The sequence below is a fragment of the Salegentibacter sediminis genome (assembly GCF_002078605.1).
GTDB classification, from domain to species: domain Bacteria; phylum Bacteroidota; class Bacteroidia; order Flavobacteriales; family Flavobacteriaceae; genus Salegentibacter; species Salegentibacter sediminis.
Window position 1 is genome coordinate 115,344 of record NZ_MSJR01000006.1, and the last position, 57,671, is coordinate 173,014.

The following is a 57,671-nucleotide window of genomic DNA, read 5'->3' on the forward strand; positions in this document are numbered from 1 at the left end:
ATTATAAATGATATGGAAGCCAACGCCTATGGACTCTCTGTTCTTTCAAAAAAGAATTTCGCAGAACTTAAAAAAGGAAATTGGATTAGGGGAAATGCTGCGATAATTTCACCCGGCACAGGCCTGGGAGAGGTTGGTCTTTATTGGGATGGGTCTCATTATCATCCCTTCGCTTCAGAAGGTGGCCACAGTGATTTTTGTCAACGTTCAGAATTGGATTTTAATTTCTGGCGATTTTTGCATAAGAAATATGGCCATGTGAGTTGGGAGCGCATTATCTCGGGTCCAGGAATTGTAAATATTTATGAGTTTTTGCTGAAAAATAAGAATATCTCCGAGCCGGAAAATCTGAAGGATAAAATTAAGGAAGGAGATCCTGCGGCGGTGATTAGCCAATGTGCAAAGGAGGAGTCCTTTGAAATCTGTAAGGAAACAATGGAGCTTTTTATAGAATATTTGGCTACCGAAGCTGCTCAAATGGCTTTAAAATTCAAGGCATTGGGAGGGATATTTATTGGAGGTGGCATTTTGCCCAAGATCATCGATTTAGTAGATAAGGACGTTTTTTTACATCATTTTGTTCAATCTAACAGAATGAATCCACTTTTGGAAAAGATTCCTGTGAATGTGATCCTAAATGAAGAAAGTCCGCTTTTTGGAGCGGCTTTTTGTGCGGCCAGAAATCTTCCGGAAAAATAGTAGACAGTGATTGCCAGGAAGTTAAATTCAGCTATAACCAAACCCGAAGAGATTCTAGTATAAAATAAAAAAATCCCTTCTGATAAAGAAGGGATTTGTAGAGTAGCGAGACCGAGATTTGAACTCGGGACCTCCGGGTTATGAATCCGACGCTCTAACCAACTGAGCTACCTCGCCATAATTTTGTGATCTGCCTGCTGGCGTGCCTTTTCGGAGCATTGACTGCCCGTAAATGCGGGTGCAAATATAAAAACAATTTGGGTTGCCGCAAACATTATTTTCTAAAATATTTATTTTGTTTTCTTTTTATCTTTCCAATTAATATCTATATTGCCCGAACTAACTAATAATTCTTAAAATGGAAGAAAAGATCAAGTACGAAATGGAATTTCCAATTCAGGCTTCTCCTTCTCTATTGTATCAATACATTTCCACACCTTCGGGCTTAAGTGAATGGTATGCCGATAATGTTAATTCCCGAGGTGAGATCTTCACATTTATCTGGGAAGGTAGTGAAGAGAAAGCCAAGCTGGTAAGTAAAAAAAGCGATGAACGCGTTAAGTTCAAGTGGCTGGATGATGAGGATACTCCATATTTTTTCGAGATCAGGATTCAGGTAGATGACATCACCAAAGATGTTTCAATAATGATTACAGATTTTTCTGAAGAAGATGAAATTGATGAAGGAAAAATGCTTTGGGAGAATATGATTTCTGATTTAAAACAGGTACTAGGATCGGTTTAATAATTAAGGGATAAACATTACCTTTGCCCCCGCCATAAACGGGGGCTTTTTTTATGCTCCCCTGTGAATAATTTTAAGTTTTTATGATAAATCTAAACGGAAAGCTTGTAGAAGACCAGAATGCGAAACTTTCAGTATTTAACCGTGGACTTGCCTACGGAGACTCGGTTTTTGAAACCATTAGGGTGATAAACGGACAGGTGATGTTTTGGGAAGATCACTATTTTAGGTTAATGGCTTCCATGCGGATAATGAGAATGGAAATCCCCGCAAATTTTTCTCCCGAATATCTCGAAGAAAGAATTGGGGAGTTGTTAGAGGCTAATGATTTAAAAAATTCGCCTGCGAGAATTAGGCTTACTGTTTTTAGAAAAGGGGGTGGGTATTATACCCCCACGACCAGGGAGATAGATTATGTAATTAGCGTAGCTCCTTTAAAAGATTCCTTCTATCTTCTGAATGAGGAAGATTATGAAATTGAATTATTTAAAGATCATTATATCACCAGCGGACTTCTGGCTACCATAAAATCTAATAACCGGGCCATAAATGTTTTGGGAAGTATCTATGCTTCTGAAAATGATTATAAAAACTGCCTTCTTTTAAATGAAAAGAAAAATGTAGTGGAAGCTCTCAACGGAAACCTTTTTGTTGTGAAAGGGAAAACGATAAAAACCCCGCCCTTGAATGATGGGGCATTAAACGGAATAACCCGTAAAAAACTGCTGGAGGTTCTTAAAGATTTACCAGAGTATGAGCTGGAAGAAGTTTCTGTTTCACCATTTGAACTTCAGAAGGCAGATGAGTTATTTATAACCAATGTGGTGGTGGGTATCCAGCCCATTACCAAATACCGCAAGAAAAATTTCGATAATACGGTAGCAAGGAACTTGCTTTCAAAACTAAACGTGAAAGCCCGTTTAGGCTAATTATAAGTAGGATTCTCTGGCGCGTTAGACCATAAAAGATAATCTCCGCCAAGTTGCATCATCTTGTCTTTCCAGAAGGAGATATAGGGTCTTTCAATAACTTCGGAAGCATGTTCGTTTGTAGTGATAATCCAGGAATGTGAATTGAGTTCTTCATTAAGTTGCTCTGCTTCCCAACCTGAATAACCCAGGAAGAACCTAATCTGTTTTTCGGAAATCTTACCTTTTGCGATGAGATCTATTACCACATCAAAATCCCCGCCCCAATAAATTCCGTTGGCGATTTCAATACTTTCGGGAATCAACTCAGGCACTTTATGGATAAAGTACAGGTTATCCTGTTCTACTGGACCTCCGTTATAAATTTTGAAATTGGAATCTAATTCGGGGATAAGGTCTTTTAGATTGAAATCGAGAATTTTATTCAGGATAAAACCAACGGAACCTTTTTCAGAATGGTCGGCAAGTAAGACTACAGAGCGGTTAAATGCCACATCACCAATTATGGAAGGTTCTGCTACTAAAAGATGGCCTTTGGTTGGTTTTAAAGCTATCATAACAGGATTCTTTTTATCTAAGCTACTATTTATTTGAAAAAAATCAAACATTTAAACAAAATTTTTGCATAAAAAAAGCCTTCCGTGAGAAAGGCTTCCTAATTTCGTACTAATACAATTAATTAGTTTACAGCTTTTTGCAGGTCAGCTCCGGCTTTAAATTTAACTACGTTTTTAGCAGCAATTTTAATAGTTTTTCCGGTTTGTGGGTTTCTTCCTTCACGAGCAGCTCTTTTAGAAACTGACCAGGAGCCAAATCCTACAAGAGAAACGCGGTCTCCTTTTTTAAGTGACTTCTCAACATTTTCTAGAAAAGATTCTAAGGCTTTTTTTGCTGCTGCTTTAGAGATTCCAGCATTTTCAGCCATTGCATCGATTAAATCTGTTTTGTTCATAATTTGAATTTTAAATAAATTGTTGGTTAAACATTCTGTTAAATTGCTCTACAAATTTATATGGAATTCTTTCCCGTGCAAGTAATAACAAGGGAAAAGCCTCTTATTGTTGATAACTTTAACCTTTTGTTAATAAAGTTATGTAAGTTTTATTGATTTTTAGCTTCTTCAGTACTGGTAAGGGTTTACAGGAATTTTGCTTCTGCAGAGAAATTAAATCCGTTTAAAAGATCTTTGATCTTCATTTTTCTTTTTCCCGGAAGCTGGATTTCCTCTATTACTAAAAAACCATCTTGTAAGGCAACCTTCAGGTTTTTATCCTCTATTTTAATTTTACCCGCAGGGAGCTTATGCATCGCAGGTTCCTTATGGCAATCAAAGATCTTTACTTTTAGTTCCTCTCCATTATTTTTTAAAATGCTCCAGGCCGCCGGATAGGGATTAAGGCCGCGGATGTGATTATAAACCTTTTGCAAATTTTGAGTCCAGTCTATCCTGGTATTTTCCCGGCTTAGTTTAGGAGCTTCCTTTAAGTCAGAGCTCTTCGCTTGTGGGGTAGACTTTATTTCTCCTTCTTCAATTTGTTTTAGGGTTCTGGTAATTAATTTTGCACCGGTATGCATCAGCTTATCGTGGAGTTGGCCCATGTTTTCCTCCGGAGTGATTTCCACTTCTTCCTGCAGAATCATAGCCCCGGTATCTATTTTTTCATCTAAAAAGAAAGTAGAAACCCCCGTGGTTTTTTCTCCGTTCATTAGAGCCCAGTTAATCGGGGCAGCACCGCGATATTGAGGCAAAAGGGAAGCGTGTAGGTTAAAAGTGCCATTTTTGGGCATGGCCCAAACCTCCTTTGGAAGCATCCTAAAAGCAACGACTACCTGTACGTCAGCGTGAAGCTTTCTAAGATCTTCCAGAAAGTCTTCCGACTTAAGATTTATTGGTTGTAACAGCTTTAAATTGTTTTCTACGGCGAATTGTTTTACCGCACTTTCCTGTAATTTCCGGCCACGGCCTGCGGGTTTATCGGGAGCGGTAACGACTCCCACCACATTAAATCCTTGTCTTAAAATCTCTTCCAGGCAATGCACAGCGAATTGCGGGGTGCCCATAAAAACTATTTTCAGGTCTTTCATCAATCTTTAATTTTGTAGGTGTTTGTTTTAGTGCGATAAATTATACCTTTTTCAGCTAGAAGGCGCAAAACTTCCAAAACGTGATCTTCCGGATAATTTATATTTTGGGTTATTTCGCGGGAAGTCCTTTCTTGCTGTTTTAAAAGCGGCATAATCTCGCGGTAGATATTATTCATTTCGGTACGGGTTAAAATCCTTTTGTGTGCGGTACAAACCGAACATATTCCGCAGTCCTCCACTTCTTTTTCACCAAAATATTCCAGGAGTTGCCGGCTGCGACAAACTTTCTCATTTGCTATGTAGTCCAGAATAGATTGGATATTAGCTTCTTTACTTTTTTTCTGTTCTTTAATATAGGCTGAAAAGGGATTTATCGTGGTATCGTCTTCCCGAGGCATCCAGAAAGTAATATTGGCATCATGCTTCGCATGAGAGAAATCTGCGATTCCCTGCTGCTGAAGTTCGTTCAAAAGCCGGAGGGCTTCCTTTTCATCAGTCCCCGTTTTATCTGAAATCGTACTCAGGTTAATTCCGGTTAGATTTTCCAGAATGCCGCCATAGGTTCTTAAGATAGCCTGTACCAGCAAATTGTATTTAGGATTCTCTTCGAGAAAATACTGTAATTGTTTGCCCGAAACAATAAACTGTAATTCTGTTTTTTTATAAAATTGTTCAGAGAGTTTGAGAATTCCGCAGCGATCCAGAACCTGAAGGGCCTGGTATGTTTTTATGGTATTAAACTGATAGTGCTGACAAAACTGCCCAAAATTAAAATTGTGGTTCGTATTTTCTCCCTCCCCGTAGGCGATCCTGAAATAAGAATTTAATTTACGGTAGACCAGTTTAACATCTGTAACATCCGGGATTCCTGCAAGAAATTGGTTTTTTAAAACCGGGATGTCACTGGTATGAGTGATAATAGTTGCTACTGCAGGTTTCTCATCCCGTCCTGCCCGTCCTGCCTCCTGGAAATAACTTTCTATAGATTCAGGGAGATTCAGGTGGATTACCTGTCTAACATCGGGCTTATCTATTCCCATCCCAAAAGCAGTGGTGGCCACTATAATATTGATCTTATCATCCAGCCAGTTCTGAAGTTTTTTTTGTTTCTCTTCAAGTTTTAACCCGCCATGAAAGGTCTCTGCTTTATAATTATTTTTTTTCAGAAAATTAGTGACTTCAATCGTTGCTTTGCGACTTCTTACATAAATAATCACCGACTCCTCAGGTTTGGTTAAGAGTTGTAATAGGCGGTAGTTTTTATCTTCAGCATTTACAATATTGTAGGCTAGATTTCCCCTGAAAAAGGATTGCTTAAAAACCTCCGGGGCTTCTAAATCAAGTTGGGTTTGAATATCTTCTACCACTTTTTGAGTTGCAGTAGCAGTAAGACTCATTAAGGGCACTCCGGGTTTTAGTCTTTTAAGAATATTTACATTTCGATATGCCGGCCTGAAATCGTGACCCCATTGCGAAATACAATGTGCCTCATCTACAGCGATAAGATTAACATTCATTCGTTTAATCCTTTCCTGAACTAATTCCTGCTGAAGTCTTTCGGGAGATAGGTAAAGAAATTTATAGTTGCCGTAAATACAATTGTCTAAAGCGGCATCCAGATCCTGAAAAGAGATTCCACCGGTAAGAGCCATGGCTTTTATGCCTTTATTTTTCAATGCATTTACCTGGTCCTGCATTAGCGCGATTAAGGGCGAGACCACAATGCATATACCTTCACGATAAATCGCGGGCACCTGGAAACACACCGATTTTCCCCCGCCGGTGGGCAGAAGAGCAATAACATCTTTATTTTGCAAGGCAGCTTGAATGATTGGCCACTGCATAGGTCTGAAGGATTTATGCCCCCAGTATTTTTCTAATATGTGTGTGGCTTGCTGCAATTAGATTATTCATCAATTGAATTTAAAATAAATTCCGATCGCTCTCTTACAGGAGCTTTTGGTACCTCAACGGGAGTGTAGCCATAACTTTTGTAGGTTTCTACAAGGTAAGTTGAAATACGCCGGGACTCGTTAAAAGACTCATACCTTTCGTTATCACTAATGTAAATCTCTGGCCAGGGAGGTAAGATAAAGATTTTATCGTAAAGGTGGTTTTTACAGGCCTCCACAAACTCTGATGGATAACTGGTTCTAAAATATTCCATATAAGCCAGAACATCGGGAATTCCCCGATCTATAAATACCGTAGATGCCGGGAGCATATCGGCTTCTTTATGTTGCACAATACGCCCTTCCAGCAATTTTTCACTAAAAAGTAAAGGTTTATCTAGAAAAAGCTGGTCTATACCTTGTTTTTGGGCTTCGAGGGTAACCTGTCTGGAAATCTCGTGGAGGCATTCGTGGCCCTGGGCCTCTAACATTCGGATGATGGATGATTTACCGGTGCCGGGGCCGCCGGTTATCACAATTCTTTTTGTTTTCACCCTGCAAATTTCGTCATTTGTATCCGATTATAAAAATGTAACCAATCTATGTATCTTTGCATTTTAAATGAAGAGAAGAAAGAAAACTTATGAGCGAAAAAAATAATCCTGAAGAATTTTACGCTAAACTTAAAGTGCAGCTGCAAAATACCTCACTTTGGCCTACAGCATATCTTTATAAATTTATTGTTCCCACCGATGCAGAAAAAATAGAGAAAATAGACGGGATCTTCAATAATATGGGAGCGGTAATCACTACCAGAAAGTCCAAAAACGGCAAATACACCAGTGTTTCTATAAATGTAAAAATGAAAAACCCTGATGCCGTGATTGAAAAATATAAAGAAGTTGCCCGGAAGGTAGAGGGGGTGATTTCCCTGTAATTATTTAAAATTCTGATATCTGAATATTTCTGAATAATATTTAGTATTTTGCAGCGATTAACTTCTACAGAAAAGTATCACCTTATAAATTTCAATTTTGACACACGCATTAGAATATAACTCTGAAAGGAGCCATCTCATTATTCCTGAATACGGCAGGCATTTACAAAAAATGGTAGATTACGCTGTAAATATTCAGAATGATGAAGAACGCAATAAAGTAGCAAAATCTATTATTGCCGTGATGGGTAATATGAATCCTCATTTAAGAGATGTATCCGACTTTCAGCATAAACTTTGGGACCAGTTATTTATTATTAGTGATTTTAAACTTGATGTAGAATCTCCCTTTCCCAAGCCAACCCGCGAAATGTTGGCAGAGCGTCCCGAAATGCTTAAATATCCTCAAAACTTCCCCAAATATCGTTTCTACGGAAACAATATTAAACGAATGATCGATGAGGCAAAAAAATATGAAGAAGGACCCTTAAAGGAGGCATTGGTTTATACTATTGCCAATCATATGAAAAAGTCTTTTCTCAACTGGAATCGTGACTCGGTAGATGACCAGGTAATCTTTGATCATCTTAAGGAACTTAGCAATGGTGAGATTAACCTCAAAAACGCCGATGAAGACCTTAGCGAGGCTTCTAATTTATTGCGCAATAAGAAAAAACACAGCAAAGGCCCTTCTAAGAAATCTAACCGTGGTAAAGGCCGCAAACGCTATTAAAATCTTTTAATTTTTATGGGAACTTTCCAGATTGAAGGAGGACATCGTTTAAAAGGAGATATCCAGCCGCAAGGCGCAAAAAACGAAGCTCTTCAAATTCTTTGTGCTGTATTGTTAACCTCAGAAGAGGTGACGATTCACAATATTCCAGATATTCTTGATGTAAACAAACTTATTCAACTTCTTAGAAATCTTGGCGTTAAGGTCAATAAAATTAGTAAAGGAAGTTATACTTTTAAAAGTGATGAGCTAAACCTGGATTATTTAAGGAGTGAGCAATTTAAAATTGACGGCAGTGGCTTACGAGGATCGATTATGATCGTGGGCCCGCTACTCGCGCGCTTTGGTAAAGGCTTTATCCCTAAGCCCGGAGGCGATAAAATTGGTCGTCGCCGCCTGGACACCCATTTTGAGGGCTTTATAAAATTGGGTGCAGAATTCAGATATAATAAAGAAGAACGTTTTTATGGAGTTGAAGCTCCTAACGGCCTTAAAGGTAGTTTTATGCTTCTGGAAGAGGCATCGGTTACAGGAACTGCTAATATTGTTATGGCCGCGGTTTTAGCCAAAGGGAAAACAACTATTTATAATGCTGCTTGCGAACCCTACCTTCAGCAATTATGCAAAATGCTGAATTCAATGGGCGCAAATATTAAGGGTGTAGGTTCTAATTTGCTTGAAATTGAGGGTGTGATGCGTCTGAAAGGCTGTGAACACACCATCCTTCCTGATATGATTGAAATAGGCTCCTGGATTGGAATGGCTGCAATGACCCAAAGCGAGATCACCATTAAAAATGTAAGATGGGATATGCTGGGCTTAATTCCAACCACCTTTAGAAAATTAGGAATCACTATTGAACAAAAAGGAGATGACATCTATATTCCTGCTCATACAAATGGGTATGAAGTACAAAGTTTTATTGATGGGTCTATCATGAACATCAGCGATGCTCCCTGGCCAGGCTTCACGCCCGATTTATTAAGTATCCTGCTGGTGGTGGCAACCCAGGCAAGAGGAAGCGTGCTCATTCATCAGAAGATGTTTGAAAGCCGACTTTTCTTTGTCGATAAACTTATTGATATGGGGGCAAAGATTATTCTTTGTGATCCGCACAGGGCAACCGTAATAGGCCATGATTTTAAATCGCAGTTAAAAGCTACCACGATGAGTTCACCTGATATCAGGGCCGGAATTTCCCTGTTGATTGCTGCCCTTTCGGCTAAGGGAGTGTCCCACATTCATAATATTGAACAAATAGACCGTGGCTACGAAAATATTGACGAACGTCTAAAAACTATTGGAGCGAAGATCACACGAACCTAAGTTTAAAATTCAATAAATAAAAAAGGCTGTTTTCTATTGAGAACAGCCTTTTTCATTACTTATATTTTTCTGGTCTAAGCTTCAGTTTCTGCCTTTTCCTTACTTTCTTTATAATGAAAGAGATTTTGCTCTTTGATCATTTGGGTAGTTTTTTCAGGCAGCATTTCTTCCCAACCTTCTTTTCCTTCAGTGATCATTTGTAATACTTCTCTGGAAAAAATATCAAGAATTTCAGGGTTATAATTTTTAATATCCTCTACACGGCCATTGTATTTGAAGAACTTATAAAGTTCTTTCATTCTTGGGTGTACTTTCAAATTATCACTGGTGGTGATTTCACCGGTTTCGGCATCTTTAAACGGATAAAGGTAGACCTTCAGATCTTTGAAGAACAGCTTACCAAAAGCCTCCAGGATCCCACCGCTTAAATGGCGATAGTATTTCTCATCGAATACATCTACCAGATTATTAACTCCCATCGTTAGTCCCATGCGTTGTTTTGAATATCTCGAGAAATATTCGACTACGCGATAATATTCCTGGAAGTTAGAGATCATTACGGTTTGTCCCAAAGAGCACAGCAGTTTAGCCCTATCCATAAAGTCTTCCTCATCTATCTCTCCTTCGGCCCGAAGGTTAGAAAGCGTAATTTCGAAGATCACTTCAGTATTTTCCTTTTCTACTTTATTCTCCTTAAGAAACATTTCCAGGGATTTCTCATACATATCCATATTTACCTTGGTCACCGGACGAAAACTTCCGCGCAGGGCCAAAATATTCTTTTTGTAAAGTACGGCGGCTGGAAGCACGTTATTACCATCGGGAGAAAACATTACGGCCTCGGTCATCCCGTTCTTAACCAACTGGAGACTCATCAAGCGGTTGTCTACATTTTTAAAACGCGGACCGCTAAAGTTGATCGTATCGATCTCGATTTGGTCTTTATCGATATGATCGTAGAGGTAACGCAGTAACTTTTTAGGATTATCATATTTATAATATGCCCCATAGATAAGGTTCACCCCAAGAATTCCCAGGGTATTTTGCTGATGGCGGGCGTCATTTTCATGAAACCTTATATGAAGGCTAATTTCATTATAATCTTCATCGGGCTTTACCTGATATTTAATACCAATCCAACCGTGACCTTTGTATTTTTTCGCAAAATCTATAGTGGCAACGGTATTAGCATAACTAAAGAAAAGTTTATTGGGGTGTTTTTCCCTGGAGATACGGTCTTCAATAAGGTTGATCTCGTGAGACAACATTTTTTTCAGTCTGGCTTCAGTCACATACCGCTTGTCTTCTTCTATTCCATAAATGGAGTCACTAAAGTCTTTATCGTATGCGCTCATTGCCTTGGCAATGGTTCCGGAAGCACCGCCGGCACGAAAAAAGTTTCTTACAGTTTCCTGTCCTGCACCAATTTCAGAAAATGTTCCGTAGATATTTTCATTCAAATTAATGCGAAGGGCCTTGCTTTTTATAGAAGGAACATTTTCAAATTCCTTGTCACCCATTATGGTTATTGGCATAATTTTTCTTTTAAATTTCCTGTTTTTTTGTGAAATCAAAGGTACTAAATCGTTAAAGTAAACAAAAAAATTATATTTACTTTTGTGAGCAAAATCATCTTTCTTGGAAGTCACATTTTTAGGTACAGGTACGTCTCAGGGAATTCCAATAATTGGAAGCAGTCATCCGGTTTGTTTAAGCAAGAATCCAAAGGATAAACGCCTTCGGGTATCGGTTTTGGTAAAGTGGGAAGGATATAATATTCTTATCGACTGCGGCCCCGATTTTAGAGCTCAAATGCTGAATAATAATGTTCAAAGACTTGATGCCATTCTCTATACCCACGAGCATAACGACCATACCGCCGGTTTGGATGATATTCGTCCTTTTTTCTTTCGGCAGGGGGATATCCCGGTATTTGCTCATAAAAGAGTGCTAAAATGTATGAGGAAGCGTTTTGATTATATTTTTGAAACCGAAAATAAATATCCCGGTGCCCCTGGTGTTATTGAGAATGAAATTGAGAATAAGCCGTTTTATTTTAAAGAACTCGAAATAGTTCCTGTTGATTTTCTTCATAACCGTTTACAGGTTTTTGGATTTAGAATGAAGGATTTCGCTTATCTAACCGATCTTAAATCGATTGAAGAAAAAGAAATGGATAAGCTTAGGGATTTAAAAGTACTGGTAGTAAACGCGCTTAGGATTGAGCCACACCATTCTCATCTAAATCTTGAAGAAGCGCTGGAATTTATTGATAAATTAAAGCCCGAAAGAGCTTATCTCACCCATATAAGCCATCTGCTTGGTTTTCACGATGAAGTGCAGGAACAATTGCCGGAGAATGTTTTTCTGGCCTATGACAATCTAAAAATCACTATTTAACATGCGGAATAAAATATTATTGTACCTGTTTATATTCAGTGTACTTTTTACCATATTCATCTATGTAAACGATAAAAGAATTCTGGACTCCCTTGAGGAAGATCAGGCAAAACGGGAGCTTATCATAGAAGAATTGGAAACAGAGAATGAAATGCTTAAGGCTGAAAATGCTAAACTCCGGTATTTTTCTCTGAAAGAAAACGAGGATGCTATTACTTATTTTGAGAATATGGGCATAAATCCAAATGAAGTAATCGCAAAAATAGAGGATGAATTGATAAGCCGAAACCTTGCCGATGCCGATAATGAGCTGGTACCCTATGACGGCATGGAGGGGGAAATGCGTATCAATAAAATAAATGTTTTAAACCATAAATGGATCATCGCCGATTTTACCGATGGCACTTATTGGGGAGAGGTTTTCTTTAGTTACGAAGTGGATAAAGATGGGCAGATCACTTTTAACCGGGAGAAATCTTTTCTCTATCCTTTAAATTAGATCCTTTTTTCAAGCCAGGATTTAAATTCGAAAAAATTTTGAGGAGCTACCCCGTGACCAACAGGAAATTCTGAATACTGATTTTTTATTCCTAGTTTATCTAAAAATGGTTTGTTTTGTCGTGCCCACTGTACAGGTATTACCTGATCTTGCGAGCCGTGTGAACAATAAAAATCCAGGTTTGAAAAATCATTATTTTCATAACCGGTTTTCAATATCCCCTGATTGATATAACCACTAAGTGCGATTATATTTTTAACTTTTTCCGGGTAGGAGAGGGCCACCGCATAGCTGAGAATGGTACCCTGGCTAAAGCCCAGTAAGCTCACATTGTTTTTATCTACCTTATATTCCTCTACTGCTTCATCTATAAAATTAGCGATCCTGTCACGCGATTCAATCGCCTGCTTATCGTCGCTGAATTTCCCGTCCGTATTATCCCAATGTATAGCATACCAGGCATTTCCATAAGCTTGCATAGGGTAGGGAGCCCGTACCGAAAGAATTAGTAATTCCCCGGGCAATTCTTCAGCAAAAGAAAAAAGATCCTTTTCATCGCTTCCATATCCGTGAAGCATAATAAGTAAGGGAGTATCTTTTGAAACAGTAGCAGGTTTGCGAACCAGGTGATGTAGAGAAAGTGATGTTTGCATTAATTTATAGTACTAAACCATTTTTGATAATAATGCCCAAGAATAGGAACTTCTTTTTGTTCCTCCTGGATTGCAGTTACAAGTCCGTAGATACCTAAAACAGCAATAAAAATGTAGAATGCTGAAGAAACCAGCCAACTGTCGAAAAGGCCCACGAGAACGCCCAGGACATAAAAGGTAATATGAATTCCCAGGGCCTGTCGTATATGAAAAGCGGCAAAAGTATTCTTAGTGTCAGAATTCATAAAATAGGCTATTATAGTACCTATAATGGTTATATAAGCTACAATAGCTGCGGTTTTACCTTCTTCAGCGATGGTTTTCATCTTTGGGATTATTTATTTTTACAAAGGTATAAAATCTTAATTTCTTTAGACGCTAAGACTCCCATTTTTGGTGACGATTCCTAAAGCTCTTCCCTTCAATTTGTGGTCAAGGAAAATACTGTTTTTAGAGGTTGAAAAGATATGATCCACACCGAAAACAGATTCCTTTTTTACCTCAAAAAGACTTAGATTAGCGGGATTTCCTTCAGTGATACTAATATCCTTAATTTTAAACCTTTCTTTTCCACGGGTAAGGAATTCCACGCTTTCTTCAGGTGTAAAAATCGTATTCAATGCTCCAAAGGCAGATTCCAAACCAATACTGCCATAGAGTGCATTGTCAAACTCCACTTTTTTATGTTCGGTATCTATTGGGGTATGGTCGCTTGTAACCATATCTATAGTTCCGTCTTTTAGGCCTTTTATAAGAGCTTTTACGTCTTTTTTAGTGCGAAGCGGTGGTAATAGTTTTGCGTTGGTATTAAATTCATTTAAAAGCTCGTCTGTTAATATAAGGTTGTGAATGGCAACGCTGCAGCTTACATCCAATCCTTTCTTTTTAGCCTCTTTTATTAGCTTTACAGATTTTTCTGTAGAGATAGTTGGAATATGCAATTTCCCACCGGTATATTCCAACAAATACAGATCGCGGGCGATTTGTAATTCTTCAGCCAGGCCTGGAATTCCTTTTAATCCCAGCATGGTACTTTGGTAGTGCTCATTTACCATCCCATTTCCGGCAATTCGATTTTCCTGCGGAAAAGATTGTATTAATGCATCAAAATTCTGGGCATATTGGAGCGCCAGCTTCAGTAAATTTGGATTACCTACAGGTTTTTTGTAGTCCCCGAAAGCAATAGCACCTGCCTGTTGCATATCAAAGAGCTCTGCAAGGTCTACGCCCTGGCTTTTTACAGTTAAAGCCCCAACCGGATGTAAGCTTACCTGATGTGTCCTTGCTTTAGATAAAACCGAAGTAATCGAGCCATTATTATCTAAAACCGGAGAAGTATTGGGATTTAATGCTATAGTGGTAAACCCGCTTTTGGCAGCGGTATCGAGGCCGTTGACTATAGTTTCCCGTTCTTCAAATCCCGGTTCGCCAAAACTTACACTTGAATCGAACCAGCCCCTGGAAACATGCAAATCATTAAAAGAGATATTCTGCCTGGCTTTGGTTTTAATACCAGGGGCAATCTTCGTTATAATTCCGTTTTCTATTAAAATGTCAACGGTTTTCTTATGGAACTCGGACTGACGGTCCAGGATGGTGGCCGATTTAATGAGTAGTTTCATTTGAGGTATTTTAAAAGGAGCATTTCTGCGGTTAAAAAAATCAGTGCTAAAATAACAAACCATTTCCAAAGCGCCTTGCTTTGAGTTGCGCTTCGTACATTATTAAAATATTCTGAAACCGAATTGTACACTTCTGCATTTTTAAAGTCATCGCTGGAAAGAGCGCCACTTTCTTTGCGGGAATAGTTATAACTAATGTTTCCCGTTTCTTCGTCTCTATAGATTATGCTGAAATTTCCGGCGCTTGCCGGAAGCTCTTCGGTATTAAGCTGAATCTTTCCTGCCAAAGCATGTTGAGCTGGAATAAAGTTTTCTGTTTCAGAGATGAGGCTTATCACCTCGTCGCCGCTGTTTTCTACAGGTATTTCTATTTGGTTAGCGCGTTTTATCTGGTAATATATTTGCGGTAGGGCCAGCGCAGTGCGACCCAGGTTATAGAAAACCGGTACTATAAGCGGAGCGTTTTTAAAATTAGAATTTTCACTGTTTATTGGAGCGGCAAACAGGTAAATATTTTCCTTTTCACTTAAAAAAGCTGAATTATCCTGAAAGCCAAGGATCATATTTCCTCCCGCTAAGCTGTAATAGCGCTGAACATAGGGATAATCAAAATTTGCGACTTCCTCCTCAAAGACGCCATTTAAAAGCGGGTGTTCAAAAGCGATATTTGTAATTAATTGTTCCTGTGATACCAGATTATTATAGCCGGATGCCTCCAGGCCTTTAAGAAAAGAATTAATAGCTGTATTTTCTTCTGAAGGAATTATGACTATCGTTTTACCCTCCTTATAAATCTTCTCCAGGGAAATCCTTAAAGATGCTGGGATTTCCTCCAGTTCATTCAGAATAATAAAAGAAGCTTTTGAGAGCAAATTGTAATCAATAGTTTCCGAAGTGAAATTATAAAATTCAAATTCGGGTTCCGTGAAAATCCGGTTCAAAAACCCGGCCTGGCTTATTTCGTTTGAAATGGCAACTCCGGTTATTTTTTGGGGAGGATTGATACTAAAATATAATTTGTTATCATATTGTAATCCACTATCCTCAATCTCCAACCGGCCGGAGGAAAATTGACTATTTTCCAGTGTTAAACTGCCTTCCAGGCGTTTCTCTTTCTCAAAATTAAAGGTTTTTCTGGCCAGTAATTCTTCAGCATTAAAAGCACTCAGCGTGATTTGTTCAGAATTTTCTTTGTTGCTTTCCAGGATGAAATTAAGCTGTAAAAACTCAGGGTCGCGCTCTGCGATATAAAGGCTGTCCAGATTGAAGTTGATTTTATTTTCCGGTTTCAAAGGTACCAGATGGTAGCTGGTACTCTCTTCAAGGTTTTCAGGGAATTTCATTTCTTGCTGAAAATCTGAAAGTATAATTACTTCCGTAGGAATATTTTTTTCAGAAACTTGAGAGGTTTTTAACTCTATAGCCTGAAAGTCCAGGGAGTTTGCAGAATAGCCGGTTTGTTCAAGCCTGGTTTTTAAGTCTTCAGCATTTAGGTTTTTATATTCTTCATCATTGGTGAGGAGATGAAAATTCCCTTCATCAGGAATATTTTTTAAAAGGTCTTGTATAGCGGTGTTCAGGAGTTCGCCAGATTCACCGATGGCCTGCATACTAAAGGAATTATCCAGGTAGATCACTTTTTCTGAATTTGCTCTGTTTTGCTCTCTGGCCGGGAGGTAGGGTTGAGCGAAGGCAAGGATAATACATCCCAGGCTCATCACCCTGGTGAACAGTACCAACCATTTTTTAAGGCGGGAGCTTTTTCGGGTTTCCCGGGAAATCTTTTTTAGAAACTTTACGTTTGTAAAATCCTCTTTTTGGTATTTGCGAAGTTGGAAAAGGTGAACAAGCAGCGGAATGAGCAGAAATACAAGGGCGAAAAGGACTTCCGGCTGTTTAAAATGCATGCTGACTTAAATGTTTTTCAAATATAGGAAATGAAATCCTAAAGCCTCTTAATCCTGAATTTAAAATTACTACCCACTCCGGGAGTAGAATGTACCTCTATTTGTCCGTGCATATTTTCTATATGTTTCTTAACGGTAGCCAGGCCAATTCCGCTACCAGGATTGCCATAACGATCGTTTACATCTAAAGTGGCAAAAAGTTCAAAAGCTTTATCAACCTTTTCGGGGGGGATCCCATTTCCGTTGTCTTCAACTTCAAAATAATAATAAGAATTATTTTCCCTAAACCGAATATTCACTTTTCGTTGCTCTTTATCGTTATATTTTAAGGAATTGCTTAAGAGGTTCATAAAAACCTGGGTAAGCGCCGCTTTATTTATATTTTGAAGTTTCCCCGTTTTGGGATAATTGATTTCAATATCATCTGAAATATTATAAAGATCTACTACAGGTTTTAATAGCTCCGGAAGGTCCACATCCTCGTAATCTTTTTCCAGAATATGATCGCTGCGGTAAAAATTTAGAATTCCATCAACATAATTCCGAAGGGAATAGGAAGAGTCTACTAAAAAATTCAGGTAATCTTTTGTTTGATCATCCAGTTTATCCTCATTTTCCTCTTTCAGGAGTTCTGTTAAGGAAATAATATTGGCAAGCGGCGATTTTATATCGTGCGAAACAAGGCTTGCAAATTTTTCAAGCTCCCGGTACTTTTGTTTTAAAGAGCGTTGTACGTGATGCAATTTATAAGTTTGCTTTCGGGCTTCGAAAAGATTCATGCTCTGGTTGGCTAAAGCTTCCAGGGATTTAAGCTGATTTGGTTTCAGGGTTCTGGGTTTTACATCAAAAACACCAAAGACAGCAATGGCGTGCCCTTGTGAATTTACCAGGGGTACCCCGGCAAAAAACTGATATTCCCGATCATAAAGACCCTTAGCCTTTTCGAAGACTTCAGGATGTTCTGGTTTGTTTAGAATAAGATTTCTTTCTCCTGATTGTATGCAGAGTTCGCAAAAGGAATTTTGGCGTGGAATAGAGGAGAGTTCTGTGCCATAGGCCGATTTACTCCATACTTCCTTCTTTCCGATAATGCTAATTTTGGCGACTGGAACTTTACAAATTTCGGCAGCAAGATAGGTTAATTGATCATAATCCCTGTCTTGTCCTGATTTGAAAATCGCATATTGAGCCAGAGCAGTACGGCGCAATTTTTCGTTAACTGACACTTTTTTTTGTTCCATACTCCGGAATGTGACTCCTATAATATATTAAAATTTAAGCAACTAAATAAATTTAATTCCTGCTGTTTAAAAGTTGCGTTTTGCCGAAAAACTGAATTGTGTGCCCCGCCCAGGTTCGGAGTTTATTTTTATATTTCCTCCAAGTTTTTTAACCAGTCTCTTTACCGTAGATAGACCAATGCCATTCCCTTTATTACCTTTCCTGTCGGTAACGGCTAAAGTTGTGAAAATTTGAAATATTTCTTCCTGTTTGTCTTGTGGGATTCCAATTCCATTATCAGATATACTGAAATAATAAAAGTTGGGAGTTTGTCTGAAATCGATGTCTATAACGATTTTCTCGTTTTTATTATATTTCAAACTATTGCTTATAAGATTCAGGAAAATCTGTTCAAGAGCAGCACGATTTGATTGGATGATGATATTCTCATTGGGGAGGTTTATATCTACATTATCGGTAATATTAAAAAGATCAATGATTTCTTCCAGCATATGGTGCAGATCAAATTTCTGGTTTTTAAAATCTGTGGTATCATTGCTTTCATAATGGTTTAACAAGCTATTGATGTAATCGCTTAAATTTAATCCTGCATTCTTTAAATTTTTAAGATATTTCAGGCCCTCATTTCCAAGTTGGTCCCCGTATTTAGCCTTTAAAATGTCGGCGGTAATAATCATATTGGCTAAGGGCATTTTCATATCATGAGAGACCACGCCGGCAAAATCTTTTAAAGCATTATTATGTTCCTTCAGCTCTTTCTTTATCTGTTCAAGATGCTTGTTTTTTCGTCTTAGTTCGAATAAAACCTCCACATGTTTGGCCAGTGCTTTTAGAGCGATCTTTTGCTCTTTATCAAGTTTATTGGGTTTATTATCAATTACGCATAAGGTTCCCAGCGCGAAACCATGATGATCTACCAGAGGCATACCCGCATAAAAATGAACCGGGTTGTTTTCATCAAGAGTAAAAGGATTGTCCTTAAAACGTTCATCCAGGCGGGTGTCATTAATAACCATTAATTGTTTTGGCTTAAGAATGGCGTGGGCGCAAAAGGAAATTTCCCTATCTGAACCACATATTTCAGTACCATACCTGGATTTAAAATATTGTTCTTTCTCTCCAATCAATGATATTAGGGATACGGGAGTTTTACAAATGAAACTAGCGAGCTTGGTGATGTTATCGAATTCGGCTTCAGGAGGGGTATTAAAAATTCCGGCTTCTTCCAGAGAAGCTAATCTTTCTAGCTCGTTTCTCGGTATCGCTGGTTTAATCATCTGTTTAGTTCCTGCCTTTATCATAAGGATAATAATTAACCTAAATTAACAAAAATTTTTGACATTTGTTAAAATAAGATTAAATTATTTTTCGCCTGTTTTTTTGGATAGAGAATAGTAAAATTAAAGTCAATGTTGATAAGGAAGCTTCAACTCTAAGGATAGTTTTTAAACCTGGGGTTTAATAATTCTGTATACTCTTAAAAATCTGGTTATTAAAAGTGATTAGCAAAAATAGGGATAGAGGAAGAAAAAAATTACTTTACAAAATAAAACTTGTATGCTGGACCGGAAGGAATTATTTCTGCCGTATCTGGGTATGCTAAATTTGTTAAAGCTTTTCATTTGCTCCAATCCCAAATAATGCGAAATCATATTTCACAGGGTCGAGAGGGTCCATTTTCCGTAGGGAATTATCGAGTTCGGTGAGGGCTTTTGCATCGTTAGCCGTACGTGTGAGGAGTTTTAATTTACGGGCTACGTTGCCGGAATGAACATCCAGTGGGCAACTTAATTGTTGAGGCCGCAGGCTATCCCAGATCCCGAAGTCAACGCCGGAAGGGTCTTTTCTAACCATCCACCTTAAATACATATTAATGCGTTTTGCTGCTGAATTCTTTTTTGGGTCGCTCACATGTTTTTCAGTCCGGAAGGCGTGGGGAAGTTCAAAGAAAATATTCTTAAAATGATGGATCGCCGGTTGGAGCGACCTTTCTTCAGCGTAGATATTGAAGATCTTTTCTATTCCTTCGTGGTTTAAATAAATATTTTTAAGGGCCTGAATAAAATACTGAAGATCGATTCCCTGAAAGGTTCGGTGAACGAAATTTTCCAGTTTATCGATATCGGAGGGGGAGTGGTTTATTACAAAATCATGGGGGGACCAGTCCAGCAATTCCATCATTCTGTTGGCGTTCTTGAGAATGCTTTTTCTGTTTCCCCAGGCAATGGTGGCCGTGAGAAAACCTGCAATTTCAATATCTTCTTTTTTGCTAAACTGATGCGGAATCTGAATAGGATCGGTTTCAATAAAATGAATGGTATTATATTGTTCAACCTTAAAGTCAAGAAAAGATTTTAACTCGCGTTTATTCAAAATTCAGAAATATTATTTATTTAATTTCTCCGTCTACCATAGTGAGTTTACGGTCTGCCATATCGGCCAGTTCCTCATTATGGGTTACGATAACAAACGTTTGCTGAAATTCATCCCTAAGTCTGAAAAACAATCTATGTAGATTTTCTGCAGATTCACTATCGAGATTTCCAGAAGGTTCATCAGCAAAGATAATGGCTGGATTATTTACAAGGGCCCTTGCCACCGCGATGCGTTGTTGTTCCCCGCCGCTTAATTCCGAGGGTTTATGGTTTGCCCGGTTTTCGAGCCCTAAAAATCCAAGGAGTTCGTGGGCGCGTTTTTCGGCTTCGGCTTTTGATTTATTTTGAATAAAAGCGGGAATGCATATATTTTCCAGCGCGGTGAATTCGGGAAGCAATTGGTGGAACTGGAAGATAAATCCAATATGTTTATTTCTGAATTTGGATAGTTCTCTGGAAGAAAGTCTGTAGATATCGGTCCCGTTTATTCGTAACTCTGAAGCTTTGTTTTTTTCAGGCTTATCCAGGGTGCCTAAAATCTGAAGGAGGGTGGTCTTTCCAGCCCCTGATGCACCCACTATAGAAACAATTTCGCTGCGTTGAATGTGCAAATTCACCCCTTTTAAAACGTGGAGATCACCGTAATATTTATGAATGTTTTTGGCAAGTATCATATTTTATCTGGACTATTAAAAATGGAAAAATACCCAAATTACACAGAATCCCCAAGATTAGCTCTCAAAGATGTTATAAAGATTGTTGTAATCAATAAAGTAAACCACACGCAGACTCAAAACCTGTTTTATAGGTTGATCGAATAAGTTTTCAAGGCTGTAACGGTAATTCAAAAGGCTTAATTTATCCTGGTTAAATATGGAATTTCTATAAAGTAGGATCGCCTGGCTTCCCGGTGCAAATTGCCAGCTATAGCTCAGGTCAAGATTCCAAATATTAAAATTTCGGTTTGGGTTGTTGTTTTGATGAATCTGATATGAATTCGGATTTAAAGCCCCATCCTCCTGGAGTACAGAATAGCCCTCTTCCATGAAATGGGCTGTTGACCAGAAATTTCTAAAACTTAAATTCAAGGCTTGCCTGGTATTAAAATTATAGCTGGCTTTAAGCGAGTTTTCGATACTTTCCATATCCCTTTTTCCAAATATGATATCTGTGTCTGAAAAATCTACAAAACTTTGCCTGTTTTTCTCGATGGAATAATTAAAGGAATATACTACATCAAACTTATCTGAAAATCTTACCCGCGGACTTAAGCGAAGTCTATATTCCTCCTGAGGGGAATTAAAGTATTTTCCATAACGAAGACGAATATCATAGGCAAAAGTCTTTCTGTAATCTGAGGATACCCAGGCTTCGCTAAAAATACTACGATTGTAGGTCACATACATGCCTTCCTTGCGAGGTTCGAAGAAATCACGAAATTTAGAGTTCACATCCAGGTTTCCACCAAAAGCAAAACGCTCCCTGGTCATGGCAAAAAAGCCTCCGCCAACCCCAGTATTCACCGCCATGTCGGGACGATACCTGCGCTGGTGATTTCCGTAAACCTCAATTCTGTAACGGTTAAATCGTTCGGTGGGTTCAAAGATTTGGTAAGATGTGCTCCAGAAAAAATTATTGTAATTATTAATAAAGTTTATCCCCAGATCATTAATATCATAGGTTCGGTTCGCAAACCTGTGACTAATACCATAACGGAAATTACCTTTTGTTCGGTTTACCGAAAACTCTGAAGCAAAACCGGCCAGGGTGTTGTTGGGAATATTTACCTGGCTCATTTTTGCTTCACCAGCAAAATTATATGAATTGGCTTTATTGTAGACATCAAATAATAATCCCGTAACATTACCATCCCTGTAATTTCCCTCGCGGGTGACGTTGGTGTTTATTAAGCTAATAGAAGAATTTTGGTTAAACTGCTGGTCGAGCACCAGAATATTGTAATTCGCAAATGGCTCGGTGGTTCTGGTTCGCGTGGCCCCGGTAACCGTATCCCTGAAGATGGCTTTCATTTCACTGGTAATGGCGTTAAAAAATCCGATGCCGAGGTTATCTTCAGTTCGGCCTGATATTTTAAAAGCATTTAAAAGATCTGAGCGTTCGGGGTTTTCATCTATTACTTCATTTGGTCTAAGATATGCTGAAGCTGACCTATACCCGGTTGGGGCATCGCCCACTCTTCTGGAATAGAATAAATCTCCTTTGGTGAAAAGTTCGGTGCCCTCGGTAAAGAAGGCGCGGTTTTCGCCGAACTGCTGTTCAAAGGGAGTAAGGTTCAATTCCACATCATCAAAGGCCGCCTGCCCGAAATCAGGGACAAGGGTGACATCCAGGGTGAAGGCATCATTTATTCCGTATTTCACGTCTAAACCGGCACTAAAGGCATTTTTGGTGCGATCGTCATATCGATGGACTTCGGCTGAAGTATAGGGGTAAAGGCTAAGCCTAATTGGAGGATCAATATTCTCAATTCCCTTTAATAATCCCGTATACTGACTTATTTTTCCCACCGACTTATCGATATAATTCCAGCTATAGGTTTCGTTGCGATGAGTGATTTTTCTGGTGAATTGAATGGCCCAGGACTGTACCTCCTTTTTGGGAAACCTCAGTGCGGAATAGGGGATCCTAATTTCGGCATACCATCCCGTATTATCGTGTAAAACCTCCGCTTCCCACACGGTATTAAAAGTATAATCTTCATTATCTCCATTAGCTTTTCCATCTATTATTGCCCCGGAAGTAGTGACGATAAACCGCGTTTGATTTTCGCCATCATCGTAAGGGTTTATATCTACCAGGAAAAACTCCGATAGTCCAACGTTATCTCTTTGGGTGAATTGTTTTACGGTTTTTTCAGGGTCTCCAGAGCGCATATAGGCAGCTATATAGATTGCTTCATCATTATAGGCAACTTTCACATCGGTGGCGTAGGCTTGAGGAATGGGATCGCCATCGCCGGGTTCGAACATTAGAAAATTTGAAGCTACGGGTAAAGATTGATAGATTTTCTCATCAAGATTTCCATCTATTTTAGGAGCCTTGCCTATTCGGGTGATCTCATAAGTTTTACGGTCTTTTAAATCAAGCTCTATCGATTGAGGGTAAAAATCTGGAATAAAAAGGATAAAAAACAGAAGGAAAAAACGAATGGGCATCAATAGTTACTATTAGAAGATAAATGACTTTAAGTATTCTTACGTCTTAAGTAAGGCTTTACAAAATTAGCCAAATTCTCGTTAATTCGGGTTAAATTCCCTGGCTTATAAAGCTTATTGTACTGGCATTATATATATTTATAAAATATGGTACAAAAAAGTTTAGAAACCGCTACCCTTGCCGGGGGTTGCTTCTGGTGTACAGAAGCAGTTTTTCAGCGGATAAAAGGCGTAGAAAGTGTAATACCTGGTTTTACCGGCGGAAATATTAAAAACCCTGCATACAGGGAAATCATTACGGGTAGGACAGGTCATGCTGAAGCTATACAGATAAGTTTTGATCCTGAAAAGGTAAGTTTTAAGGAGTTATTATTAATTTTCTTTGGCACTCATGATCCTACTACCTTAAACAGGCAACAAAATGATGTGGGTACTCAATACAGAAGTGCCGTCTTTTATCATTCCGAAGAACAGAAAAAGACCGCTGTTGAAGTCATTAAGGAATTGGAGGATGAAAAAGTCTTTCAGGATAAAATAGTTACCGAAATATCCTCTGCTACCAATTTCTACCAGGCTGAGGAGGAACATAAAGATTATTACAACCTACACAGGCAGCAGCCATATTGCCAGTATATAATAGATCCGAAGATTGAAAAATTGAGTAAATCCTTTGCAGATAAGCTTAAAACCTCAAATTAAGCCTTAAAACCTGCTATGGCTAAAAGTGGCACTTTTATTGCCTTAATTATAAAAACTGATATAAATGGATAAATTGAAAAATAAATTACTTGTAAAGGGCCTTGCATATGATGTGGTTGGTATGACTACCATGGCTATTCCAGTTATAGGTCCGTTTTTAGATATTTTATGGGCACCATATGCGGCTAAAACCCTTCAGAAAATGTATCCCGGAAAGAAAGGTAAGCTGGCTTCGGCTGTTTTGTTTATTGAGGAGATATTGCCGGGGACAGATATTATTCCAACTTTCACGCTAATGTGGTTATATACCTATGTATGGAATAAGGATAAACCGGGAGAGTTACGTCCAATAAAAGTGAGATCTTAGATTAAACAAATTAAATTATACAAAAACAGTCGGGTAATTCCCGACTGCTTTTTTTATATACCCCGAGGATTATCTAAAGAAACCAATTAAGCGCAACAGAAATGTTTCTGCCAATATTCGCAATATTATCGGGCTTTAAGCGGGATAAATGCGAGATATAGGTTTTATTGAAAAGATTGTTCCCGTTAATGGTGAATTGCAGGTCTGAGCCATTAAGATCAAAGGTGCCTCCAAAACCGGCTCCCAGCAAACTATAACCGCCAGTACGGGTTTCAAAGGGGCTCACCCTGTTTTGATCGAAGACATTTTCTAATCTTAAAAAAGCATATTTTTTCTTCACTATCTCTCCCTCCAATTCTATCCTAAAGGTGTTGGTGAGGGAGTTTGCAGGAATTAAAGGCAGGTTTTGACCATCTTCCAATTCTCCGTGAACCATTTCGAAACCTGTTTCCCAGTGCAACCAGTCTAAGGGGTGGGGATGGATATGAGCACCAATTTCACTTCCATACATACTGGCATTATTTTGCGTGTATTGAAATACCAGGTCATTATCAATCATTTCCCCTGTAGGATTTAAATAGATATAATCTTTAATGGTGTTGTGAAACAAATTTACATAAGTTTCAAAATGCTCATTTCTATATTCCACAGAAAGATCTATCTGGAAGTTTTGCTCATTATCCAGGCTCGAATCACCAATTTCATACCTGTTGGCTCCGTGATGAGCACCGTTAGAAGTGAGTTCAGCCAGGTTGGGAGCTCTAAAACCACTGGCTAGATTTAACCTGGCATTAATGCTTTCAGAAAAATCATATTTAGCACCTATGGCTCCATTTATACTATTAAAATCGCGATTAAGGGCAGGGATAAATTCCTCCTCGTGGCCGGGGTCTAATTCCTCCTCTTCATGTTCATGGTGTCCAAATTCTTCACTGTCAAGATTTCGGAAATCATAACGCAATCCACCCTGGAAATCCCATTTCTCAAGGTGAAGGTGGGTGGTTACAAAAATTCCAATATCGGTAGTTGTCGCTTCCGGAATTAAGATCTCTTCCCCTAAATTCGTATTTGTCTGGTACATTCCTTGAATACCAGCAATTGTTTCAAACTTGCCAAATCGCGGAAAATTATATTTAAGGTTATAATTGAGAGTCTCCAAATGCATTTCTAGCGCGGGGTGTTCCCCTACATTATCTTCCTCTTCCTCGTGGATCTCTTCCTCTTCTTCATGAGCGTGCTCATCTTCATATTCCCGCCTGTTGTTAAACTGATAGCCCACTTTAAAATCAAGACTTGAGTTTTTAAAGTATAGCTTATTATCCAGGCTCAGGATATGATTATCGATCTCCTGGTAGGGCAACAATGGATCTTTATCTGTATTTTGAAGACCCATCTCTTCGGGAATCCCAATATTAGAACGGTTGTAGTTATAGCGTAGGGCCCCTTTATATTTCTGATCCTGGTAACCGATACCGGCTTTAAAATCCTTTTCGTTGAAACGCGTATTTGTAACCCTTTCTCCGTCCCCGGTTTCATAGTCGCTATGTGCGGCATAACTACCTCGAGCAATAAATTTTAATTTTTCTCCTGAAGTTGCTGCCATAGCACTCCCTTGATAGCCTTGTGTATTACTGAAATAATTTGTTTCTATTTCGGCTTTTGAAGCATTGGTAGAAGCAAAAGCCTCGGGATTAAGATATAGCACTCCTCCAATTGCATCGCTACCGTAGAGTAGGGAAGCAGGGCCTTTAATTACTTCAACACTCTCAATTCCCTTTGAGCTAATCCCCAGGCCATGCTCGTCGCCATATTGCTGGTTTTCCAGTCTAACGCCCTGGGTATATACTAAAACCCTGTTTGAGCTTAAACCCCGAATTACGGGTTTGCCTATACCTAAACCGGTGGTAAGACTCTCAACCCCTTCTATTTGTGAAATTCCATCTGTAAGCGTAATAGCTCCTTTACGTGTTAAGGTGGAAACATTCTCCCGGGCAACCCGCATTACATTATCGCTTTGTAATTGATGAAACGGCGTAGAAATTATAACCTCTTCCATCTCTATTGCTGAAGGTTTCAGGCTTAAGTCAAAGCCTGCGGAAGAAGGGATACTAATTTCTCCTGAAAAAGTGCTGAAACCAATTGAGGAAATTACAATTTTATGATTTCCGGTGGGAAGGTTTTTGAACATAAACTTGCCATCCAAATCGGTTAATTCGCCCTTCTCAAGGCCGGGAAGGTAAACAGTGGCGCCAATAACAGGTTCGCCATTAACAAGATTTTTAACAGTACCCTGTAGATTATTTTGAGCATATATAAACGAATTTACTGCCAAAAACAGCAAAAATAAAATTTTGGTTTTCATACGAAATTTTTAAAATGATTTTGATAACTAATTGTGCTTAAGGTGTATCAGGCGAGGGGAGGGCCTCTTAACTCAAAAGGCAGCTTTATATAATCACTTAAAAATTGGTAGTAATCGGGAAGTTCCCGTTTTTCAGGAACGGGTATTTCAGGGATAAACTCAAAAAATGTAATACTTAATGCAGAATTCTTTTGGAACTGGTGTAATTCACATTCCAGATTTTCCACATGAAAGTGTTCTTCAGCATAATGTTCACATATTTCATGCCCGTGCCCACTGAAGATATGGGCAAAGTTCACAGCGGTAGGAATCAAAATAATGATAGCTGTAAATAGAAGAAATATATTTTTTAAAAGGTTCAATTTAATTATGAAAAATTTTCGCAAAGCCTAAACGGCTAAGCATTTTCTTTTCAAAGGCCCAGAAAAATTCGAATTGGCCAAAGAGCCAACCAAAACCAACCAGCAAGATTTGGTAAATAGGGAATATAAGTAATATTCTTACCCCCCAATAAATAGCCCAGGGAGTTGTTTCTGAAGATAAACCTATAAAATCGGTGACAGGACCGGCCAGTTTAGTGGCGCTTGATCCTGTAATGGCAAAGACAATAAAGATGATTAGAATCTGCCAATTGGAATTAATTCCCCAACGCTTTTTTAATTTATTCATGGGACAAATATATTAAAAGCTTTAATACTATTAAACTCAACAAAAATTAAATGCGGGTGGGTATTGAAAAGCGTTGATTATACTGCCTACTAAAATAAACGAAATAGTTGTACAGGAGGTAATTCACTTCATAACCATAATCAATATTACTGTCGTAATTGATTTCCTGAAGATAAAGGTTTGAGTTATACCGCTGCGGATTCCTTGCTCGCTGATTGTATTCCTGTACCAGGAATCGGTTTTTGTTTTCCAGGTAAGTCTGGGAATAATAGCCTTCCGGTTTAGCTATACTATTAATAAAAAGATTAAAACCGGGTTCTATAATAATAATCTCATATTCCAGACTATCATTAGCTATGCGTACGGTATCATTTTCGGCGTTTGCTATCCTATCTGATCTTAAGTTGCGGTCCTGGCTACCGCAACTGTAGATCATTAAGCCTAAAATGAATATGTAAAAAAAGTTTTTCATGGTAAGATTTTATTTTCTCTAACCTTTTTTCTGAGGAGTAAATCATCTGTTTTAGAAATTAGAGTTTCTCCTATATGGTTATTTAAAAGAAATCAACATAACTGCCCCAGGAAAAAGTTTTAAATGCACTTTAAACTTAAAGATAATTTTCCGCTATTTACGTTAAAGCTTTATTATAAATTCAAAAGCACTAAGGTTTATACTTATTAATAATCTCGGTTGCCAATTCCATTCCAATCCTTTCCTGGGCTTCAATCGTAGCGGCACCAATATGCGGACTAAGGGAAACTTTTTCATTCATAAGCAGCTTTATGGCGGGTTTCGGTTCATCCTTAAAGGTGTCCAGCCCCGCAAAAGCCACTTTTCCGGTTTCAATAGCTTCGAGTAGGGCCTCTTCATCTATTACCCCGCCACGTGCGGTATTTATAATGCCAACTCCATTTTTCATGGATTCCAGTTCTGCTTTTCCAATTATGGGTTTTTCCTGGGCCGGTACGTGAAGGCTTATAAAATCTGAATGTTTAATAAGTTCTTCCACGGGTTCGGTTTTAATTGGAATTTTTATGCTTTGGTGGTTATAAAATTCCAGTTCTATAGTTGCTTCCCCTACCTCTTTGTCGCTGGCAATAACCTTCATGCCTACTCCGAGGGCGAGTTTAGCTACTGCCCGGCCAATTCTTCCAAAACCAATAATACCCAGGGTTCTTCCTCTTAATTCGTAGCCCCCGGAATAAGATTTTTTAAGTTCAGAAAACATTGTATCTCCTTCTAGAGGCATATTTCGGTTAGCATTATAGAGCTGTCTTACTCCGCTAAATAAATGAGCGAAGGTGAGTTCTGCCACCGATGATGCTGAGGCTGCGGGTGTATTAAAAACATGTAAACCTTTGGACCTGGCATATTCCACGTCTATATTATCCATTCCAACCCCCCCGCGGCCAATGAATTTAAGATTAGGACAGGCGTCTATGAGGGGTTTCTTGATTTTAGTATTGCTGCGCACCAGGATACCCTCAATGTTGTTTTGCTTGATATAATTCTCTAATTGGTCCTGAGCTACCTTTACTGAGATCAGGTCAAATCCTGCTTTCTCAAGGGCTTGGGCTCCACTTTGCGATATGCCATCATTGGCCAGTATTTTCATATAGATTCTTTTTGTGAATTTTATTGATTTTTAATGTTGCGGTATGGAGAATCAGGCTTTTCTCTCCAGTTCCTGCATAGCCTCCACCAGGGTGGTTACACTATGGAGTGGAAGAGCATTATACATCGATGCCCGGTAACCACCAACGCTTCGGTGCCCGTTTAATCCATTTATTCCCGCTGCTTTCCATAACTTGTCAAAACGATCCTTCAAGCTTTCATCGGTAAGATTAAAAGTGGCATTCATATTTGAACGGGCTTCTTTTTCGGCGTAGCCTTTAAAGAGTTCATTTCTGTCAATCTCAGAATAAAGCAAAGCTGCTTTTTTGTTGTTGAGTTCTTCTATAGCCTTAATCCCGCCTTTTTGGTCCAACCAACGCATGGTTAATAAAGATACGTAAACGGCGTATACCGCTGGGGTATTAAACATACTGTCTTTTTCGAGATGTGTTTTATAATTGAGCATGGAAGGAATTTCGCGCGAAACCTTACCCAAAATATCTTCTTTAATTATCACTAAAGTAGTTCCTGCTGGTCCCATATTTTTCTGAGCCCCGGCATATATCATATCGAATTTAGAGAAATCTATATCCCGGGAAAAAATATCGCTGCTCATATCACATACCAACGGAATTTCAACTGATGGAAACTCTTTCATCTGCGTTCCAAAAATGGTATTGTTGCTGGTACAGTGAAAATAATCGGCATCTGCAGGCACCTGGTATTGTGTTGGTATATAATTGAAATTTTTGTCTTTAGAGGAAGCTACCTCAACAACTTCTCCAAAGAATTTGGCTTCCTTTATCGCTTTAGTAGCCCAGGTACCTGTGTTTAGATATGCAGCTTTCTTTTCCAGCAAATTATATGCAGTCATTAAAAATTGCATACTGGCTCCTCCTTGAAGAAAAAGCGCCTTGTACCCTTTATTTTCAAGTCTGAGAAGTTTTAAGGAGAGGCTTCTGGCTTCTTCCATTACCGAAACGAAATCGGCACTACGGTGTGAAATCTCTAAAATAGATAAACCTGAGTTGTTGAAATCTAAAATAGCCTGAGAAGCTTCCTGAAATACTTCCTGTGGCAAAATACAGGGGCCTGCACTGAAGTTGTGTTTTTTCATTACTAAAAAATGTGTCAATTAGTTTTTAATTCATCTTACTAAGATAACAATTACTGATAATTATATTTTCAGCAGAAATTCCATCGTATCTACATTATCGGCATAATCCCAGAGTTGTGGTTTTTGAGTGTGGCCAAACTTCACCTCATTATCGTCTGGATCTTTTTTTACAATACATTGTATTTTTTCACTTTCGTCCTTTAATTTTTCCCGAAGTAATTCTGATTTTACATAAGTTTCATAAAACACCGTAGCGATAGGGGAGCTATAGCCGGAGTCTTCCTTGAGAATGAGAAACCCATTTTCCAGGAGTTTAAAGTTGCTCATTAGATAAACCGCCTTGTTATAATCGTAATTATTAGCATATTTTGCCTGGTTTATAATGGGATTCCATTTATACATCGCTTTGAAAAAATCATCAAAATTATAATTTTTGGGAACATAAAGTTTAGAAACATTTCGGCAACCGAGGCCGTAATACCTAAAGATATCTTCGCCCAAAGCTTCCAGTTCTTCGGGGGTTTCATTTCCCGTTAAAATAGCTACCGAGTTTCTGTTTTTACGAATTATACTTGGTACTTTAGAAAAATAATATTCAAAATACCGGGCCGTGTTATTGCTTCCGGTGGCAATCACCGCATCAAAATTTTCCAGTCCGTTTTCTGTAAAACTTATTCGGTTTTTATATTCAGGATCGAGTTGAATAAGGAACCTGGCTAAAACCGGCATAAGCTGTTTATCATTTCCAGAAAGTTTGGCCACCACTTTATGTCCTGCAAGTAGCACCGACAGAAAATCGTGGAAACCAACCAGCGGGATATTTCCTGCCATTACAATTCCTACGGTCCTGGGCTGGATTGCAGAAAAATCATAGCGATCTAACCATTGGTCTAAGTTTTTTCTGGTAAGTGCTTCGCTCCATTGTTGCAAAGAAAACACGACATTTTCTCGCGTGAACCACCCGTTATAATGAATTGCAGCATCAATTTTCTCATTGAGTTCTTTATAGATCTCCAGATAATCATTTTGAATTTCTGGCTTTTTTTGAGGATTTATTTCAAAATTTGCAAGGAAATCCCCAAGTTTGATAAAGTGTGCTTTGCGGTCGTCGATAGTCATTGCCATATTTGGTTATGAGAGCTATTGGTTTTAAATTTGTAGCAGCGAAATTAAAACTTCAACCTGCAAACTCCTAAGATTCCGTAAAAAATAAGGAGCGGTTTCAGTTTTAATTCAGACCTTAAAATTACTAATAAAAGAAGCTATGGCAATTATAATCACAGACGAATGTATAAACTGCGGGGCCTGCGAACCAGAATGCCCCAATACCGCAATATATGAAGGCGCCGATGACTGGCGTTATGCTGACGGGACTGACCTGGATGGCGAGGTAGTATTGCCAAATGGAAAACAAGTGAATGCTGAAGAAGCTCAGGAACCTATTAGTGACGAGATCTATTATATCGTACCTGATAAATGTACAGAATGCCAGGGTTTTCATGAAGAACCCCAATGTGCAGCTGTTTGTCCCGTAGACTGTTGCGTGCCCGATGAAGATCATGTAGAATCGGAAGAAGAATTATTGGCAAAACAAAAATTTATGCATAAAGATGCATAATAGAATGATTATCTTTTTAAATTAAAATCCCGGTTCTTTTTGAACCGGGATTTTTTTTGGGAGAATTTGAGAGTGTTTTAATTGTTTTAACATTTTATTTGATTTTTTCTATATTTGAGAAAAAAGCTTTATTACCCAATCCAGCTATGATCCCTACGAAAATCTCAAATAAATTATTTAGCGTATTTCCTATTCCCTGTCTTACTATCGACGCCCAGGATCCTTCTTTTAAAATACTTGATGTCAATGATCTTTATGTTAAAACAACTGGTATTCCTCGAATAAAACTGGTGGGTGAAGGTTTGTTTGAAGTATTTCAGGAAAATGATGAAAAAGATGATGAATTTCATGAGCTTCTTCTCAACTCATTAAAAAAGGTCATAAATACCGGCGAAAATCATAAAATGGACAGGCTCCGGTACGATCTCTTCAATGAAAATACCGGGGAATGGGAAGAGCGATTCTGGGATAACGAAAATATTCCAATACCAGAAGATGATGGTAGTGTACAATATATTCTTCATTGCGTTCGTGATGTAACAGAAGAAAAGATTTCTAAAAACCGTGAAAAAGTTGCTATAGAAACCTTAAAGGAAAATCAGAAGTTTTTAAGAGAAACCCAGGAAGTGGCTATAATTGGTAGCTGGGATCTTGATCTTGTGAATAACCGCCTGGTTTGGAATAAGATGGTCAAGGAAATTCATGAGGTTTCTCCAGATTATGTTCCGGAGCTTGATAAGGCAATAGACTTTTATAAAACGAAGGAAGATAAAGCTCTTGTTTCAAAAATAGTAAATGAGGCTATAGAAGAGGCCCGATCTTTTGATGTAGAGTTGGAAATATTAACCGCTAAAGGCAATGAAAAATGGGTGCGTGCCACCGGTAGACCGGAGTTTAAGGATGGTGAATGTACCAGGGTTTATGGAGCTACTCAGGATATTACCACCAGAAAGATTACAGAACAACGCCTGGAAAGCATTAATAATAATATTCCCGGGGTGGTTTTTAGGTATAAATTAAATCCTGATGGGAGTGACAGGCTAATGTATATTAGCAAAGGTGCTGAAAAACTTTGGGGAATTTCTGCAGAAAAAGCTTCTTTAGATAATAAAATTATTTGGAAGCTTTATCATAAAGACGACTTAAAATCTCATCTCGAAAGCATCCAGGATTCAGCAAAGCATTTAAAGGAATGGCGCCACGAATGGCGCATAAACCATCCAGATGGTACAACCCGATGGAATAGGGGAATTGGGACTCCAAAAAAGTTAAGAGATGGTAGTATAATCTGGGATTCAGTTATTCTGGACATTACGGTGGAAAAGGAGGAACAACAATCCAAAGCTGAAGCCGAAAAAGCCCTTGAAGAAAACCGCGTCCGGCTCAATAGAATAATGGACCAGTCCCTGGATGTTATTACTATTATTGATAAAAATGGCTGTTTTGTAAAAACCAGTAAAGCCAGCTCCCGGTTGTGGGGTTATAATAGCAAAGACTTGGAGGGTATGCCTTTGAGAAATTTGGTTCACCCTGAGGATTATGAAAAAAACGAGGCCGCGAGAAAAGCAATCATGGCAGGAACTCCCATGACGAATTTTGAGAACCGATACATAGCGAAATCGGGGGAAATCATACCGCTTATTTGGTCGGTGAGCTGGGATGATAATGAAGAATTAATGTATGCTATTGCCCGGGATGGGAGGGAGAGAAAAGAAGCCGAACAGCAATTAAAACTAAGCGAACAGCGGTTTAAAAGATTGGTTCAGGATGGGGGCGATCTCATTGCAATATTAGATCAAAATGCAAATTACCTTTATACCAGCCCAAACTCGGTAAATGTTTTAGGCTATACTTCGGAATATTTGCATGCTAAAAACGCCTGGGATTTTATTCATCCTGAAGACCTGGAGCGGCTTCAGGAGAGTTATGAAAGACTGGAAAATGAAAAAAGATTAAATATTTCTCCTTTTAGATTTAAGCATAAAAATGGAAGTTGGAGATGGCTTGAAACCACAGCTACAAATTTACTGAAAGATCCGGCCGTACAGGGAATTGTTGCTAATTCAAGAGATATTACTGAAAAAAAATATTTACAGGATCTCGAACACCTTGAAAAAAAGGTGTTGGAAATGAGTTTTAAAAAGAAGTTTTCTCTTGATGATATCCTGGAATATTATCTTCAGGAACTGGAGCATTTGCAGGATAGAATTTGGGTGGCTATCTGGAAACTGGATAAGAATCAACTTTTAAACTGGATATTACCCGGTTTACCGGAAGAATTGGTTGAAGAAATAAATAGAAGTGCTTTCAGTGAGGAATTTATAAGCAAAATGAAAGCGGAAAAAAAACCAGTTGAAATAAACCAGTGGCCCGAAAATTCAAAGTTATCTCTTTTAATGAAAAGATTTGAAATTTCTACGGTATCCAGATTTCCTGTGCTCTCTTCCTCGGGGGAATTATTAGGTGTTTTTTCGGTGTATTGTGAAAAAAGGAATATAGAGCAACAAATACTGGTTAAAACAATAAACCGAACTCTAGGTTTACTTCAGTTAATTATTGAATTCAAGCAGAAAGAGAAAGCCTTATTGCTCAGCAATCAGCGCTATAAATTTGTGAACAAAGCCACGAAAGATGCGATTTACGATTGGGATATCACCAATAATAATATTGAATGGGGGGAAGGCTTCACAAAACTTTTCGGTTTTAAAAGAGAAAGCAAAACTTTTCCCATAGAGAAATGGAGTGAGAACGTGCATCCAGAAGATATGGAGGAAACTCAAAGGAGTTTGAACGCCAATCTTTTAGATCAGAAACAGAAAAAATGGAGTAGAAAATACCGGTTTAAAAATAAGGCAGGAGAATATATTCTGGTTGTTGAAAATGGCTATATTTTAAGGGATAGCGATGGGGTTGCTTATAGGATGATAGGCGTTTTAAGGGATGTAACAGATCTTTATGAATATGAAAAAGAACTTTTCATGAGTGATGAACGTTTTAAATATGTAACGAAAGCAACTTCTGATGCAATTTGGGATTGGGACCTGGAAAAAGATGAGATTTATTGGGGGGAAGGTTTTGAAACACTTTATGGTTACAAAATTTCCGAACTTACCACAGATATTGACCTGTGGATCAATAATATTCATCCTGAAGATATGAAAGTTGTTAAGAGTAGTCTGGAAAGGGCTGTCGCAGGTGATGATAAAAAGTGGGAGGCTGAGTATCGTTTTGCTACCGGAAATGGGGAATATAAATACGTGAAAGATAAAGGTTATATCGTTAGGAATAAATCGGGGAAAGCGATAAGGGCAGTTGGTGCAATGCAGGATATTTCCAGGTCTAAAGAATATGAAAGCTCCTTAAAATCCCTCAATGATGATTTAAAAAAACATGCAAAAGAACTTGAAATTTCGAATACAGAGTTGGAGCAGTTTGCCTATGTGGCATCACACGACCTGCAGGAACCGCTTAGAATGGTTACCAGTTTTCTAACTCAACTAGAAAAGAAATATTCTGAGCAGCTGGATGAAAAGGCACATACCTATATTCATTTTGCGGTAGACGGAGCGAAACGCATGCGAAGCATTATCCTTGATCTATTGGAGTTTTCCCGTGTGGGAAGGACTGAAGACAAACAGGAAATAATTGATGTTAACGAAATAATTTCTGAAGTAAAAACCCTGTACCGGAAAGAAATAGAGGATACGGGTACTGCAATTATCACACAAAATCTCCCGGAGATAATGGCTCCAAAAAGTCCTTTAAGACAGGTTTTTCAAAACCTTATCAGCAACGCCATTAAATACCGTAAGGAATCAGTGGCTCCCAGGATTGAAATAGGGGTGGAGGAAACCAATAATTTTTTTGTGTTTAGGGTGCAGGATAATGGAATTGGAATAAACACCGAATATTTTGACAAGATTTTTATTATTTTCCAACGTTTACATCAGAGAGAAACTTATTCTGGTACCGGGATGGGCTTAGCTGTCACTAAAAAGATTATTGAAAATCTGGGAGGTAAAATTTGGTTAGAGTCTAAGGAAGGAAAAGGAACCATATTCTATTTCAGTATCGTTAAACATTAAAACTTACCGGATTTTTTCACTATATTTTCAAAGAGTTTTTATCATTTAATCTGAATCAACCCTATGAATTCTATTCACATTTTACTTGTTGAAGATAATGAAGGAGATATTTTACTTACTACAGAGGCCCTGGAAGAAGGGAAAATAATGAATAAGTTAAGCGTAGCCCGGGATGGCCAGGAGGCCCTGGATTTTTTAAATAAAAAAGGCGTATTTCAAACATCAGAACTACCGGATCTTATTCTTCTTGATATTAATTTACCTAGAAAAAATGGTCACGAGGTTTTAAAATATATAAAAACTCACCAGGTTTTCAGGAGCATTCCGGTGATAATGCTTACCACCTCTTCTTCACAAAAGGATATTGATGAGTCTTATAAAAATTATGCAAATTGCTATATCACCAAGCCTATTGAATTAAATGATTTTATGAAGGCTATAAGCAAAATTGAAGATTTTTGGATCAACCTTGTAAAATTGCCAAAAATAAAGCTTTAAAAGAATTCCTTAGAATAAGCCCGGGATCATTAATATATCGTTCTTAATCCTTACATTTGCAGCCGCAAAAACTCAGCTTAAAATATAATTTATGAAAGCCGGAATCGTAGGATTACCAAACGTAGGAAAATCTACCCTTTTTAATTGTTTATCAAATGCCAAGGCGCAAAGTGCAAACTTTCCGTTTTGTACCATTGAACCTAATATAGGGGTGGTAAACGTACCCGATACGAGACTGGAGAAACTGGAAAGCCTTGTTAATCCGGAGAGGGTTGTACCTGCAACCGTCGAGATAGTGGATATCGCCGGCCTGGTAAAAGGAGCCAGTAAAGGTGAGGGATTAGGAAACCAGTTTTTGGGAAATATTCGAGAAACCGATGCTATCCTACATGTTTTGCGTTGTTTTGAAAATGATAATATTGTTCATGTTGATGGTTCTATAGACCCCATTCGGGATAAGGAAACCATAGATATGGAACTTCAGCTGAAGGATCTTGAAACAGTAGAAAAGAAACTGGAAAAGGTTAAGCGGGCTTCCAGAACCGGAAATAAAGAGGCGCAGAAAGAAGAAGCCGCATTGTTAAAGGTCAAGGAAGGTTTGGAAGCTGGAAAATCGGTTCGTGCAATAAGCCTAACCGAGGATGAGCGAAAGGAATTTATCAAGCCCCTGCAGTTTATTACCGATAAACCGGTAATGTATGTTTGTAATGTGGATGAGGGATCAGCGGTTTCAGGAAATGCCCACGTAGATAGGGTTAGAGAAGCCGTGAAAGAAGAAAATGCCGAGGTGCTGGTATTAGCCGTGGGAACAGAAGCTGATATTACTGAACTGGATGATTATGAGGAACGCCAGATGTTCCTTCAGGATATTGGCCTGGAAGAACCCGGTTCGGCTAAGTTAATTCGTGGAGCCTATCAATTGCTTGACCTTGAAACTTATTTTACCGCTGGTGTAAAAGAAGTTAGAGCCTGGACTTTCCCAAAAGGAGCTACTGCGCCTCAAGCCGCGGGTGTGATTCATACCGATTTTGAAAAAGGATTTATCAGGGCAGAAGTTATTGCCTATGATGATTTTGTACACTTTGGAAGTGAAGCTAAAGTAAAAGAAGCCGGAAAAATGCGGGTAGAAGGAAAAGACTATATCGTGAAAGACGGCGATGTGATGCATTTCCGATTTAATGTTTAATTTTTTTCTACGGAATATAATTCTGGAGATATATTTTTTACTGGTTTACTGATTTTGCCGGATAAACCGGAAGTTAATCTCAACTGTTTTCCGAAGAAATAACTTTTGAAATACCCAGGAGAACTTATTTTAACAATTTTCCTAAATCTTTGTTAATTACTTTGTGCTGCAAGGGTTTCAACTTTTTAAGGTATATCTTATATTAGCCACAAACTCCAATTCTACTTATGAGTACGGAAACCAGATATACCGAAGATAATATACGGTCGTTAGACTGGAAAGAACACATCAGGATGCGTCCCGGGATGTATATCGGGAAACTGGGGGATGGTTCCAGTGCCGATGATGGTATTTATATTCTTCTAAAAGAAGTTATAGACAACTGCATTGACGAATTTGTGATGGGAGCCGGGAAAACCATTGAGATCTCGGTGCAAAACCAACGCGTAATTGTTCGCGATTACGGGCGAGGAATTCCATTAGGCAAAGTGGTAGATGTGGTTTCTAAAATGAATACCGGGGGAAAATACGATACCCGTGCTTTTAAAAAATCTGTAGGGCTTAATGGAGTTGGTACGAAGGCCGTTAACGCACTATCCTCATATTTTAGAGTCGAATCTACGCGAGACGGCCAATCTAAATCGGCAGAATTTGAGCAGGGAAATCTGGTAAATGAAGAATTACTCGATGAAACTTCGCGCCGTCGCGGGACCAAAGTAACCTTTAATCCAGATGAGGTTATTTTTAAGCATTTTAAATACCGAAATGAATACATCGAAAAGATGCTTAAGAATTATGTTTACCTCAATCCGGGGTTAACCATAATTTTTAATGGGGAGAAATTCCATTCTGAAAATGGTTTAAAGGATCTTCTAAGTGATAGTATCAGTGAAGAAGACCGTTTATATCCCATTATTCATCTTAAGGGTGACGATATAGAAGTAGCTATAACACATAGCCGAACTCAATACAGCGAAGAATACCATTCTTTTGTCAATGGCCAGAACACTTCCCAGGGAGGAACACATTTATCTGCCTTCAGGGAAGCGGTAGTGAAAACCGTTAGAGAATTCTACGGAAAAAATTATGAAGCCAGCGATATTCGCAAATCTATAGTTGCGGCAATAAGTATCAAGGTGATGGAACCTGTTTTTGAGAGTCAAACCAAAACCAAACTGGGTTCTACCGATATGGGCGGAAAATTGCCAACCGTTCGTACTTATATCAATGATTTCATTAAAACCCAGCTGGACAATTACCTGCATAAGAATCAGGAAACTGCCGAGAAACTTCAGCGTAAAATTCTTCAGGCTGAAAGAGAAAGAAAAGATCTTTCGGGAATACGAAAATTAGCACGAGACAGGGCGAAGAAAGCCAGTTTACACAATAAAAAATTAAGGGATTGCCGAATTCATTTAGGAGATAGTAAAAAAGAACGTTACCTGGAAACCACCTTGTTTATTACCGAGGGAGATTCGGCGAGTGGTTCTATAACCAAATCCCGAAATGTAGAAACCCAGGCGGTTTTTAGTTTAAAAGGAAAGCCACTGAACAGCTATGGTCTGAGCAAAAAAATAGTATACGAAAATGAAGAATTCAACCTTTTGCAGGCGGCCTTAAATATTGAGGAATCTTTAGAAGATCTTCGGTATAACAATATCGTGATCGCTACTGATGCCGATGTAGATGGAATGCACATCAGGTTATTGCTCATAACATTCTTCCTTCAGTTTTTCCCGGAATTAATTAAGGAAAATCATCTTTATATTCTTCAAACTCCGCTTTTTAGAGTTAGAAATAAAAAAGAAACAATTTATTGTTACAGTGAGACAGAAAGGAAACAGGCCATCGAAAAGCTAAAAGGCAAAGTAGAGATCACCAGGTTTAAGGGGTTAGGGGAGATTTCGCCAGATGAATTTAAATATTTTATTGGAGAAGATATTCGCCTGGATCCTGTTATGTTGGATAAAGAGAAGTCTATAGAGGAAATGCTTGGTTTTTATATGGGTAAAAACACGCCAGACAGGCAGGAATTTATTATTGATAACCTCAAAGTCGAACTTGATTTGGTAGAAGAACTAGGGATATGAGGTTTACCAATAAAAACGAAATAAAGGTAATCCCTTCGATTTATACCATATTGGTAGCCATTTTTGTCACCAATATATTTGTAAATATCGAATTGATGGGCTCAGATGAGCCGGTGAATTTTAGCCATTATGTGCCAAATATTGTTGTGGTAATTCTGGCGATATACGTGCACCGGGTAGGGCAGGCCTTCGATTTTGATAGTGATGGAGAGACTCTTAATTTGAAGAATAACGGCGTGTTTTTTTCAAAGTTTATGGAATACCGGGTGAAAAAGGCCGAGTTTCCTAAACGCAAACTGGGAAAATACAGGTTTAGCGACTATTTTTTCTATTCAGCATTGACCATTTATATAAGTTCCCGCAGAAGACGCGGCTATAAAAAATATACATTTAACACTACTTTTTTAACCCGAAAAAAGAAAAAGGGAATGCTGAGTTCCCTTGATAAAATTCTCGAGAAGTCTAAAGCAACCGCCTAATGGAAGAAAACCACGAAGGAAACCCACAGGAAGAATTTGAACAACCCAGGGAAGAATTGATCAAGGTAACCGGGATGTATAAAGACTGGTTCCTGGATTATGCTTCTTACGTGATTCTGGAGCGTGCTGTGCCGGCTATTGAAGATGGTTTCAAACCTGTGCAGCGTCGTATAATGCATTCTATGAAAGACCTGGACGATGGCCGCTATAACAAAGTAGCAAATATCGTGGGTCACACTATGCAATACCATCCGCACGGAGACGCCAGTATAGGGGATGCTATGGTACAGATGGGGCAAAAAGAATTGCTTATAGATACCCAGGGGAACTGGGGAAATGTATTAACAGGTGACCGGGCTGCCGCTCCGCGTTATATTGAGGCCAGGCTTTCTAAATTCGCCCTGGAGGTGTTATTCAACCCAAAATTAACCGAATGGCAACTTTCTTACGACGGAAGAAAAAGCGAACCCGTTAATTTGCCGGTTAAATTTCCGATGTTGCTGGCTCAGGGTGCCGAAGGGATTGCGGTAGGGCTTAGCACAAGAATTCTTCCACACAACTTTAATGAGCTCATCGATGCTTCTATAAAACATTTAAAAGGAAAAAGATTCACGCTGTTCCCCGATTTTCCAACCGGAGGAGTTGCCGATATTTCAAATTATAACGATGGTAGGAGAGGTGGAAGAGTTCGGGTTCGGGCAAAGATCAGCCAGCATGATAAAAACACCCTGGCCATCACAGAGATTCCTTATGGAACAACCACTTCTACGTTAATTGATTCAATTTTAAAGGCAAATGATAAAGGAAAAATAAAGATCAAAAGGATTGAGGATAATACCGCTGCCGAAGTGGAGATCCTCATTCATTTGCCCAACAATATTTCACCCGATAAAACCATCGATGCCCTATATGCTTTCACCCAATGTGAAAACTCACTGGCACCCCTGGGATGTGTAATTATCGATAACAAACCAGAATTTTTAGGAGTTTCCGAGATTTTACGCCGGTCTACAGATCATACGCTTTTTCTGCTGAAAAGGGAACTTCAAATTAAACTTGAGGAATTCGAAGAACAGTGGCATTTTGCATCTCTAGAGCGAATTTTTATTGAAAACAGGATCTATCGTGATATTGAAGAAGAAGAAACCTGGCCTGGCGTAATTGAAGCCATCGATAAAGGTTTAAAGCCTTTTACAAAACACCTGAAAAGGGAAGTTACCGAGGAAGATATTGTTCGACTTACCGAAATTCGCATTAAACGTATTTCAAAATTCGATATTGACAAGGCCCAGCAAAAGATCGAGGCGTTGGAAGGCGAAATCGCCCAGATAAAACATTATCTCGATAACCTGGTAGAATTTGCCATAGATTACTTTAAAAAGCTCAAAAAGGATTACGGCCAGGAGCAGGACCGAAAAACTGAGCTTCGTATTTTCGATGATATTGAAGCTACCAAAGTGGTGATTAGAAACACCAAGCTTTATGTAAACCGCAAGGAAGGTTTTGTAGGTACCTCCCTCAAAAAAGACGAATACGTAACCGATTGTTCAGATATCGATGATGTGATTGTCTTTACCGCCGATGGAAAAATGATGGTCACCAAGGTAGATACCAAAACCTTTATCGGGAAGGATATAATTCACGTCGCCATTTTCAAGAAAAAAGATAAGCGCACTATTTATAATATGATTTACCGCGATGGTAAAAATGGAGCTTCTTATATAAAGCGATTTGCAGTTACTTCGGTGACCAGGGATAGGGAATACGATCTTACCCAGGGCAAAAAAGACTCCAAGGTACATTATTTCTCAGCTAACCCTAATGGCGAAGCCGAAGTGGTTTTGGTATTATTACGCCAGGTGGGAAGCATTAAGAAGCTGAAATTTGATGTAGATTTTGCCGATATCCTGATAAAAGGTCGGAACGTAAAAGGAAATATAGTTACAAAATATGCTGTAAAACGAATAGAATTAAAAGAAGAAGGTGTTTCTACTTTAAAACCGCGCAGGATCTGGTTCGACGAAACGGTTAAACGCTTGAATGTCGATGAACGGGGCGAATTGCTTGGAGAATTTAAAGGGGATGACCGTATTCTTATCGTAACTGCAGATGGAATCGCCAAAACCATTAAACCTGAACTTACTACCCGTTTTGATGAAGAAATGCTGGTTTTGGAGAAATGGAACCCTAAAAAACCTGTTTCAGCGATCTATTGGGAGCCTGAAAAAGAACGCTTTTATGTAAAACGTTTCCTGATTGAAAATCCAGATAAAGAAGAAAAGTTCATCAGTGATCACGAAAATTCCTATCTCGAGATAGTTTCAACAGATTACTACCCGATGGCAGAGGTGGTCTATAACAAGCCAAGAGGAAAAGAACAACCACCAAACGATGAGGTAAACCTGGAAGATTTTATTTCAGTAAAAGGGATAAAGGCCCAGGGGAACCAGTTAACTTCAGAAAAGGTGAAACAAATCAATTTACTGGATCCATTGCCGTATGAAGAGGAAGAGGAAACCCCTGCGGAAGAAATAGAGGTAGTGGATGAAGAGAGTCTTACCGAGGATAAAAACCGGGCAGATACTGGAAAACCCATCAATGGGAAAGCCTCAGAAAATTCTGAAAGTCAAACCAAATTATTTGACGAGTAATGGGGTTGATCAAGGAATTTAAGGAGTTTGCCATCAAAGGCAATATGATAGATATGGCCGTAGGTATCATTATTGGTACTGCTTTCAATGCGGTGGTAAATACCTTGGTTAAAGAAGTGGTAATGCCGCCACTCAGTTTAATGACCAATGGCATAAGTTTTTCTGACAAAAAAATAGTCTTAAAGGAAGTTGTACCTGAAGCCGGGGGAGTAGAGGCGGTTCAGGAAGTTGCGATTGGATATGGTGCCTTGATCGAGACCTTGCTCGATTTTATTATAATTGGCTTCACAATTTTCCTGGTAATTAAAGTGATAAACCGGTTTCGCCGAAAAGCTGAAGATCCAAAAGATACCCGGGAAACAACCCCAAAGGATATCGAGTTACTATCAAAACTAACCGAACTGATGGAAGAACAGAATAAATTGCTGAAAAAAGGAAACAGGAATTAACTATTCTGTTACACGTTTTACCGAGCCTCGTTCTTTTCTTGAATCTCCAACTACTCCATATTCAAAAGTATAGCCATCTTTGCTGGTGGTAAGAATCTTCATATGAATTGGCTTTTCTTCAGCCATATTCTTCGGGTTGAGGTTTTTTAAAATATATTCGCAGTCATTTAGCCAACGCACCGAAGAGGTATCGGTATTCCCCTGGAAATAATCAATTTCAATACTATCGTTTCTTACGAAGCGTGAGGTAACCAATTCCCCGCTTAGATAGGTCTCAAATTCGTATGTACCGGTTTTGAAGTCGGAACAATTGCGTTCTGGTTGAAAGCAACCGGTGAGGCTAAAAATAATAGCCAGAAGGATAAGGCTTTTTCTCATACTGCAAAATAAGCGTATTTTAACCTGAAAGTCAATTTTCAAAAGCTTCAAAAGTCCCGTCTGTATAAAAAATCACAATTTTCTTTATTTGTTTTTCCTTTTGGGTAGAATCCATAGGAATTTTATGCTGTGGAATTCCAGAGGAAGGGTTTTCTTTTTCAGGAATAGGAGGAATTGGTTTTGACTGAAATTCGGGTTGCGGGGTAGAAACAGCTCTTTCTTTTGGGAATTTCCCTTTTCCATTTAAAAGCCAGTAGAGTTCTACCTCCGGAAAATGTGAGATCACTTTCATCACAAAATCCAGGCTGGGTTTATTTCTTCCCGATAGAATATGTGAAATAGAGGAGCGACCAACTTCAATCTGATCGGCAAATGCTGCAGCCGATAAATCGTAATAATCGATTATCTTTTCCAGTCTTGCAGCAAATTTTTCGGTGTTTACCATTGTGAATTAAAATGATGTAAATTCTATTTACAAATGTAAATAAAAGATTCACAAGAACAAAGTTACAATTGTAAACAAGTGTTTTTAGTTTAAATTATTTATTTATATAATAGTTTTTAAATAACTCATAAATAGAATGATATAATAATTTTTATGCTTAATAGGATAGATTCCTAATGGGTGTTCAGCTTTCTGAATATACTTGTTACACTTGTAAACACACATCTCTGCACAACTTGTTTACAATTGTAAAATATTGAATGTTTACTTTTGTGAACATGAATTATTCAACAATACTACAGCCTTTAATGGAGTCTTATTCTTCTGTTAAGGAAAAAACAATCCAGGGCCGATATCTTCATTTAGAACATATTGAGCCCTTGCTTCAAAAGCATTCAAAAAATTTCAGAATAAAGGTAATCGGCAGATCGGTTTTGAATGAGCCTATTCATCGTGTTGAAATGGGCAAGGGTAAAATAAAGGTATTGGCCTGGTCACAGATGCATGGAAATGAATCTACCACCACAAAGGCAGTCTTTGATCTTTTAAATGCTGCTAGCCTTTTAAACACAAATTCTGTGCTGTCTGCTATTCTCTCCAGGTGTACTGTTCGTATTATTCCTATGCTAAATCCCGATGGGGCAAAGGTCTACACCAGGCTTAATGCTAATCAAGTGGATTTAAATCGTGATGCGCAGGAGCTCAAAGAGCCTGAAAGTAGAGTGTTGCGCAACGAATTTGATGCTTTTAAACCTGATTTTTGTTTAAATCTTCACGACCAGCGTACAATTTTTAGTGCGGGTAGGGCGGCAAGGCCGGCGACCCTGTCTTTCTTAACCCCTTCTATGGACCGGGACAGGGCTGTACACCCTGAAAGAAAGAAAAGTATGCAGATTATTACAAGAATCTATGAGGACCTAAAACTGGTCTTGCCGGGAAGGATTGGGAGGTATGACGATGGATATAATATCAATTGTACCGGAGATACTTTCCAGACCGCTAAGGTTCCTACCATTTTATTTGAAGCCGGTCACGCTCCTGGGGATTATGAGCGGGAAAAAGTAAGGGAGTATGTTTATGCCGCCATGGTTTCAGCTTTGTATGCTATCGCTTCGGGAAACTTTACCGAAAGCAACTATTCAGTTTATACCGATATCCCTCAAAACGAGAAGCTATTTAACGATATAATTCTGAAATATGTATTGTTAAATAATCAGCGGATGGATGTATCTATTCAATATAAAGAAGAATTAGTGGGGGATAATATAGAATTGGTACCAATAATTGAAAAAATAGCCCCTGAGATTACAAATTTTGCTCATAGGATAATCGATGCTAAAGGCGCAAAAATTGAATTTCCGGATGTGCCTGAAGTTCGCGAAAACGTTATAGTTAATAAAATTATCTTAAACGGGGAGATAATAGGTCTTAAATGTGAATAATTCTCAAAATACTTAGTAATTATTCAACGATTTTGTATTAATTTTGAACTTCATTAAAAAAAGAGATTTGAAAAATGGCCAAGTTTAAATTAGACGAAACAGACCACCAGATTCTTGATATGCTTATCGAGAATACCCGGACTCCTTTTACCGATATTGCCAAGAAACTATTAATATCGGCCGGAACCGTTCACGTAAGGGTGAAAAAGATGGAAGAAGCAGGAATTATTACTGGTTCTTCCCTGACATTGGACTATAAAAAATTGGGTTATGCCTTTATTGCTTACGTAGGCGTATTCCTTAAAAACACTTCTCAAACAAAATTCGTTTTAGAGAGAATAAATGAAATTCCTTTTGTAACCGTTGCCCACGTTACTACCGGGAAATTTAATGTTTTTTGTAAAATAAGAGCTCGAAATACCCAACACGCAAAAGAGATTATCTTTCAATTAGATGATATTGAGGGAGTTTATAGAACAGAGACAATGATTTCTCTGGAAGAGAGCCTGAACGATAAAAAACGCTTAATGCATTCTATTTTTCAGAATTTGTAAAGCGTCCTAAACTTTTACTAAAAACCCTTTAGGCTACTCTGTTTAAAGGGTTTTTTTATAAATTTAAATAAACACCAATTAAGATTATGCATAGAGAACCAAAACTGGAAAGATTTAATGAAAGTGTACTCGCGAAATACCAGGTTTATAATAGCATTTTTCTAACCTTACCCTTTGATGATATAAAAAAAACAGGGGCTTTATTGCCCTTGTTTCAGGAAATTTGTGAAGCCGGATTCGCTGAGAACAAAAATCCTTCGGAAATAATTGAAACCTTTTTTAATAAATACCAGGAAGATCCTTCTGAAAGTGAAAAGATAGACTTGCTTTTTAGGTTTATTCAGTATATAGAAAGACAGGTAGTATTGTTTGATGCTATAGAAGATGCCTCTTTCCCTGTAGTTAACAATATGGATGGGCACGGAACCCTTAGGAATATTAAAGAGGAAGCTGAAGCTGTTAATAAAACCTCTGAGCTCAGGGATTACCTGAAACGGTTTAAAGTGCGGCCTACGCTTACAGCGCACCCCACGCAATTTTACCCGGGTGCTGTATTGGGGATCATCACCGACCTGGATAAAGCCGTACAGAAAAACGACTTAACAACCATAAAAAATCTCCTGGCCCAGCTTGGTAAAACCCCGTTTTTCAAAAAAGAAAAACCCTCGCCATTCGATGAAGCGGTAAGCCTGATTTGGTACTTTGAGAATGTATTCTATCAAAGTGTAAGTCAGATATATAATTATTTGCAACAAAATATTTTTAATGGAGAAGATCCCGGAAATCAGGTGATCAACCTTGGTTTTTGGCCAGGAGGAGACCGGGACGGAAACCCATTTGTAACCACGGAAATCACCCTGAAGGTTGCTAAAAGACTTCGGTCTACAATCCTGCTTAATTATTACAGGGACTTAAGAAAATTAAAGCGCCGTCTAACCTTTAGTGAGGTAGATGAGATCATTTCTGAAATCGAACCTAAGCTGTATGCCAGCGCTATTTCAAAAACAGGAAAAATTAAAATAAGCCTTGAAGACTTAAAGTCTAAGTTGACTAAGATCAGGGATATAGTTCGTGACAAACATCAATCATTATTTTTAGAGGAAGTAGACGATCTTCTAAATAAAATTAACCTCTTCGGGTATCATTTTGGCACTTTGGATATTCGTCAGGATTCCAGTAAACACAATGAGGTGCTGGAAGAACTTCACCAATATAAGCCCGATCTCTTCGGTGGAAAATATTCCGATTTAACCGAGGAGGAGCAAATTGATGCTTTAACCAAAGTTCAGGGGAATATAGACCCTGAGAATCTGGAAGAAGGGATGGCTAAAGCTACCTTGTCTTCGATATATGCAATGCAAAGTATTCAGCAAACCAATGGAGAGAATGGTGCAAACCGATATATTATAAGTAACTGCGGAAGTGTGCAGGGGGTATTGCAGCCTTTTGCGTTTATGAGATTATGTGGTTGGGAAAAACCATCGGTAGATATTATCCCGCTTTTTGAAACCGTACCCGATCTAAGAAAGGCTCATGAGGTGATGGAAGTTCTGTATAATAATTCGGTTTACAAAGAGCATCTTGAGCGACGCGGAAACAAGCAAACAATTATGCTCGGCTTTAGTGATGGAACCAAGGATGGGGGTTACCTAATGGCTAACTGGAGTATTTATAAGGCCAAAGAAAAGCTTACAGAGATTTCAAGGAAATATGATATAAAAGTAGTTTTCTTTGATGGTCGGGGAGGGCCACCTGCTCGAGGAGGAGGAAAAACGCACCAGTTTTACGCTTCTTTGGGTCCAGGCATAGAAAATGAAGAGATCCAGCTAACCGTGCAGGGGCAAACCATTAGTTCAAATTTTGGTACTCAGGACAGTTGCCGCTATAATCTGGAACAGTTACTAAGTTCCGGAGTTTCGAACGAAATTTTGAGTGAAGGAGAAAATGTCCTTTCGGAAGAGGACAGGGAGACTATGGATAGATTGGCGGAATTGAGTTATACTACTTATACCGATTTCAAACAGCATCCAAAGTTTATTCCTTATCTGGAACAAATGAGTACGCTGAAATATTACGCGAAAACCAATATTGGTAGTCGCCCTTCTAAAAGAAATAAATCTGAAAAGTTAAACTTAAGCGACCTAAGAGCGATTCCTTTTGTGGGAAGCTGGAGTCAATTGAAACAAAATGTCCCCGGATTTTTTGGAGTTGGAACTGCTATGGAGTTTTACGAAAAAGAAGGGGAGTTTGATAAAGTGATCCATCTCTATGAGAACTCAGTGTTTTTTAAGACACTGCTGGAAAACAGCATGATGAGTCTAACCAAGTCATTCTTTGCTTTAACATCTTATATGAAGGACGACAAGGAATTCGGAGAGTTCTGGCAACTGATTTATGAGGAATATGAGCGTACAAAAAGAATGTTGCTCAAGGTTACCGGTTACAAAGAGCTGCTGGAAAATCAACCGGCAGGCAAGGCCTCAATTCAGGCCCGGGAACGTATCGTGTTACCTTTACTAACCATTCAGCAACATGCCTTAAGAAAAGTTCAGGAACTACAGAAGCAGGGTGAAGCTTCTGAAGATTTGCTTGAGATCTATGAAAAGATGGTTACCCGCTCTTTATATGGAAATATTAATGCAAGTAGAAACTCCGCATAATGATAGTCTCAGAGTTAAATAAAGGAGATTACCACGAGTTTTATCAAACTTATATAGATAAACTTCCCGGCGATAAGTCGCTGGGAAGTTTGCTTATGGAAAATCAAAGAGAGCTTGAGGAAGTGCTCAGCATAATTACTCCGGAAAAGCTGAGTTTTAGGTATGCCCCGGGAAAATGGAGCCTGGCAGAAGTACTTCAACATATGATTGATGTGGAACGTATTTTTCAATACAGGGCGCTGTGCATAGCCAGGAATGATAAAACTTCGCTTCCTGGATTTGATCATGATGCCTATGTACCGGCTTCAGAAGCAAACCGTCGGGAACTTGAAGGCTTAAAAGAGGAATTTATAAATGTAAGAATCTCGAGTATTGATCTTTATGCAAGTTTTTCTGAAGAAATGCTTCAACGTACCGGAGTGGTGAATAATAACAAAACCAGTGTCGGGGTCATAGGATTTATAAGCATAGGACATACCCTTCATCATCTGGAGCTTTTGAAGAAAAAGTACCTGATATGAATTTTTTCAAGACCTTCTTTAGTTTACTGAAAAAGGCTTATTTCAGCTGGAACCGCAATGATCCTTATGCAAGGAGTGCAACTATAGCATATTATACCTTATTTTCTTTACCTTCTTTATTAATCATAGTTGTAACAATTGCGAGCTATTTTTTTAAGCGGCAAGCGGTGCAGGGGCGAATCACTGATGAAATAGGAGAGTTTATCGGTCCCGATTCTGCAAATGCCATTGAAGCCATAGTCGCCAATGCGGCACTCTCGGGAGATTCTACCTGGGCTATTATCGTGGGTGTTGCGCTGTTGCTTTTTGGTGCTACCGGGGTATTCTTTCAGCTAAAGAAGGCAATGAATAATATTTGGAATGTAGCAGCGAAAAAATCTAATTTTTTGCAATTACTTCTGGACAGAGTTATCTCTTTTGGAATGGTGCTGGTAATTGGCCTGCTTTTGCTGGTTTCAATGGTTATCTCTGCACTACTGGCTATTCTAAGCGATCATATAGACCAATTTGCACCCGGGGTAACCGGATTTATGGTAGATGTTACTAACTTTTTTATTTCCTTTTTAATTGTTACCACCCTTTTCGCTGCGGTTTTTAAATTGCTTCCCGATATAAAAATAAGGTGGCGAATAACCTATTTGGGTGCAGTTTTAACCACTATTTTATTCTTAATAGGAGAAAAAATACTGGGTTTCTATTTTGGTAGCAGTGAACCAGCCTCTGTGTATGGCGGGGCCTCCTCTGTAGTATTACTCCTTTTATGGGTCTATTATACCTGTCTTATTCTTTTCTTTGGGGCCGAATTTACAGTTCAATTTGCTTTACATAGAAATGAAAAGGTGGTCCCAAATAAATATGGGGAGCCTGCGATCTACCAGGAGATGGAAAAGCTGGAGCAAAAACGGGTGCAACTCCAGGAAGAAAAAAAGATTATAGATACCCTTAAAAGTAACCTGGACCTTGAGGAAGAAAAACAGAATAGAGATAAGAAAGATTCAGCAGAAAAATAAATGACGACCTTTGCTTTTATTAATAAAGTTTAACGATAAACCTTCGGTTTTTTATAAAGGCCTTAATACCCATTGGCTCCTGTGATGTTTATCTTTGAGTAAAACCGAAAAAAGATAAGATTATGGAAAAGAAAGTTGCAATTTTAGCTACAAATGGATTTGAAGAGTCTGAATTGAAATCTCCAAAAGAAGCAATGGAGAAAGAAGGCTTTAAAGTGGATATTATCAGCATTGAAAAAGGAAAGATAAAAGGCTGGGCCGATGGGGGCTGGAGTGGTGAAGTAGAAGTAGACCGCACTGTTAAAGAGGTGAAAGCAAAAGATTATAACGGGCTGGTACTTCCTGGCGGAGTTATGAATCCGGATATTTTGAGAAGAGATGAAGATGTCCTGACATTTGTTCGGGATTTCTTTAAACTGAAAAAACCAGTTGGAGCAATTTGCCATGCAGGCTGGACCCTTATTGAGGCCGAAGTGGTGAAAGGTCGAACTATGACTTCTTTCAATTCTATTAAAACCGACCTGAAAAATGCCGGTGCCAATTGGGTTGATAAAGAAGTAGTTGTTGATGAAGGCTTTGTCACCAGTCGAAACCCCAATGATCTACCAGCTTTTAATGCCAAGATTATTGAAGAAATTAAAGAAGGCAAGCACGATATGCAACATGCATAGGGACTGAGATTGCTATGAAAAAGAAAAGAGGCCGTTTAAAAATCACTTTTTAGACGGCCTCTTTATTTATAGCTCGGAATTAATGATCATCATCATCGGAATCTTCCTCTTCAACTTCGTTTGTTTTTTCGGGAATTTCCACTATTGGTTCGTTAAAATCTGAATCATCATAGTCTTCTTCATCGAAATTGGCCATCGTATTTTCAAGACGTGTACTCACTTTAACAAGGTACACGGTATCCTCGGTCTTAACTTCAACCGCATCAACCGTCTCATTCTTAGCGTTTTTAAAGGAGATCACCTGGTCGTCATCATATCCATCGGGATACTTCTCCACCAGGAGGCTAAGTATTTCTGGCGTAAGCTTTTTGTAATCAACAATTATTCTTTTCATAGCGCGAATGGTTTCTGCAATAATAACAAAAAAAATATCTGATTTAGATTTTTAAATAAAACTATTAATTTTTAAAAAATCAAGCTTTTCCATAAAAATCGAATGCTTTTTGAATAACTGCATTTGATACAAGACAGTCAATTAAAGGTTTCCCAATGTCTTCCAGCAGTACGAAATTAATTTTTCCATATTCATTCTTCTTATCATACTTCATTAACTCGATTATTTTTGTAATATCCTGGTCCTCAAACTCTACCTTTCCATACATATCGAGTATGTTACTGGTAATTTGTTCCATTTTTTTCTTAGGAAACTCTTTTAATTCTGAAGAAATAAATGTTGCTAAAATCATCCCAATCGCCACGGCTTCTCCGTGTAGTAGTCTTGTTTTAGAAGCGTGATTAAGGAAGTAAGATTCAATGGCATGTCCAAGGGTATGACCATAATTAAGGGTTTTCCTAAGATTTTTTTCATCAGGGTCACGGGATACTATTTTGGCTTTAATGGCGACAGATTCTTTAATAATATCGTCCAGATCTTCTAAGCTTAAATCTTTTAACGAAGTAAGCTTATTCCAGTACTTCTCATCCTTAATAAGACCGTGCTTTAAAATTTCGGCCAGGCCACTTCGCATTTCATTGGCAGGGAGGCTTTTTAAATAATCAGGGTCGATTAAAACCATTTTGGCGTTATTGATCACTCCTATTTGGTTTTTAAGGTTCCCCAGGTCCACCCCGGTTTTTCCTCCTACTGAAGCGTCTACCATAGCCAATAGCGTTGTAGGAATATTTATATAAGAAATACCTCTTTTAAAACAAGAAGCTACAAAACCACCCAGATCTGTCACTACGCCGCCGCCAAGGTTCAATACCAGGCTTTTTCGGTCGGCTTCCAGTTCAGAAAGTACATTCCAGATCTGGCTGCAGGTTTCCAGATTCTTATGGCTTTCGCCTGCTTCCATCTCTATGACCTCTACAGGAGTTTCTGTTGCAAGCCTGGCAAGAAAGGCGGAAAGACAAAAATTATGGGTGTTGGAATCAACCAGAATGAAAATTTTTGAAGCCTTGTTTTCGGTCAGATAAGTAGCGAGTTTTTCGTAGGCATTATCCCTGTAAAAAACAGGGGCACCAATTGCCGTTTTTGCCATAATTTATAAGGTTTTAAATATCTTTAAAGAAGCCTCGAAAATAAGCAGAAATATTCAAAAAAATCAAAGTCTCTGTTTTATCTTTGTTGTAAGAATTCTAACAACATGATAAGAAGAAAAATATTTAATGATACCAAAACAGCTTTTAAATTAAAATCTGATTTAGAACTGGACCGCGCCGTTTTCCTTTTTAGTATGATGAACCGGCAGCCTTTGGTGAACGCAGGGATTTTTCTTACCAACCTTTCGTTAAAACTACACTTACCAATCGAAGGCTTGATAAAAAAAACCATTTTTGAACAATTTTGTGGGGGGGTTACCGAAGAGGATTGTAAACCCTTAACCAATAAAATGTACGAGAAGAAGCTGCATAGCATTCTCGATTATTCCGTTGAAGGAAAAGAGACCGATGAGCAATTTGATGCTGCTTTAAACAAAAAATTGGAGCTTATTAAATACGCTGCAGAGCGTGATGAATTGCCTTTTGCTTTGTTTAAGCCCACAGGAATTGGCCGATTTGCGATCTGGGAAAAAACCAGTGAACGAATAAATTTAAGTGAAGCCGAACAACAAGAGTGGGAGCGTGTTAAAGAGCGTGTAAATACGCTTTGCCAAACAGCTTATGACCATAATGTTCGTCTTTATGCCGATGCTGAAGAAAGCTGGATGCAAACCTCTGCCGATGAACTTATGGAAGAGATGATGCGCAAGTATAATAAAGAAAAGGTTATTATTTTTAATACCCTTCAATGCTACCGGTGGGATAGGATGGAATATCTTAAAGACCTGCATGAAAAAGGGAAAGCCGAAGGTTTTAAGGTTGGTGCTAAAATTGTTCGCGGGGCATATATGGAAAAAGAGAATGCCAGAGCTAAAAAACATGGCTATGTTAGTCCCATCTGTGAAAATAAAGAGGCTACCGATGTAAACTTCAATAGTATAATGTCCTACTGCCTGGCTCATCTTGACGAAATTGAGCTCTTTATTGGTACTCACAACGAGGTAAGCAATTACCTGGCCTTACAGGTTATGGAAGATAAAAAACTTCCTTTAGACGATGATCGTATTTGGTTTAGCCAGCTATATGGGATGAGTGACCATATAAGCTATAACCTGGCAAGAAAAGGTTATAACGCTGCTAAATTATTGCCGTTCGGACCTGTGCGGGATGTGGTACCTTACCTTTTGCGTAGAGCTCAGGAAAACACCTCTGTTAAAGGGCAAACAGGTAGGGAATTATCCTTATTGCGCGAAGAAAAACGCAGAAGAAAAGGAGAACCTACAAAACACGATCGTAAGGAATTTTAGTTTTTAAGATTAAAATAAAAAAGGGCTGTTTTGAAAAGAAAACAGCCCTTTATTTTTTTGAGGATTCGTTTTAGTCCGTGCTTTCCTCCATAGTGTGATAAACATTTTGAACGTCTTCATCTTCCTCCAGTTTCTCCAGAAGTTTCTCTACATCTTCAGCCTCTTCAGGAGTTAGTGCTTTGGTAACCTGCGGGATTCGCTCAAAGCCTGAAGAAAGGATCTCGATCTCACGCTTTTCCAGTTCTTTTTGTATAGCCCCAAACTGGCCAAAAGGCGCATAGATATGAATTCCGTCTTCATCCTGGAAAACCTCTTCGGCACCAAAATCAATAAATTCAAGTTCCATCTCCTCTACATCCAGCCCTTCAGCAGCTACCCGGAAATTACAGGTGTGATCGAACATAAATTCTACCGAGCCTGAAGTTCCGAGATTCCCATCGCTTTTATTGAAGTGAGAGCGCACATTGGCCACTGTACGATTATTATTATCGGTGGCTGTTTCTACCAATACTGCAATTCCGTGAGGGGCATAACCCTCGAATAGTACAACTTTATAGTCGCCCTGGTTTTTGTCGCTGGCCCTTTTAATGGCACGTTCTATATTGTCTTTGGGCATATTAACGCTCTTCGCGTTTTGGATCACTGCCCGCAGTTTTGCATTTGTGTCAGGATCTGGACCGCCTTCTTTTACAGCCATTACAATATCCTTTCCTATACGAGTGAATGCTTTGGCCATTGCCGACCAACGCTTCATCTTTCGTGCTTTTCTAAATTCGAATGCTCTTCCCATTTATTTTCTGAATAAAAATCCTTGCAAAAATATAAAAAAGCTTCCAATAAAAATCTGGAAGGTTTTTTTCAAGTTGCCTGGTGAGGCTTATATTTCTTTAAGCCGATTCTACAATGTCTTCTATGGCTCTGGCGAGTTTAAAATCCTTTTCGGTGACTCCATTGGCATCGTGGGTGGAGAGTGAAATCTCTAACTCATTGTAAACGTTACCCCAATTGGGGTGGTGCTGCAGGGCTTCGGCCTCAAAGGCAATGCGAGTCATCACAGTAAATGCATCTTTAAAATTATCAAACTGAAAAGAGGTGTGGATAGCATCTTCAGCATAAGTCCATCCATCGAATTCTTTCAATTTTTTGTTGATTTCTTCGTCACTTAATTTTTTCATAATGGTATAATTAAAGCTTAGTCGCCTAAAATTAAGCAACCGGGCGGGAAAAACCCGTTGTTTTCAGCATTTTTTGTGGTTAAACCTTTATGGATGCATTTACCACCCGTTGGACGCTTAGTTCCAAATTTTTCGGAAGTAAATTATCTTTAGGCAGAACGGCTAGAAACCGGTCATTATTAGAATCGTAGACGTTTTTAAAAAGAGGATTCGGGTAGCCTAAGGTTTGACAAACCTCTTCAATAAAATCTTTTTGGTGAATTAAATCGCTGCTTCCCAGGTGAAAAACCCCGTTTTTCTTACGGTTTATTATGTAATGGACTTGCCTTGCAAAATGGTCTGCTTCGGTTACATTAATAACCACATTGGGGAACACCTCTATGGCTTCACCCAAATAGAGCATATTTTTTACTTCCTTTATTCGTGGGGAATCCAGCCCAAAAACCATGGGAAGCCTAAGGATATTGTACTTCTCATTAGGTAATCTTAGCAGGGCATTTTCAATTTTAATCTTGAACCTTCCGTAAATACTTTGCGATAAGGTTTTATCGTATTCGTAAGATGGAAAATTGGTAAAGGCATCAAAAACATTGGCTGAAGAAATAAAAATCAGTCTGGAGTTATGATGCTGCAGATAATTAATAATTGAGAAATGGGCTGCTATTTGTGCATTAAAATTTCCGCGAAGCGCAGAAATAATAATTGTGGGCTTAATATTTTCAAGCAGAATCTCAATATTTTCGGTTTCAAGGTCGTATTGATAAAAATGCTGATTTTTTTCCAGGACAGGATTATCTGTAAAATACGTACCATAGGTATCAAAATAGGAGCATAGCTCTTTATATAAGGCATTGCCTATAAAGCCGCTAGCTCCTAAAATCAATATTTTCTCCAAAAATTTATCCTTTAAAAAAGGGTGATTTCACCTGTGTGGCGGGAACGGCTTTTTTTCTTATTTGAATTTGAATTTTATTTCCAACTCCTGCTACCTCTGTAGGGACGTAGCCTAAGCCAATTCCTTTTTCCAGCGACGGTGACATTGTACCCGAAGTTACCTGGCCAATAACCTTGCCATTTTCATCTACAATATCGTAACCTTGTCTTGGGATTCCACGCTCATCCAGTTCGAAAGCGATGAGTTTACGTTTGGGACCTTCTTCTTTTTCTTTTTTAAGATTTTCTGAATTAACGAAGTCTTTGGTGAATTTGGTGATCCAGCCAAGACCGGCTTCAATAGGAGAGGTTGTCTCATCAATATCATTCCCGTAAAGACAGAAGCCCATTTCCAAACGTAAGGTATCACGCGCCGCAAGACCTATGGGTTTAATTCCATAATCTTTTCCTGCCGCCATCACTTTTTCCCAGATTTCGGCAGCATCTTCATTTCTAAAGTAAATCTCAAAACCACCACTGCCAGTATATCCTGTAGCTGAAATAATCACTTTTTCTACACCGGCAAACTCGGCTACCTCGAAAGTGTAAAATTTCATATTCTGAAGATCTATATCGGTAAGTGCTTGCATGGCTTCAGCGGCTTTTGGCCCCTGGATAGCAAGTAAGGAAAGCTCATCACTCATATCGCGCATCGTCGCATCCATTGTATTGTGGTGAGATATCCAGTTCCAGTCTTTTTCAATATTAGAAGCATTTACCACAAGCAGGTACTTTTCTTCATTGATACGATATACAATGAGATCGTCTACAATCCCTCCCGATTCGTTAGGCATACAAGTGTACTGTGCTTTTCCATCGGTAAGTTTGGAGGCGTCATTAGAACAAACTTTTTGTATAAGCTCTAAGGCTTTATCTCCAGAGATTAAAAATTCTCCCATATGGGAAACATCAAAAACACCAAGTTTTTCACGTACTGTTTGATGTTCAATATTTACTCCTTCGTAGGAAATCGGCATATTATAACCGGCAAAAGGAACCATTTTAGCATTTAAAGATTTATGGATGGCATCAAGGGCGATTTCTTTCATTTTCTTAAAATTTGAGCAAATTTATTGAATTCTCCCTGAAATAAAGATGAAATATATTTTTTTATTAAGTACCTAATATTCTCCATTAGAATATGTGTATTTTAGTATAAAGCAATTTTACTTCAATGAAGATTTATAGTGCCGAACAATTACAAAAAGCTGATAGCATAAGTGTTAAAAACCAGAATATTACCAGTACCGAGCTGATGGAACGTGCCGCCGGAATGGTGTTTAATCAAATTCACTCGCGCCTTGAGGCTAGTGATATTGTGGTAAAAATATTTTGTGGAATAGGAAATAATGGAGGAGATGGTTTGGTGATAGCCCGAATGTTGGTAGAACACGGGTATGAGGTAAAAGTCTTCGTGGTGAACTACAGCGACAAACGCTCAAAGGATTTTCTGATTAATTACGACAGATTTAAAAATACCACTAAAGACTGGCCTGTACTTATTAAAAACCAGAATGATTTTCCAAAAATTGACGAGGGTGATTTTGTAATTGATGCGATGTTTGGAATAGGCCTTAACCGCCCTATTGAGGGATGGGTAGGCGCTTTGGTAGCCCATATAAATAAATCAGGTGCATTTATACTTGCCATAGATATGCCATCGGGTCTCTATGCAGAAAAGATTCCCGAAAGTAAGTCTGCTATCATTAATGCTAATTTCACCCTTACTTTTCAGAGTCCGAAATTCACTTTTTTCCTTCCTCAAACCATGGATAATGTTGGTGATTTCCAGGTGTTGGATATAGGTTTAGACAAGGAATTTCTTGCAAAAACCAATACCAGTGCAAGGTTAATAGGAAAGGAAGAAGCCCGGCTATTATATAAAAACAGGAAAAAGAATTCCCATAAAGGAGATTACGGTCATAGCC

The 57,671-nt window shown here is 38.6% G+C and carries 56 protein-coding genes and 1 tRNA gene (2 of these 57 cut by a window edge); 26 read left to right on the top strand and 31 right to left on the bottom strand.

Annotated features, from left to right (window positions below):
- A protein-coding gene (glk, locus tag BUW93_RS10360) for a glucokinase (RefSeq protein ID WP_081211631.1) crosses the window boundary here: on the top strand, positions 1 to 699 show its 3' portion. Its footprint begins 378 nt before the window's first position; the window shows 699 of its 1,077 coding nt (coding positions 379-1,077); the start codon falls outside the window, past its left edge; it ends in the stop codon at positions 697 to 699.
- A 103-nt stretch (positions 700 to 802) separates the two neighbouring features.
- Here glk and BUW93_RS10365 read toward each other — a convergent pair.
- A tRNA-Met gene (locus BUW93_RS10365) sits at positions 803 to 876 on the bottom strand.
- A gap of 181 nt (positions 877 to 1,057) precedes the next feature.
- On the opposite strand from BUW93_RS10365, the gene BUW93_RS10370 reads away from it, so the two are divergent.
- Positions 1,058 to 1,444 (top strand): START-like domain-containing protein, encoded by a 387-nt coding sequence (locus tag BUW93_RS10370; RefSeq protein ID WP_081211632.1) that lies wholly within the window; start codon positions 1,058 to 1,060, stop codon positions 1,442 to 1,444.
- A gap of 83 nt (positions 1,445 to 1,527) precedes the next feature.
- Positions 1,528 to 2,373 (top strand): aminotransferase class IV, encoded by an 846-nt coding sequence (locus BUW93_RS10375; protein WP_081211633.1) that lies wholly within the window; start codon positions 1,528 to 1,530, stop codon positions 2,371 to 2,373.
- Here BUW93_RS10375 and BUW93_RS10380 read toward each other — a convergent pair.
- The 5 genes from BUW93_RS10380 to BUW93_RS10400 form a co-directional block, all read right to left on the bottom strand.
- Positions 2,370 to 2,930: a YqgE/AlgH family protein gene (locus tag BUW93_RS10380; RefSeq protein WP_081211721.1), complete on the bottom strand. Its 561-nt coding sequence runs from the start codon at positions 2,928 to 2,930 to the stop codon at positions 2,370 to 2,372. The two genes, BUW93_RS10375 and BUW93_RS10380, sit on opposite strands and share 4 nt — an antisense overlap.
- Before the next feature lie 122 nt (positions 2,931 to 3,052).
- Complete coding sequence (locus BUW93_RS10385; RefSeq protein WP_006990442.1) at positions 3,053 to 3,325, bottom strand: HU family DNA-binding protein; 273 nt, start codon at positions 3,323 to 3,325, stop codon at positions 3,053 to 3,055.
- Positions 3,326 to 3,510: 185 nt separating this feature from the next.
- Positions 3,511 to 4,458, bottom strand: coding sequence for a methionyl-tRNA formyltransferase (gene fmt / locus BUW93_RS10390; protein WP_081211634.1), 948 nt, complete (start codon positions 4,456 to 4,458; stop codon positions 3,511 to 3,513).
- Positions 4,458 to 6,359: a RecQ family ATP-dependent DNA helicase gene (locus tag BUW93_RS10395; RefSeq protein ID WP_081211635.1), complete on the bottom strand. Its 1,902-nt coding sequence runs from the start codon at positions 6,357 to 6,359 to the stop codon at positions 4,458 to 4,460. The genes fmt and BUW93_RS10395 overlap by 1 nt, the downstream gene beginning before the upstream one ends.
- Positions 6,360 to 6,364: 5 nt before the next feature.
- Positions 6,365 to 6,904, bottom strand: coding sequence for an AAA family ATPase (locus BUW93_RS10400; protein ID WP_081211636.1), 540 nt, complete (start codon positions 6,902 to 6,904; stop codon positions 6,365 to 6,367).
- An 89-nt stretch (positions 6,905 to 6,993) separates the two neighbouring features.
- On the opposite strand from BUW93_RS10400, the gene BUW93_RS10405 reads away from it, so the two are divergent.
- The 3 genes from BUW93_RS10405 to murA all read left to right on the top strand — a co-directional run bounded on the left by BUW93_RS10405 (position 6,994) and on the right by murA (position 9,346).
- The gene (locus BUW93_RS10405; protein ID WP_081211637.1) at positions 6,994 to 7,287 is read left to right on the top strand and encodes a DUF493 family protein; all 294 of its coding nucleotides are present in this window, start codon (positions 6,994 to 6,996) and stop codon (positions 7,285 to 7,287) included.
- Positions 7,288 to 7,384: 97 nt separating this feature from the next.
- Positions 7,385 to 8,020, top strand: coding sequence for a DUF4290 domain-containing protein (locus BUW93_RS10410; protein ID WP_198537007.1), 636 nt, complete (start codon positions 7,385 to 7,387; stop codon positions 8,018 to 8,020).
- Between the two features lie 15 nt (positions 8,021 to 8,035).
- Positions 8,036 to 9,346: a UDP-N-acetylglucosamine 1-carboxyvinyltransferase gene (gene murA, locus BUW93_RS10415; protein WP_081211639.1), complete on the top strand. Its 1,311-nt coding sequence runs from the start codon at positions 8,036 to 8,038 to the stop codon at positions 9,344 to 9,346.
- Between the two features lie 74 nt (positions 9,347 to 9,420).
- Here murA and BUW93_RS10420 read toward each other — a convergent pair whose 3' ends face one another.
- Complete coding sequence (locus BUW93_RS10420) at positions 9,421 to 10,881, bottom strand: nicotinate-nucleotide adenylyltransferase (protein WP_081211722.1); 1,461 nt, start codon at positions 10,879 to 10,881, stop codon at positions 9,421 to 9,423.
- 103 nt (positions 10,882 to 10,984) lie between these two features.
- Between BUW93_RS10420 and BUW93_RS10425 the strand changes: the two genes are divergently transcribed.
- Positions 10,985 to 11,746, top strand: coding sequence for an MBL fold metallo-hydrolase (locus tag BUW93_RS10425; protein WP_081211640.1), 762 nt, complete (start codon positions 10,985 to 10,987; stop codon positions 11,744 to 11,746).
- 1 nt (position 11,747) lies between these two features.
- Complete coding sequence (locus BUW93_RS10430; RefSeq protein WP_081211641.1) at positions 11,748 to 12,245, top strand: hypothetical protein; 498 nt, start codon at positions 11,748 to 11,750, stop codon at positions 12,243 to 12,245.
- On the opposite strand, the gene BUW93_RS10435 is transcribed toward BUW93_RS10430, so the two are convergent.
- The 9 genes from BUW93_RS10435 to BUW93_RS10475 all read right to left on the bottom strand — a co-directional run bounded on the left by BUW93_RS10435 (position 12,242) and on the right by BUW93_RS10475 (position 23,220).
- Positions 12,242 to 12,898 carry an alpha/beta hydrolase gene (locus tag BUW93_RS10435; RefSeq protein ID WP_081211642.1) on the bottom strand — a complete coding sequence of 219 codons (657 nt, stop codon included), beginning with the start codon at positions 12,896 to 12,898 and terminating at the stop codon, positions 12,242 to 12,244. The two genes, BUW93_RS10430 and BUW93_RS10435, sit on opposite strands and share 4 nt — an antisense overlap.
- Positions 12,898 to 13,224, bottom strand: coding sequence for a DUF4870 domain-containing protein (locus BUW93_RS10440; RefSeq protein WP_081211643.1), 327 nt, complete (start codon positions 13,222 to 13,224; stop codon positions 12,898 to 12,900). The genes BUW93_RS10435 and BUW93_RS10440 overlap by 1 nt, the downstream gene beginning before the upstream one ends.
- Positions 13,225 to 13,269: 45 nt before the next feature.
- The gene (locus BUW93_RS10445) at positions 13,270 to 14,520 is read right to left on the bottom strand and encodes a dihydroorotase (RefSeq protein ID WP_110688293.1); all 1,251 of its coding nucleotides are present in this window, start codon (positions 14,518 to 14,520) and stop codon (positions 13,270 to 13,272) included.
- Positions 14,517 to 16,427 carry a BatA domain-containing protein gene (locus BUW93_RS10450; RefSeq protein WP_081211645.1) on the bottom strand — a complete coding sequence of 637 codons (1,911 nt, stop codon included), beginning with the start codon at positions 16,425 to 16,427 and terminating at the stop codon, positions 14,517 to 14,519. The genes BUW93_RS10445 and BUW93_RS10450 overlap by 4 nt, the downstream gene beginning before the upstream one ends.
- Positions 16,428 to 16,465: 38 nt before the next feature.
- The gene (locus BUW93_RS10455; protein ID WP_081211646.1) at positions 16,466 to 17,668 is read right to left on the bottom strand and encodes a sensor histidine kinase; all 1,203 of its coding nucleotides are present in this window, start codon (positions 17,666 to 17,668) and stop codon (positions 16,466 to 16,468) included.
- Positions 17,669 to 17,734: 66 nt separating this feature from the next.
- A complete protein-coding gene (locus BUW93_RS10460; protein ID WP_232778344.1) occupies positions 17,735 to 18,970 on the bottom strand; it encodes a GAF domain-containing sensor histidine kinase in 1,236 nt (411 codons plus the stop codon).
- Between the two features lie 307 nt (positions 18,971 to 19,277).
- Complete coding sequence (locus BUW93_RS10465) at positions 19,278 to 20,042, bottom strand: TIGR02757 family protein (RefSeq protein WP_081211647.1); 765 nt, start codon at positions 20,040 to 20,042, stop codon at positions 19,278 to 19,280.
- 16 nt (positions 20,043 to 20,058) lie between these two features.
- Entirely contained in the window at positions 20,059 to 20,718 is a 660-nt protein-coding gene (locus BUW93_RS10470) for an ABC transporter ATP-binding protein (RefSeq protein WP_081211648.1), read from the bottom strand.
- A gap of 57 nt (positions 20,719 to 20,775) precedes the next feature.
- Positions 20,776 to 23,220 (bottom strand): DUF5916 domain-containing protein, encoded by a 2,445-nt coding sequence (locus tag BUW93_RS10475; protein ID WP_081211649.1) that lies wholly within the window; start codon positions 23,218 to 23,220, stop codon positions 20,776 to 20,778.
- Between the two features lie 147 nt (positions 23,221 to 23,367).
- On the opposite strand from BUW93_RS10475, the gene msrA reads away from it, so the two are divergent.
- Both msrA and BUW93_RS10485 read left to right on the top strand, forming a co-directional pair.
- Positions 23,368 to 23,919 carry a peptide-methionine (S)-S-oxide reductase MsrA gene (gene msrA, locus BUW93_RS10480; RefSeq protein ID WP_081211650.1) on the top strand — a complete coding sequence of 184 codons (552 nt, stop codon included), beginning with the start codon at positions 23,368 to 23,370 and terminating at the stop codon, positions 23,917 to 23,919.
- A 64-nt stretch (positions 23,920 to 23,983) separates the two neighbouring features.
- Positions 23,984 to 24,286 (top strand): hypothetical protein, encoded by a 303-nt coding sequence (locus BUW93_RS10485; protein ID WP_081211651.1) that lies wholly within the window; start codon positions 23,984 to 23,986, stop codon positions 24,284 to 24,286.
- Between the two features lie 73 nt (positions 24,287 to 24,359).
- Here BUW93_RS10485 and BUW93_RS10490 read toward each other — a convergent pair whose 3' ends face one another.
- The 7 genes from BUW93_RS10490 to BUW93_RS10520 form a co-directional block, all read right to left on the bottom strand.
- The gene (locus BUW93_RS10490) at positions 24,360 to 26,648 is read right to left on the bottom strand and encodes a TonB-dependent receptor (protein ID WP_081211652.1); all 2,289 of its coding nucleotides are present in this window, start codon (positions 26,646 to 26,648) and stop codon (positions 24,360 to 24,362) included.
- 47 nt (positions 26,649 to 26,695) lie between these two features.
- A complete protein-coding gene (locus BUW93_RS10495; protein WP_157893313.1) occupies positions 26,696 to 27,010 on the bottom strand; it encodes a hypothetical protein in 315 nt (104 codons plus the stop codon).
- A 1-nt stretch (position 27,011) separates the two neighbouring features.
- Positions 27,012 to 27,317 (bottom strand): DUF6787 family protein, encoded by a 306-nt coding sequence (locus BUW93_RS10500; RefSeq protein WP_081211654.1) that lies wholly within the window; start codon positions 27,315 to 27,317, stop codon positions 27,012 to 27,014.
- A gap of 46 nt (positions 27,318 to 27,363) precedes the next feature.
- Positions 27,364 to 27,789 carry a DUF6146 family protein gene (locus BUW93_RS10505; protein ID WP_081211655.1) on the bottom strand — a complete coding sequence of 142 codons (426 nt, stop codon included), beginning with the start codon at positions 27,787 to 27,789 and terminating at the stop codon, positions 27,364 to 27,366.
- 190 nt (positions 27,790 to 27,979) lie between these two features.
- On the bottom strand, positions 27,980 to 28,933 hold the full coding sequence (locus tag BUW93_RS10510; RefSeq protein WP_081211656.1) for a D-2-hydroxyacid dehydrogenase: 954 nt from the start codon (positions 28,931 to 28,933) through the stop codon (positions 27,980 to 27,982).
- A gap of 51 nt (positions 28,934 to 28,984) precedes the next feature.
- Complete coding sequence (gene serC, locus BUW93_RS10515) at positions 28,985 to 30,049, bottom strand: 3-phosphoserine/phosphohydroxythreonine transaminase (protein ID WP_081211657.1); 1,065 nt, start codon at positions 30,047 to 30,049, stop codon at positions 28,985 to 28,987.
- A gap of 60 nt (positions 30,050 to 30,109) precedes the next feature.
- The gene (locus BUW93_RS10520) at positions 30,110 to 31,168 is read right to left on the bottom strand and encodes an acyl-CoA reductase (protein ID WP_081211658.1); all 1,059 of its coding nucleotides are present in this window, start codon (positions 31,166 to 31,168) and stop codon (positions 30,110 to 30,112) included.
- 145 nt (positions 31,169 to 31,313) lie between these two features.
- Here BUW93_RS10520 and BUW93_RS10525 point away from each other — a divergent pair, with 145 nt between their 5' ends.
- From BUW93_RS10525 to mscL, 8 genes are all read left to right on the top strand, one after another.
- Entirely contained in the window at positions 31,314 to 31,667 is a 354-nt protein-coding gene (locus tag BUW93_RS10525) for a 4Fe-4S dicluster domain-containing protein (RefSeq protein WP_081211659.1), read from the top strand.
- Between the two features lie 146 nt (positions 31,668 to 31,813).
- Positions 31,814 to 35,752, top strand: coding sequence for a PAS domain-containing protein (locus BUW93_RS10530; protein ID WP_157893314.1), 3,939 nt, complete (start codon positions 31,814 to 31,816; stop codon positions 35,750 to 35,752).
- A 63-nt stretch (positions 35,753 to 35,815) separates the two neighbouring features.
- The gene (locus BUW93_RS10535) at positions 35,816 to 36,250 is read left to right on the top strand and encodes a response regulator (protein ID WP_081211661.1); all 435 of its coding nucleotides are present in this window, start codon (positions 35,816 to 35,818) and stop codon (positions 36,248 to 36,250) included.
- 91 nt (positions 36,251 to 36,341) lie between these two features.
- Entirely contained in the window at positions 36,342 to 37,436 is a 1,095-nt protein-coding gene (ychF, locus tag BUW93_RS10540) for a redox-regulated ATPase YchF (protein ID WP_081211662.1), read from the top strand.
- Positions 37,437 to 37,663: 227 nt separating this feature from the next.
- Positions 37,664 to 39,526, top strand: a complete 1,863-nt coding sequence (locus tag BUW93_RS10545; RefSeq protein WP_081211663.1) for a DNA topoisomerase IV subunit B — start codon at positions 37,664 to 37,666, stop codon at positions 39,524 to 39,526.
- Positions 39,523 to 40,005, top strand: coding sequence for a hypothetical protein (locus BUW93_RS10550; protein WP_081211664.1), 483 nt, complete (start codon positions 39,523 to 39,525; stop codon positions 40,003 to 40,005). The genes BUW93_RS10545 and BUW93_RS10550 overlap by 4 nt, the downstream gene beginning before the upstream one ends.
- Positions 40,005 to 42,656 (top strand): DNA gyrase/topoisomerase IV subunit A, encoded by a 2,652-nt coding sequence (locus BUW93_RS10555; RefSeq protein ID WP_081211665.1) that lies wholly within the window; start codon positions 40,005 to 40,007, stop codon positions 42,654 to 42,656. Before BUW93_RS10550 ends, BUW93_RS10555 begins: the two co-directional genes overlap by 1 nt.
- Positions 42,656 to 43,105: a large-conductance mechanosensitive channel protein MscL gene (mscL, locus tag BUW93_RS10560; RefSeq protein WP_081211666.1), complete on the top strand. Its 450-nt coding sequence runs from the start codon at positions 42,656 to 42,658 to the stop codon at positions 43,103 to 43,105. Before BUW93_RS10555 ends, mscL begins: the two co-directional genes overlap by 1 nt.
- Here mscL and BUW93_RS10565 read toward each other — a convergent pair whose 3' ends face one another.
- Positions 43,106 to 43,483: a DNA topoisomerase IV gene (locus BUW93_RS10565; protein WP_081211667.1), complete on the bottom strand. Its 378-nt coding sequence runs from the start codon at positions 43,481 to 43,483 to the stop codon at positions 43,106 to 43,108.
- Positions 43,484 to 43,514: 31 nt separating this feature from the next.
- Positions 43,515 to 43,928 carry a helix-turn-helix domain-containing protein gene (locus BUW93_RS10570; protein ID WP_081211668.1) on the bottom strand — a complete coding sequence of 138 codons (414 nt, stop codon included), beginning with the start codon at positions 43,926 to 43,928 and terminating at the stop codon, positions 43,515 to 43,517.
- 278 nt (positions 43,929 to 44,206) lie between these two features.
- Between BUW93_RS10570 and BUW93_RS10575 the strand changes: the two genes are divergently transcribed.
- The 6 genes from BUW93_RS10575 to BUW93_RS10600 all read left to right on the top strand — a co-directional run bounded on the left by BUW93_RS10575 (position 44,207) and on the right by BUW93_RS10600 (position 50,786).
- Positions 44,207 to 45,370, top strand: a complete 1,164-nt coding sequence (locus BUW93_RS10575) for a M14 family zinc carboxypeptidase (protein WP_081211669.1) — start codon at positions 44,207 to 44,209, stop codon at positions 45,368 to 45,370.
- Positions 45,371 to 45,444: 74 nt separating this feature from the next.
- A complete protein-coding gene (locus BUW93_RS10580) occupies positions 45,445 to 45,924 on the top strand; it encodes an Lrp/AsnC family transcriptional regulator (protein ID WP_081211670.1) in 480 nt (159 codons plus the stop codon).
- 86 nt (positions 45,925 to 46,010) lie between these two features.
- Positions 46,011 to 48,584 (top strand): phosphoenolpyruvate carboxylase, encoded by a 2,574-nt coding sequence (locus tag BUW93_RS10585; RefSeq protein ID WP_081211671.1) that lies wholly within the window; start codon positions 46,011 to 46,013, stop codon positions 48,582 to 48,584.
- Complete coding sequence (locus BUW93_RS10590; protein WP_081211672.1) at positions 48,584 to 49,105, top strand: DinB family protein; 522 nt, start codon at positions 48,584 to 48,586, stop codon at positions 49,103 to 49,105. Before BUW93_RS10585 ends, BUW93_RS10590 begins: the two co-directional genes overlap by 1 nt.
- On the top strand, positions 49,102 to 50,115 hold the full coding sequence (locus BUW93_RS10595; RefSeq protein ID WP_081211673.1) for a YihY/virulence factor BrkB family protein: 1,014 nt from the start codon (positions 49,102 to 49,104) through the stop codon (positions 50,113 to 50,115). The genes BUW93_RS10590 and BUW93_RS10595 overlap by 4 nt, the downstream gene beginning before the upstream one ends.
- A 122-nt stretch (positions 50,116 to 50,237) precedes the next feature.
- Positions 50,238 to 50,786 (top strand): type 1 glutamine amidotransferase domain-containing protein, encoded by a 549-nt coding sequence (locus BUW93_RS10600; RefSeq protein WP_081211674.1) that lies wholly within the window; start codon positions 50,238 to 50,240, stop codon positions 50,784 to 50,786.
- Positions 50,787 to 50,865: 79 nt separating this feature from the next.
- Here the strand turns inward: BUW93_RS10600 and BUW93_RS10605 are convergent, their stop codons facing one another.
- Positions 50,866 to 51,180, bottom strand: a complete 315-nt coding sequence (locus BUW93_RS10605) for a hypothetical protein (protein ID WP_081211675.1) — start codon at positions 51,178 to 51,180, stop codon at positions 50,866 to 50,868.
- Between the two features lie 79 nt (positions 51,181 to 51,259).
- Positions 51,260 to 52,327 carry a 3-dehydroquinate synthase gene (gene aroB, locus BUW93_RS10610; protein WP_081211676.1) on the bottom strand — a complete coding sequence of 356 codons (1,068 nt, stop codon included), beginning with the start codon at positions 52,325 to 52,327 and terminating at the stop codon, positions 51,260 to 51,262.
- 105 nt (positions 52,328 to 52,432) lie between these two features.
- On the opposite strand from aroB, the gene BUW93_RS10615 reads away from it, so the two are divergent.
- Positions 52,433 to 53,635, top strand: a complete 1,203-nt coding sequence (locus BUW93_RS10615; RefSeq protein WP_081211677.1) for a proline dehydrogenase family protein — start codon at positions 52,433 to 52,435, stop codon at positions 53,633 to 53,635.
- 70 nt (positions 53,636 to 53,705) lie between these two features.
- Here BUW93_RS10615 and BUW93_RS10620 read toward each other — a convergent pair whose 3' ends face one another.
- The 4 genes from BUW93_RS10620 to gcvT all read right to left on the bottom strand — a co-directional run bounded on the left by BUW93_RS10620 (position 53,706) and on the right by gcvT (position 56,792).
- The gene (locus BUW93_RS10620) at positions 53,706 to 54,425 is read right to left on the bottom strand and encodes a YebC/PmpR family DNA-binding transcriptional regulator (protein WP_081211678.1); all 720 of its coding nucleotides are present in this window, start codon (positions 54,423 to 54,425) and stop codon (positions 53,706 to 53,708) included.
- A gap of 97 nt (positions 54,426 to 54,522) precedes the next feature.
- A complete protein-coding gene (locus BUW93_RS10625; RefSeq protein ID WP_081211679.1) occupies positions 54,523 to 54,810 on the bottom strand; it encodes a 4a-hydroxytetrahydrobiopterin dehydratase in 288 nt (95 codons plus the stop codon).
- A 79-nt stretch (positions 54,811 to 54,889) separates the two neighbouring features.
- Positions 54,890 to 55,705, bottom strand: coding sequence for a sugar nucleotide-binding protein (locus tag BUW93_RS10630; protein ID WP_081211680.1), 816 nt, complete (start codon positions 55,703 to 55,705; stop codon positions 54,890 to 54,892).
- A gap of 4 nt (positions 55,706 to 55,709) precedes the next feature.
- Entirely contained in the window at positions 55,710 to 56,792 is a 1,083-nt protein-coding gene (gcvT, locus tag BUW93_RS10635) for a glycine cleavage system aminomethyltransferase GcvT (RefSeq protein WP_081211681.1), read from the bottom strand.
- Positions 56,793 to 56,917: 125 nt separating this feature from the next.
- On the opposite strand from gcvT, the gene BUW93_RS10640 reads away from it, so the two are divergent.
- A protein-coding gene (locus BUW93_RS10640) for an NAD(P)H-hydrate dehydratase (protein ID WP_081211682.1) crosses the window boundary here: on the top strand, positions 56,918 to 57,671 show its start. The gene runs 779 nt beyond the window's last position; only the first 754 of its 1,533 coding nucleotides appear in the window; the start codon lies at positions 56,918 to 56,920; the stop codon falls past the right edge of the window.

What these genes read in the sequence shown, in the direction of transcription:
- BUW93_RS10510 (WP_081211656.1), bottom strand. Translation starts at nt 28,933, where the DNA reads ATGAAAATACTGGCCAATGATGGCATATCGCAAAGTGGAGCCCAAGCC.
- serC (WP_081211657.1), bottom strand. Translation starts at nt 30,049, where the DNA reads ATGAAAAAACACAACTTCAGTGCAGGCCCCTGTATTTTGCCACAGGAA.
- BUW93_RS10600 (WP_081211674.1), top strand. Translation starts at nt 50,238, where the DNA reads ATGGAAAAGAAAGTTGCAATTTTAGCTACAAATGGATTTGAAGAGTCT.
- BUW93_RS10505 (WP_081211655.1), bottom strand. Translation starts at nt 27,789, where the DNA reads ATGAAAAACTTTTTTTACATATTCATTTTAGGCTTAATGATCTACAGT.
- BUW93_RS10535 (WP_081211661.1), top strand. Translation starts at nt 35,816, where the DNA reads ATGAATTCTATTCACATTTTACTTGTTGAAGATAATGAAGGAGATATT.
- BUW93_RS10490 (WP_081211652.1), bottom strand. Translation starts at nt 26,648, where the DNA reads ATGAAAACCAAAATTTTATTTTTGCTGTTTTTGGCAGTAAATTCGTTT.
- BUW93_RS10460 (WP_232778344.1), bottom strand. Translation starts at nt 18,970, where the DNA reads ATGATAAAGGCAGGAACTAAACAGATGATTAAACCAGCGATACCGAGA.
- BUW93_RS10385 (WP_006990442.1), bottom strand. Translation starts at nt 3,325, where the DNA reads ATGAACAAAACAGATTTAATCGATGCAATGGCTGAAAATGCTGGAATC.
- aroB (WP_081211676.1), bottom strand. Translation starts at nt 52,327, where the DNA reads ATGGCAAAAACGGCAATTGGTGCCCCTGTTTTTTACAGGGATAATGCC.
- fmt (WP_081211634.1), bottom strand. Translation starts at nt 4,458, where the DNA reads ATGAAAGACCTGAAAATAGTTTTTATGGGCACCCCGCAATTCGCTGTG.
- BUW93_RS10620 (WP_081211678.1), bottom strand. Translation starts at nt 54,425, where the DNA reads ATGGGAAGAGCATTCGAATTTAGAAAAGCACGAAAGATGAAGCGTTGG.
- BUW93_RS10405 (WP_081211637.1), top strand. Translation starts at nt 6,994, where the DNA reads ATGAGCGAAAAAAATAATCCTGAAGAATTTTACGCTAAACTTAAAGTG.
- BUW93_RS10455 (WP_081211646.1), bottom strand. Translation starts at nt 17,668, where the DNA reads ATGGAACAAAAAAAAGTGTCAGTTAACGAAAAATTGCGCCGTACTGCT.
- BUW93_RS10475 (WP_081211649.1), bottom strand. Translation starts at nt 23,220, where the DNA reads ATGCCCATTCGTTTTTTCCTTCTGTTTTTTATCCTTTTTATTCCAGAT.
- BUW93_RS10500 (WP_081211654.1), bottom strand. Translation starts at nt 27,317, where the DNA reads ATGAATAAATTAAAAAAGCGTTGGGGAATTAATTCCAATTGGCAGATT.
- BUW93_RS10565 (WP_081211667.1), bottom strand. Translation starts at nt 43,483, where the DNA reads ATGAGAAAAAGCCTTATCCTTCTGGCTATTATTTTTAGCCTCACCGGT.
- BUW93_RS10370 (WP_081211632.1), top strand. Translation starts at nt 1,058, where the DNA reads ATGGAAGAAAAGATCAAGTACGAAATGGAATTTCCAATTCAGGCTTCT.
- BUW93_RS10550 (WP_081211664.1), top strand. Translation starts at nt 39,523, where the DNA reads ATGAGGTTTACCAATAAAAACGAAATAAAGGTAATCCCTTCGATTTAT.
- BUW93_RS10595 (WP_081211673.1), top strand. Translation starts at nt 49,102, where the DNA reads ATGAATTTTTTCAAGACCTTCTTTAGTTTACTGAAAAAGGCTTATTTC.
- BUW93_RS10580 (WP_081211670.1), top strand. Translation starts at nt 45,445, where the DNA reads ATGGCCAAGTTTAAATTAGACGAAACAGACCACCAGATTCTTGATATG.
- BUW93_RS10520 (WP_081211658.1), bottom strand. Translation starts at nt 31,168, where the DNA reads ATGACTATCGACGACCGCAAAGCACACTTTATCAAACTTGGGGATTTC.
- BUW93_RS10430 (WP_081211641.1), top strand. Translation starts at nt 11,748, where the DNA reads ATGCGGAATAAAATATTATTGTACCTGTTTATATTCAGTGTACTTTTT.
- msrA (WP_081211650.1), top strand. Translation starts at nt 23,368, where the DNA reads ATGGTACAAAAAAGTTTAGAAACCGCTACCCTTGCCGGGGGTTGCTTC.
- BUW93_RS10525 (WP_081211659.1), top strand. Translation starts at nt 31,314, where the DNA reads ATGGCAATTATAATCACAGACGAATGTATAAACTGCGGGGCCTGCGAA.
- BUW93_RS10575 (WP_081211669.1), top strand. Translation starts at nt 44,207, where the DNA reads ATGAATTATTCAACAATACTACAGCCTTTAATGGAGTCTTATTCTTCT.
- BUW93_RS10380 (WP_081211721.1), bottom strand. Translation starts at nt 2,930, where the DNA reads ATGATAGCTTTAAAACCAACCAAAGGCCATCTTTTAGTAGCAGAACCT.
- BUW93_RS10420 (WP_081211722.1), bottom strand. Translation starts at nt 10,881, where the DNA reads ATGCCAATAACCATAATGGGTGACAAGGAATTTGAAAATGTTCCTTCT.
- BUW93_RS10590 (WP_081211672.1), top strand. Translation starts at nt 48,584, where the DNA reads ATGATAGTCTCAGAGTTAAATAAAGGAGATTACCACGAGTTTTATCAA.
- BUW93_RS10445 (WP_110688293.1), bottom strand. Translation starts at nt 14,520, where the DNA reads ATGAAACTACTCATTAAATCGGCCACCATCCTGGACCGTCAGTCCGAG.
- BUW93_RS10440 (WP_081211643.1), bottom strand. Translation starts at nt 13,224, where the DNA reads ATGAAAACCATCGCTGAAGAAGGTAAAACCGCAGCTATTGTAGCTTAT.
- BUW93_RS10605 (WP_081211675.1), bottom strand. Translation starts at nt 51,180, where the DNA reads ATGAAAAGAATAATTGTTGATTACAAAAAGCTTACGCCAGAAATACTT.
- BUW93_RS10450 (WP_081211645.1), bottom strand. Translation starts at nt 16,427, where the DNA reads ATGCATTTTAAACAGCCGGAAGTCCTTTTCGCCCTTGTATTTCTGCTC.
- murA (WP_081211639.1), top strand. Translation starts at nt 8,036, where the DNA reads ATGGGAACTTTCCAGATTGAAGGAGGACATCGTTTAAAAGGAGATATC.
- ychF (WP_081211662.1), top strand. Translation starts at nt 36,342, where the DNA reads ATGAAAGCCGGAATCGTAGGATTACCAAACGTAGGAAAATCTACCCTT.
- BUW93_RS10485 (WP_081211651.1), top strand. Translation starts at nt 23,984, where the DNA reads ATGGATAAATTGAAAAATAAATTACTTGTAAAGGGCCTTGCATATGAT.
- mscL (WP_081211666.1), top strand. Translation starts at nt 42,656, where the DNA reads ATGGGGTTGATCAAGGAATTTAAGGAGTTTGCCATCAAAGGCAATATG.
- BUW93_RS10555 (WP_081211665.1), top strand. Translation starts at nt 40,005, where the DNA reads ATGGAAGAAAACCACGAAGGAAACCCACAGGAAGAATTTGAACAACCC.
- gcvT (WP_081211681.1), bottom strand. Translation starts at nt 56,792, where the DNA reads ATGAAAGAAATCGCCCTTGATGCCATCCATAAATCTTTAAATGCTAAA.
- BUW93_RS10435 (WP_081211642.1), bottom strand. Translation starts at nt 12,898, where the DNA reads ATGCAAACATCACTTTCTCTACATCACCTGGTTCGCAAACCTGCTACT.
- BUW93_RS10615 (WP_081211677.1), top strand. Translation starts at nt 52,433, where the DNA reads ATGATAAGAAGAAAAATATTTAATGATACCAAAACAGCTTTTAAATTA.
- BUW93_RS10470 (WP_081211648.1), bottom strand. Translation starts at nt 20,718, where the DNA reads ATGATACTTGCCAAAAACATTCATAAATATTACGGTGATCTCCACGTT.
- BUW93_RS10545 (WP_081211663.1), top strand. Translation starts at nt 37,664, where the DNA reads ATGAGTACGGAAACCAGATATACCGAAGATAATATACGGTCGTTAGAC.
- BUW93_RS10570 (WP_081211668.1), bottom strand. Translation starts at nt 43,928, where the DNA reads ATGGTAAACACCGAAAAATTTGCTGCAAGACTGGAAAAGATAATCGAT.
- BUW93_RS10375 (WP_081211633.1), top strand. Translation starts at nt 1,528, where the DNA reads ATGATAAATCTAAACGGAAAGCTTGTAGAAGACCAGAATGCGAAACTT.
- BUW93_RS10625 (WP_081211679.1), bottom strand. Translation starts at nt 54,810, where the DNA reads ATGAAAAAATTAAGTGACGAAGAAATCAACAAAAAATTGAAAGAATTC.
- BUW93_RS10585 (WP_081211671.1), top strand. Translation starts at nt 46,011, where the DNA reads ATGCATAGAGAACCAAAACTGGAAAGATTTAATGAAAGTGTACTCGCG.
- BUW93_RS10530 (WP_157893314.1), top strand. Translation starts at nt 31,814, where the DNA reads ATGATCCCTACGAAAATCTCAAATAAATTATTTAGCGTATTTCCTATT.